A 47,205-nucleotide genomic window follows, 5' to 3' on the forward strand; every position below is an offset into this window, starting at 1 on the left:
CCCCGCGCGCCCCGGCGGCGCTCCGGCCGGCGCCTCGACGAACGGCACGCCGCAGTCGCGCAGATAGTCTGCGAGAGGGCCGTTGATCACGTGCAGGGCCACGAGCGGCTGCACGGACCGGCGATCGAGCGCCCGGATCAGCTTGATCGCCGAAACATGGCTGCCCCCGATCTCGTCGCCGATGAACGGGAAACAGACGGAGATGGGCCGATCGGGCATGGAATTCCTCGCGGCAGCGGTGCGTCCATGAATAAGCCGGCGCAAGACCACGCCGGTCATCGTGCCGCACGATACGTGGAATGCTCCTTACCAGGAACCGCCCCTCCGTCAGGAAAATCAGCAGCTTGTGGCCGGAAATTCGCGAAGCCGCCTTTACCTTCCCTCACCCGGTCGCGGAGCCGCCTGCGGGGTGGCGTGGGACCTGAGCTCGGCGTGAAAGGCGGTCATGAGGCCGGCGAGCCAGAGGCCCGCCATCACGCCATGGGCGATGTTGGCACCCATGGCACCCAGGAGCGGGATGGCCGCAAGGGCCGTCAGATGGAAAGCCACGGCCGAGAAGACGACGATCTTCAGAACGACGGGCTGGCGCCCCATCGCCAGCAGGGCCGAGCGCACCGCGCTGCCGCTCAACAGCATTGCCACGGCGATCATCTGCACGGTTGCCAGCGGCCCCGCCGCCTCGAATGCGGGACCGGCGGTCCAGTGGAGCACCGGCCCGATCCACAGAGCGGTCGCGGCGAAAACCGCCACGCCGAAGGTCAGAAGCAACAGCTCCGTCTGGATGATCGTGCGGCGGAATTCCGTCATGGCCTGTTGCGCCCACAGCCTGGCGATGTCGGGATAGACCACCGCCTGCACCTGAACGCCGATCTGCAGGACGAGTCGGCCCAGCCGCTTGGCGACATGGTAGAGGCCGGCTGCGGGCGCGCCGGCGAGCGCACCGACAAGGAGGGTATCGAATTCCATCGTGCTCGAGCGGACCGTCAGCTCGATCTTGCTGCCGAGGGTAAAGGTCCACAGGCCTTTGAAGCGTTTGGTAATGCCCGCCAGCGGCGCCGTCAAAAGCCCTCGGACTCCCTGGCGGCGCAGTTCGATCAGCGCCAGAGTGAGGAAGAGGAGCGAGCCGGCAATCTGGCTTACCGCCCAGGCGACCACGAAATAGAACAGGCCGGCTCCCATCAGGAGTCCGATCGTACAAAGGAGAAGGCGCAGCACGGTTGCCACCAACGCGCTGTAGGCAACCAGTCTGAACCGGCCGGCCAGGCGCAGAACGGCCGTCGGAAACCCTTCGATCTGAAACAGAAGTACGGTGGCGTAGATGAGCACCTGCTGCAGGTTGCTTTCGCCGATGCCCACAAGCGGCCCGAAAAGCAGGGCGAAACCGACGGCGAGCGCATAGGCCGTTAAGGCCGCCGAGACGTCGATGAGCAAGCCGAACTTCATCAGGGCCCGATAGGCGCCCTTATCCTGATTTCCCCACTCCTCCGCGCCGTACTTGATGAGCGGCTGCCATGTCTGGAACGCGATCAGGAGCTGGATGGAGCGGGCGTAGCTGAGCGTGAGGGCGAGGATGCCGAAATCGTTCGGACCGAGCGCACGCGCCGTCACGATGAAGGCGAGCAGGCCCATCGCGGAGCCCATCATGTTTCCGGTCACCAGATGGCCGATGTTGGCGAGCCGCGCGCGCAAGGACTCCTCGTCGCGCCAGAACCTGCGGGCACGCCGGCCGATGGTCTGCATGGAGCCAGTCAAGGAAGACACCTTTTACTCCCCCACAATGCGTCCTGCCCGCGTCCGGCCGGGCTGCGCCGCCCCTTACAGGGCACGGCGGCGAGCCCTGCCCCGCAAGATACTGTAGCAGGCAAATGGCCGACTGCACCGCAACGGAAACCAGCCGGCACCTTCCCGCCGTCGGGAAAAACCCTACGGGTCCACGGAGGCCGCCGGCCGGGCATCCTCGGCCCCCCGTTGCAACCGGATAAGACAATCGTCGAGGGCGTCGAGGGTCGTGACGCGCGCATGCGCTTCGTAAGCGGCACCCGGCGCCGGCAGGCGATGGACCCGCTCGCGACGCGCGATCTGTACGGTCCACCAGCCGCGGACGCGCGGCGTCACGAAATCCTTCACCGGATTGTCGGCCACATAGACGAGCGGGAGCCGCGTCGGCGCTGCCCAGCGCTCGACCATGGCAAAGGCACGCGGATGCGGCTTTCCGAAACCCTTACCCAGCGCGCCGGTGCAGACGATGCACTCGAGAGCCTCGCCGAGTCCCAGTGCATGCACCTTCGCCCGCTGCATGGCGGTCGGCCCGTCGGTGATCATGGCGGAGGGAAACGCAGGGGAGCGCGATGCAAGATAGCGGGCCGCATCGTCGGCCAGGCGAATATCCGGCGCATGCGAGCGGTAGACGGAGACGAGGCTGGCGACGAGGGCCGGGTCCGCTCGCAAGCCGAGCATCTCCAGCGCCCGGTCGAAGACGCGCAAGCGCTCCCCGGCGAAAAAGAGAGCGCGGCAGACCGGTGCCAGCCCTTTCACGCTGCGCGCCCGGCACAGCCATGCGTCGGCCGCGGCGAAGCCGCTCAACGCGAAATCGCGCTCCAGATAAAGGGTATCGTCGAGATCGAAGACGACCAGGATCGGCGCGACCATGCCTCCTCACCCCTGGAAGACGGCCGCGTCGTAGCGCAGCATCAATGCGCCTGCGCGCCAATTGTCGTGGGCGGTAGAGGGCAAGCCGGCCACCTCTTCCAGAAGCCAGCGTGTATATTCCCCTCCCGCGTAGTGAACCAGCGGATAGCCACCGCCGAAACGCGCGTTGATGTCGAAGACGCATGGCCCGGTTCGCTCGTCCGCAATGACCTGAAAACACAGTACGCCGCGTGCCAGCGGCAGCGCTCGTGCCACTCCTTCGGCCAGACGGCGCAGCACCGGGTCACGCTCGGTCCGCCCCTTCTCCACCTCGCCGGCGCGCACGCGCAGGCGCCGGTGCGCCACCGCATTGCGCAGATCGCCTTCGCGGTCGATATACATGTTGACCGTGTATTCCGGGCCGATAAGGAGTTGCTGCAGGACCATCGGCTCCTCCGGCGCTTCGGGCAGATCCGCGGAACTGGTTGCCACCTTGATGTTGCGGCTGGCGCTGCCGCCCGAAGGCTTGAGGAACATCGGCCAAACGATCGGATAGGCGGAGGCATGCGCCGCTTCGAGCGGCACTGTCCATGGCACCGGCACGCCGGCCGCTTCCATCACCTGGGCCGTCCTCAGCTTGTCGCGGACCACTTCGATGACGCCGGGCGGGCTGACATGAACGTGGGCGCCGCTCGCTCTGAAGCGATGCGCCGCGGCCGCAAGCGGTGCCAGCTCCGGATCGATCGTCGGCACGACGAGGTTGACGCCGTTTTCACGCACGATCTCCAGCATCGTTTCCACGAATTCGGGATCGTCGCATCTCGGAACGGCAAAGGCCCGGTCGGCCACCTGACAGGCGGCACTGAACTGCGGGTCGCGATCGCAGGCGAGCACCTTAAGTTCGATGCCGATCGCCGCCGCCGATGAACGAAAACACTCGACGAGTCCGACGCGTCGCCCGGCCGACGAAACCAGAAGAGTCATGCGCATCCGTTTCGCCTCACCCCCGTCTCCGCGGTCCTCACGAAGCGAGAGCCGCACGCCTCCTGGCAATGCCCGGCGCCACCTCGGCCGTGGCCTCTTCCATGATCCCGCGCAGGGTCACGGCCGTCTTGCGCATGGCGGCCAGGCTCTGGCACGGGTCCACCAGGAAGGCCAGGCTCGTTTCACCGAGCGTGGCGGCAACCGGGAGCCGCCTTCGGGGCGCCATGCCGGATTCCCGGAACGCCTTTTCCAGGTAGATCTCCGGACAACTGCCCGTGAAGCAGGAAACGCCGAGGACGTTGAGCGCCGAAAGGATCCGGTCGCGGCTCCAGCCGGCCTTCAGCCTTTCGGGACGCACGAAGGTGTAGAAACGATACCATGCATGGCGCATATGCGGCGGCGGCAGGGGTGTCCTCAGGCCGGGCAGATCGCGCACGGCATCAATCAGGATCGCCGCGTTGGCCGCCCGTTGCGCCTGCCATTCCGGAAGGCGGTCGAGCTGCCGGAGGCCGATTGCAGCCTGAATTTCGGTCATGCGGTAATTCGAGCCAAAGCTTTCATGAAGCCAACGAAAGCCGGGCGCATGCCCCTTCTCGTGCACCACATCATAGGCTTTGCCATGATCCTTGCGGCTCCATGCCCTGGACCAGATCGCCTCATCGTCCATGGCAAGCAGGCCACCCTCGCCTCCAGTGCTGAGAATCTTGTCCTGGCAGAAGGAGAAAGCGGAGATATCGCCAAAGCTGCCGACCGGATGGCCGGCGATTGACGCGCCGTGCGCTTGAGCGCAGTCCTCGATCACCACAATGCCATGCTGGCGGGCAAGGCGCATGATCGCCGGCATGTCCGCCGGCCATCCGGCCAGGTGAACAACGATCACGGCACGGGTGCGCGGCGTCAGGACTGCAGCGATCGTGTCCGCCGTGATGGCCTGGCTCTCCGGGTCGACATCGGCAAAGACCGGCGTGGCGCCGGCCATCGGCACGCAAGCCGCCGAGGCGACGAAACTGCGCGGCGTGACCACCACCTCGTCACCCGGCTGTAGGCCGATCGCGTGCAGCGCGACGTCGAGGGCGACCGTTCCATTGGCGAGCGCGATCGCGTGACGGCGGCCGAGCAGTGCCGCGTAGGCGGCTTCGAACTCGGTCACCCGGCCGCCCGTCCAGGCATTGACCTTCCCCGAGCGCAGGACCGCGATCACGTCCCCAATCTGCTCCTCGTCGTAATGCGGCCAGCGTGTTGCGGTCGTCATGTCGCGCACCGGCTGCTGCGCGCCGGCACCATAAGGGTGCGCCCGTGCATCCTTGGCAGCCAGATTGTTGTCCATCATGACCGGCTCCTCTGTCGAACAGCGGAAAGATTCGGTGCTGTGCCTTCACACGCGCCTCCCGGGCCGGCATGTCGTATGCGTGCCCGTCCCGGGTGTGTTTCAGCTTGCATCATCCTGTGAGAACGGCCTGGACTTGCAAAGGAGCGCGAAACCCAAGCCGTGTCAGTAAAACCCCGCCGGCATTTCGGTTTTGCCGAGAGTGTCTTCGCTCGCTTGCCTCTCTCGGCACGCAAGGTTGATGGAGGCCGTTGAACAATATCCTGAAGCGGCTGGCACTACGGCGACTTTTGGCGCTTCGCCATCGGCCTTGCAGGCTGCGCCGCCGCCACAACCATAATGTCCACAAGACCTAAAGCGCGTAATACCGCCCGAGATAGAGAGGCGCCGGTTGCGACTGCGCAGGGACGCGTGCCGGCACGGGATCGTGGGCGCCGTTCCGTTCCCCCGGGGGCTCGGTTGCATGGCCGGTGCGCTGCCCCATGCCGAGGCCGAGCAGGCGGCTTCCCGCCAGGTCGACCGGAGCGATCAGCCGCGGTGCGACTCCCAGAGCACGGACCATGCCGCGGAAGGCGATCGTCGCCACGAAGATCCTCTCCGCGGCGAAAACGGCCTCTTGCACGCGCGCCGCATCGGCGGCGTCGATATAGAGGACGCCGGGTATGTCGAGGGGAAGTGTCGGAACCACCGGATCCAGGATGCGGTTGACGGCCTGCGGCGAGATGCCGTCAAGGGCGAGCACGACGAGGCCGCTCTGACTGGCCCTATAACAGGCCTCGATCAGCCCGGAGGGTATGTGGCCGTTTCTTCTGCTGATTTCCACGACGTCGCAAGTCTGCATGGTCGCCTCTGACCGGGTAACACTGCATCCGACCGCCACCTAGGCGATGCCGCCGATGGGGCGCAGGCCGAACCGAGCGTTTCACGATGCTACGGAAAAGACGGGTGCACGAACGACTAGGATCAGCCGCGCCTGGCGTCAGGTTTTTCCTTTTTGCAAGGGCAGCATGCATGGGTTTCACTAGACTCGACCAAGACGACTTTGGGCGACTTCGGCCCTCGGGGATGCGCGAGGTCACCATCACCGATCAGCGGCGAGCAACCTCAGCGGCGGTTTTTCATGCGATGGCTCCTGGTTCCAATCGTTCTGGCCGGTTTGACGCAGCCTTGCTGGTCCCAGCCAACCACGGACGATCTTGCCGCGCGCGCGCAGGAACACATGCTGAGGGCGGCAACCTTCTTCCGTGACCGGGTCGCGCGCCACGGCAGCTACGTCTGGGAGGTCTCGACGGACCTTTCCTGGCGGTCGGGTGAAGGGGTCACCACCGAGACGCAGGGCTGGCTTCAGCCGCCGGGCACGCCGGCGGTGGGCCGGGCCTATCTCGCCGCGTTCCATGCGACGGGCGAGCGGCCCTATCTCGATGCGGCAATCGAGACGGCCGAGGCGCTCGTGGAGACGCAGCTCGAATCCGGTGGCTGGTGGGCGCTGCTCGAATTCGATCCTGCCGCGCGGCAATCCTGGTGCTATCGCGCCAATCGCGCCCAACGCCCGCCCTGCACGGCAATCGACGGCAACAAGGAACGCGACGCCACGATCCTTGACGACAACATGTCCCAGAGTGCGCTTGCCTTCCTGATGCTGGTCGACGAGACGCTGGAAGGTGGCCACGAGCGTGTCCATGAGGCCGTGGTCTACGGCCTCGGCGCTTTCATCGCCATGCAGCATCCCAACGGTGCCTGGCCGGTCCGCTCCGACCGGCGGGTGGCGGATGAGCTGACGGTGTCGGCGTGGCAGGCACGCATGCCGGAGAGCTGGCCGCGGGAATATGTCGAACCGGAGGGAGAGGTCTATATCCTCAACGACCACCTCCAGCGCGACGTCATCCGCATGTTCGTGCTCGCCCATCGTCTCTATGGGGAGCCGGAGTACCTTGCCGCGGCGCGGCGCGGCGGCGAGTTTCTGCTGCGCGCACAACTGCCCGATCCGCAGCCCGGATGGGCGCAGACCTACAATGCCGATCTGGAGCCGATCTGGGGGCGCCGGTTCGAGCCGCCGGCGATCGCCTCCAACGAGACGGCAGGCGCGGTCGATGCACTCATCGATCTTCATAGAGTAACCGGCGAGCGCCGCTATCTCGCGGGCGCGCGGAAAGCCGCCGCATGGCTGCGCGCCGTCCGCCTTCCCGACGGCGACTGGGCACGGTTCTACGAGCTCGGGACCGACAGGCCGCTCTATCTCGATACCGACTACAGGCTCACCTACGCGGCGGATGATGCTCCCGATCACTACAGCTTCAAGGCCGGGTTCGACATCGCCCCCGTGCTTGCGCGCCTGGACGCAGCAGGCAAGGACGAAAAGCCTCGCGACGTCCCGATGGAGGCGGAGATCGAACAAATCCTCGCCACGATCGACCGGGAGGGGCGCTGGGTCGAGGATGGGAAGATCAGTTCCGCCGTTTTCATCGAACATCTGGAACGGCTCGCCGGTTTCGTCGCGCACGCGGCAGGCCGCACCATTCCGGATCGCACCAAGCTTTTGCCGCTGCCGAAGGCAGAACGGTAGTTCTCCTGTTTCCGGGCGGCGAACCGCAAAGTTGCGGACCCGTCGACCGGCCCAGGCGCAGCGAGGGAAGAATGCCAGAAACCGAAGATCACCAGGGAAAGAGCCGACTTTCCTTTGCGGCCTGCATGCTCGTCGCATTCTACCTGCTGGGAAGCACGTTATATGCGCTGCTGCATTTCGACCACTATGCCTCGGCCACCCCGCAGTTTTTGCGCTATGTTCTCGTACCCGGGCTTCTGGGGATGGGCATTCTGGCGATCGCCCTGTTTGCAAGACCGCGATGGACAAGGCCGGTCGGCATTTACAGCGTGAGCCTGCTTGCCGGGCTGTTTCTCTTCGAGGGGTTCCTGACGGCGCGTCAGCTGTCGGTGCACTTCACGATGCTCGGCCGCCTCGACGAGGACCAGCGTGCGATGTTGTCGCACGAGGACGATTTCATCCGTGGCTTCACCCTGCGGCGGCTCAACATTCTTGCCGGCGTGGACAGCCTGCCGGAAACGATGCTGGCCGGCTTCCCCGGTTCGACGACGCTTCTGTGCACCCCACCCGGGCAGGTCATCACCTACAAGGCCGACCGCTACGGCTTCAACAATCCGAATACGGTCTATGATGCCCCGATCGACGTGTTGCTTCTCGGCGATTCCTTCGTGGAGGGCTTCTGTCTCAAACCGGGCGATGACCTGGCTTCGCAACTGCGCCGGCGCGGTCCGAATACCGTGAGCATGGGAATACGCGGCAACGGCCCCTTGATCGAGCTTGCCACGCTCGGCCGCTACGGTCCGCTGCTGCGACCGAGGAATGTCGTGATGGCGTTTTTCGAGGGCAACGACTGGGAAAACCTCGAATACTCGCTGATGCAACCCTGGCTCAGGGCCGCGCTCCGGCCGAACGCCCGTTTCGGCGCGCCGTCAGGCGCGACCGAGACCGTCGACAAGGCCCGCGCCATCCTCGAACGGATCGATGAGGACGAGGTCACGATGGCGGACCTGGTCGCGCAGAAGTCGTTCCTGCGCAATTTCGCCGCTCTGCAGATGACCGGGACATCGCTGGGGCTTCTCTATCCGAAGATCTCGGGCGATATCCCCGAGTTTCGGCAAACGCTGCGGCGCGCCAGAGAGATCGCCGAGAGCTGGGGCGGCTGCTTTTCCCTCATGTACATACCGCGCATCGACCGGTATGTCGGCCTCTTCCCGTCGGACGCGGCTTTCGACGACCTGCGTGCAAAGGTCCTCGATGCGGCCGCTCTGGAGGGGATCGATGTCATCGATCTCAGTCCGGTTCTCCGCAACCACCCGACGCCGGCGCAGATGTATGCTCCGGATGCCCACTTCAGCCGCGCGGGTGCCATGCTCGCCGCCGAAACCATTGCTCGATCGCTGGAGGCGGGGCAGAGCCTTCGCAAGTCCAGGGGCTGCACCGCCGAAACGCCATCCGCGCGCATTTTCTCACATGCCGGCCATCTGGAATCCGGCAGGTGAAGGAGAAGACACCGGCTCGGGATCAGATAGGTCTTACCCAATCGAGATAGTCTTCCGTGAGAGCGCAGTCCGGCACGATGGCGGGCTGCTGGACGAAGGTCCGCCGTGACCTCACGTCGCTCGATTTTCCCTGCCAGTCTTGCCAAAGCCATTGGTCGAGCGCTTCGGCGAGGAGGAAGTGGCCATAGGCGGTCAAATGTTTGTCGATGACGCCGAAAGTGAGATCGGGATCGGCGCGCGCCAAACCGGGCGTGGCGTCGAGAAGATGGGCGTTCGGTACGTCCTCGACGAAGGCGCGCAGCATTTCGCGCTGGCGCTCTGGCGCCATGCCGTCGTCGCGGCCGACGATTTCGGGCCAGCCGGGGATGACCAAAAGCAGCAGATCGGCCTTGTTGGCCGCAGCTTCCGCCGCCAGCCCCGCAAGAAGCCGCCGTGTCAGGTCCAGGGCGTTGTCGATGTCGCGGCGGGCATCCCAGTTTTGGACCGAGGCGCGAAAGGTTGCATCGTAGACAATGCGATAGAGGCTGCTCGCCTGCCAGAGGAACTGGTGCACCCTCAGAAGCAGCAGCGTGCCCTCGGTCGTCTTGGCCGTGACCTTTGCGAAATCCACCTCAAAGCCGTCGCCGACCCGTCTGGTGCGTTCGACATTGTCGTCCAGATCGTTGGGAAGGGTGATCTGCTGGATGACCAGCCGATGGGGTATTTCGGCACCCTTGTCCTGATAGATCCTCAGCGTGTTCGCCTGGCCATAGCCGCCGACGCCGTAGATGTGGAAGCCCATATCGGGATGCCACTGGTTGATGAGGCTTCCGTAGCTTTCATATTCGTTGACCAGCGTTCCCCGAGTCATGGAATCGCCCAGGACGATCACCCGCTCGCCCGAATGCCTTTGATTGTCGCGAAAGCCTTCCTCGTTGATGTGTACGTAATACCAGGGATCGCGCGGGCTGTTGCGCTCGAAATAGCTCGCGCCCGGCGTTTCCGTATGCCCGAACCGCGGATGCTCCACATGCCGGGTGGAAGGCGAACAGAAGATGTACTCGCCTTCATTGGCCTGGACCTGAAGCCCGGGAAAGGCCGCAAGAAGGGCTTCGAAGAACCCGACAGTGACAGCGACGGAAAGAGATAGAAGACCAAGGGTCCCGGCGATTTTGGCGCCCTTTATCCTCGTTCCACGGCTGGCACGGCCGGTGCTTTCCATTCCGGAATCAGCTTCCGCCAACGGCAGATCGCCGGATGAAGCCCCCGCACCACTCAGAGCGGCGGAAGGCACCTCCGGGCGCTTGCGCCAACGGGGGACCGCGCCGTTTGCCCCTCCACATCTTTTGCCCATCCCGCACCTCCCACCCGGCCAGCGCGACCGGCAGCGGTCGTTCGGACAATCCCTACCCGCGCCGACGGCTGCACGCTGATCATGATCCGTATCAATCCAGCTCGAACTCTTCCTTGTAGTCCTTCCTGAGCGCCACAGGCTGGTCCTCCTTGCGCAGGATGGCGTTGCCGATTACCAGCCGTTCGATGTCGGTCCCCATGAAGCAGCGGTAAGCGTCTTCCGGCGAACAGACGATCGGCTCGCCCCGGACATTGAAACTCGTATTGACCAGCACCGGACAGCCTGTGCGCTCCTTGAAGGCCGTCAACAGGTCCCAGTAGCGTTGGTTCGTTTCCCGGTGCACCGTCTGGACCCGGGCTGAATAATCCACATGGGTGACTGCCGGTATGTCCGAGCGCGGCACGTTCAGGCGCTCGATGCCAAACAACTCCTCCTCATCCAGATTGGGCCGCACGCGCTTTTCGTCGCATACATCGGCGACCAGCAGCATATAGGGGCTGTCGGCCGACATCTCGAACCATTCGGAGACGTCCTCACGCCGGACCGACGGGGCGAAGGGGCGGAAGCTCTCCCGGTACTTGACCTTCAGATTGAGCGTCTTCTGCATCCTCGGCGAACGCGGATCGCCCAGGATGGAGCGGTTGCCGAGGGCACGCGGGCCGAATTCCATCCGCCCCTGCATCCAGCCGACGGCCTTTTCCTCCGTGAGTGCATCGACCGTCGTCGCTATCAGCTCGGAATCGGGCATTACTCCGTAGACGGCGCCGGCAGCAGTGAGGCGTTGCTCGATTTCGGCCTGCGAATAGGCCGGTCCGAGATAGGCGCCTTCCATCAGGTCGCCACCATTGGGGGTACGCTCGCTGTCGAGATACTGATGCCACACGGCCAAGGCGGCACCGACCGCACCGCCGGCATCGCCGGCGGCCGGCTGGATCCAGACGTCGTCGAAAACGCCTTCTTTCAGCACCTTGCCGTTGGCGACGCAGTTGAGCGCCACGCCACCGGCCAGGCACAGCTGGCGCTCGGCCGTTTCCCGCCGTGCAAAGCGCGCCAGCCGCAGAACGGCCTCCTCGGTGACCGCCTGGATGGAGGCGGCCAGGTCCATCTCGCGCTGGGTCATCGGCGATTCCGGCTTGCGCGGCTCACCGCCGAAGAGCTCGTTGAAGGCCGGCGAGGTCATCGTCAGGCCCGTGCAGTAGTCGAAATAGCGCTGGTCGAGCCAGAAGGATCCGTCCTCCTTGAGATCGATGAGGTGATCGAGGATCGTCTGCGCGTATCGCGGCCGGCCATAGGGCGCCAGGCCCATGATCTTATATTCGCCGGAATTGACCTTGAATCCCGTGTAGTAGGTGAAGGCCGAATAGAGCAGCCCGAGCGAGTGCGGGAAATGGATCTCCTTCAAAAGGTCCAGGCGCTTCCCGTGGCCGTGGCCGAGCGAGGTGGTGCACCATTCTCCCACCCCGTCCATGGTGAGCACGGCAGCGCTCTTGTACGGCGAGGCGAAGAAGGCGCTGGCAGCGTGGGCCACGTGATGCTCGCTGAACAGGAGCGAGCCGTCCCATCGCTTTCTCCCGGCGATCTCGCCGAGTCTGCGCCGCAGCCCCGACTTCTGGAACAGCTTCTCCTTCACCCAGACGGGAATGGCGGCGCGGAAAGAGCGAAAGCCGCCGGGCACCGTCGCCAGATAGGTTTCGAGCAGCCTTTCGAATTTCAGAAACGGCTTGTCGTAGAAGGCGACGTGGTCGATATCATCCATCGTGCACCCGGCCTCGGCCAGGCAATACCGCACGGCATTCGCCGGAAAATCCGGGTCGTGCTTGCGGCGCGTGAAGCGCTCCTCCTGCGCCGCCGCGACGATCTGCCCGTCCTGGATCAGCGCGGCGGCACTGTCGTGGTAGAATGCGGAAATTCCGAGAATGCGCACGGCTCACACCCCGTCAAAACAAGGTGTAGATAAAGGGCGCAACGGCCGTGCCCTGTGTCAGCACGATCAGCCCGCCGAACACGCCGAGCATGACGAAGATGGGCAGCAACCAGAATTTCTTGCGATCGGACATATAGGTCCACAGTTCACGCACCAGTTCCATTTTCCAACCTTCCTCACCGATTGCCCGGCGACGGACGCTCTGTCCGCCGCGTTCAAAATTGATTGCGCATCGTCTTGGCATCGACTTGCGAAGGCGAGCGCGAGATCCAGTAGCTGTCGCGTGCCCTGCCGGCCTTGTAGGCAAGCGGGTCATACCCCCTCCATTGCTGGATCAGCCCGATCGGCACAAAGGTGGTGATATAGATGGCCAGCATGATCACGGGATTGACGATCTTGAACAAAAGCAGCCCGAGCGCCATCCAGAGCCGATTGGGGCGTTCCAGGACTGCCGGCGCCACCGCAGCGAAAAAGACCAGAATGGCACCGACGAGCGTCAGGCTCGTCGTCAGGACGGTGAAATAGCCCACGAACCAGAGCCTGACGGCCGCAAACGCCAGAAGTATACCGCCTACGGTATAGCCGAACCCACGGTTGGACGGGCCCTCCACCTTCTCTTCGAGGTGCCTCTCGTGGGGTGCCACCATCTGCCTCTCCCTGCTGAAAATGCCCTTTTGCCGCCCTCACCTTGCGAGCACAGCCGATCGCGTGCCGGCCTACGGCCGTGTCACGCCATCCTGTGGTAACGTGCGTACACTGCAAAGGCGCGTGGAGCCCGAACCATGTCAGTTAAACCCCTGCAACGGTTTCGGATTTTGCGCATTGAACGACCTGACGGACGAGGACGAAGGCCTCCGCCGCGTCCACGTGCACCGTGGCGCCACGCAAGAGCGCCAAGGCCCGAAGAGCTTCCCGCGACCGCTCGTGCGGGAATGCCTTCAACTGAGTCTCGAACAGGCCCATGGCCTCAAGCTTCAGTGACAGCGTTTCACCGACGTCGATGAACACGTTGGGATGGAAGCCCGGCGTGAGATAGGGCGCATTCCAATTGGTCTCCGACAACGTCTCGTAGGCGAGGATCATCCGCGGGTACTCCGGCTGATGCGGTCGCGCCGCCACGAGCGCGGAGGCGAAGGCCAACTGGTGATCGCGGTGGATGTCGCCGCAAAACGGAAGGAGGAGCGTCGTCGGCCGCACCTGCTCGAAGAGCGCCTGCAGCGCGGTGTTGAGTTCCGAATGGGGGGTCTCTGAAAGCGCGGCGGCCGGAAAGTCGAGCCAGAAGGACCTTCGCACGCCGAGCAACGCATGTGCCTGCTCTGCCTCGGCGCGCACCGTCGCTGCCTGGACGGGCGAAAACGCCGGAGGACGCCCCGCCGTCACGACCGCCACGAACACATCCTGCCCGGCACGGGCAAGCCTGGCGATGGTGCCGCCGGCGCCGAGGATTTCGTCGTCGGGATGCGGCGCAACCACCAGAGTGCGCCCGAAGGCCAGCGGATCCGTCATGACGCTTCCATCCCCAGCTTGGCATGCAGGCGCGGCCGTTGCGCCTCCCCGTCCAGCCGCCAGGCGGTGACGTGGAGGCAGCCGGTGTCGCCGCAGCGCACGACGAAGCCACACGGCGTGTCGCTGACGACCTGGCCGGGCAGCCCGATGAAGCGATGGGAATCGGCGAACGGCTCGGCCGCATCGATGATGAGTTTGCGCATCTTGTAGGCTGTGAAGGCACCCGGATAGGGATCGCCGACGGCGCGGATGAGGCGCAGCGCGCTGGATGCCGGAAGGCGCCAATCGATCCGCCCGTCCTCGGATGTCCGCTTGGCGCAATAGGTGGCGCGGGCGTGATCCTGCTCGATCCGCGGCGCCGTTCCGGCGCGGACGAGTTCGACCGCCTTGGGCAGCATGCGCGCAAGGGCGCCGGTCTGCTTGATGTAGAGCGTGCGCGCGGTTTCGTTCTCGGCCACGTCGATGGATTCCTGGAGGAGTAGCGGGCCGGAATCAACGCCCTCATCGAGCCAGAACAGCGAGGCCGCCGTCGTGGTCTCGCCCAAAAGGATCGTCCAGGGAATGACCGCCCGCCCGCGCATGCGCGGCAGCGGGGCCGGATGGAAGCCGACCGCGCCGATGCGGGCGCTGGCGCGGAACGCCGGCCCGCAGATCTGCGACCAGCCGATCACCAGCGCCAGATCCGTGTCGAAGGCACGCAGCGCCTCGATGACGGGTGGGGCGTTCACGTCCGTGGTGAAAAGAAGCGCGCTGCCGCAATCCCTCGCCAGGGGCGTAAGGTCGACATAGTCGGAATGGCGGTGCGCGGCCTCGGGCGGCAAGGTAACCACGAGACCGGGTGCCATGCCGGCGCGGGCGAGCGCCTCCAAGGCCACAGCGGACCCTTCAACGGCGCCGATGAATGCCGTTCTCACGTTTCCCCTCCCCCTGCCGTCCGGGCGCTGCGGTTGGCGGACATCGACCGGGCGGCCAGTCGCTCGCGCGCCATTGCCAGTTGCCGCTCGCCGACGCGTTCGCCGCGCAGCAGCGTCACCAGCGTGAGAACCAGGATCCAGGCGTCCAGCAACCGCGACCGGTTTTCGATATACCAGATGTCGAGTGCCAGCTTGTCCGTGTCCGAAAGCCGGGTGTTGCCGTTGACCTGTGCCCATCCGGTCAGGCCCGGCCGCACCTGGTTGCGCAACACGCCCAGCGGGCCGAACTGCGCCACCGTCCAGGGTTGCAAGGGCCGCGGGCCGATGAAATTCATGTGGCCGTTGAGGATTGCAAGCAACTGCGGGATCTCGTCGAGGCGCAGGAGGCGGACGAGACGCGTGATCGCCGTCTCACGCATGCGATCGGGCAGGAGTTGGCCTTCGCTATCGCGCAGATCCTTCATGGTGCGGAACTTGACCACCGTGAAGGTGCGCCCCTCCAGCCCGGTGCGAAGCTGGCGAAACAGCAGTGGGCGACCGAGCGAGGCCCAGACGAGAAGCGCCGTCAGTGCAGCGGGTATCGCGGCGACCCCCAGGGCCATGAGCGCCATCCCGCGCCTGCCCCATTCACCGGGACTCGACCACCCTTTCGCGGCGACCGTCTGTTTGTCGATCCTGGCAATCTCGGTCACGGTTCGCTCCTCGTCTGGAGTTCGATCACTTCAGCGCAGCACGGAGATGTCAGCCCTTGCGGGATTCGAAAACGCGGCACCCTGCGGCGTGGTCGGCGCCGGGGTGCTGCTGCCCCCGATCATGCGCACGATGACGACATCGCCGGGCGCCACGGACGTGGCGGCGGTGGCGGGCAATTCGGTGAGCCCGTCCTCGGTCTGCCTGCGGATCTTGAAATCGAGCACGATCTCCTTGTTGTTGGCCAGTTCCTCGACGGACATGCTGGCAAGCAGCGCGAGTTGCTCCTCTGCCGCACGCCGCGCGGCGATTGCGGCGGCGAGATTGGTGTTCTGCGTCTGCAACTCGATAAGTGCGCCCACCCGGCGCTGCTGCGTCAGTTCCGCCAGGCTGCTCTTCAGCGTGCCGATGTTCCTCCGGGCCGCGGAAAGATCTGACAGGACCTGCAGCTGCCGCACCTCTTCCATCGACACCTGGCGCTCGATATTGGAGACCTCCGTCAATGTCTGGATGCCGCGACTCTGGAGCTCGCGCGCCCGTTCGAGGCCTTCGCGGGCGATCTCCACCGTCCTTTCCACTTTGCGCGCAAGCTCCTCGAGGAGAGAGACTTCATCTTTCGCCTCCTCCAGATTGGCCATCAGAACCTCTTCCTGCGCGGCGAAGCTTTCATTGTTGGCCTGAAGGATTCGCGATTCGACAGCGCGCACTGCATCTGCGATCGGCCCGCCGACATAGGGCCGCGCGATGGCGGGGATGTCGTCGTCGGCGATCGTATCGCGCCCGTCGAGCTGAGCCGTCAGCCTGGCAAAGGACAAGGCGGCGGCGATGATGTTGGTCTCGATCGATTCCAGCTCGCCGCGCATGCGTGCGCGCGCCAGGACCGGATCGTCGGCGGCCTGGGCGGTGATCTGGCCTCCGGCGAGCGTCATCGCCTTTTCCACGGTGAGCGCGGGCTTGAAATCATAGGCGCCGGGCTGGCGGACATCTCCGGTCACATAGACCGGACGGTACGCAGCGACCGACAGCGCCAGCTTGGGCACGCGAAAGATCTGCCGTTCGGAATAGTGCTGCTTCACCGCCTCGAACGCCTCGACGACCGTCAAGCCGGCGACCGGCACCGCGCCGACATAGGGCGCCTGGATCGACCCGTCCGACCCGACCGGCAAGTCCACCGGATCCTTTTCGTCGTCCAGAATGTCGAAGCGCAGCGTGTCGCCGGGGGCGAGCGCGTATCCGACCGCATCGCCATCCATCGCCAGCGCGGCACCGCCCCAAAGGACGACGGCGGCAAAAGCGAGCGATCGGACAAGAAACAACACTGCAGTATAAAATCCGGACATCACGATCTCCATTTTCCCGACTGCCGAGAGAATTGTCGAGAAGTGCGTATTGCTGATCGTTCTACTACCAAAACATGACTTTACATCTTTCGATTTGGCATAAGACTGGAGAATACGAAATCGCCATGCGGACTTTGCCCCGCACCCATCCCCGGAGGTCGTTTCATGGATCAACTGGTGGAAATCCGCCCTTCCGCCGTGGCCGTCGAACGGCACAGGGTGGCGGTGATCTGCAGCTATACCATCTCGCTCGCCAATTTCCGCCTGAAGCTCCTCAAGGCCATGGTCGACAACGGGCACGAAGTGGTGGCGTTCGGCCCCGAGCGGCACGGCCCGACCATCGCCGCCCTGTCGGAGATCGGCGTCGACTTCGTCCCGGTCCCGATGGCCCGCGCCGGCCTCAACCCGCTGCAGGATGCACGGACGCTGGTCGCACTCTGGGCGCGGCTGCGCAAAACCGCACCGGACGTCGTCCTGTGTTACACGATGAAGCCGATCATCTATGGGCTTATCGCGGCCAGGCTCGCCGGCATCGAGGATCGCCACGCGCTCGTCACCGGGCTGGGCTATCTCTTCAGCGAAGATGCGCGGGGCATGCGGCTTTCGGCCATGCGCGCCCTTGCCACGCGGCTCTACCGTGTCGCGCTCGGCGGCGATGGACGCGTGTTCGTCTATAATGAGGCCGATAGCCAGGACATGCGCGCGGGCCGGATGGTCGAGGACCTTTCCCGTATCGTGCCGGTGCCAGGTTCCGGGGTCGATTTCGACCACTTCCCCTCCGTTTCCGTGCCGGCCGGCGATCCCGTCTTCCTGCTGGTGGCGCGGCTTTTGCGCAACAAGGGCATCGCCGAGTTTGCCGACGCTGCCGGGCGCCTGCGCGCACGGCATCCGAATGCCCGGTTCCAAATCCTCGGGCGCTTCGATCCCGGTCCCCTCGCCGTCGCGCGTCGGGATATCGACCGCTGGGTGGCCGAGGGAGCAATCGAGTATCTCGGCGAGACGGATGACGTGCGCCCCTTTCTCGCCGCCTCCACGGTCTTCGTGCTGCCGTCCTACTACCGCGAGGGCATTCCCCGCAGCATCCTGGAAGCCATGGCCACCGGCCGTGCCGTCGTCACCGCGGATACGCCGGGCTGCCGGGACACGGTGATCGACGGCGAGAACGGCTTTATCGTGCCACCACGCGACCCGGACGCGCTCGCAGTGGCAATGGAGCGCTTCATCGAAGATCCGCTCTTGTCCTGGCAGATGGGCCGGCGCTCCCTGGAAATCGCCCGGGCGCGCTTCGACGTCGAGGCGGTGAACCGTCTTCTCCTGAAGGAGATGGGTCTCCTCGCCCCGGCCGCGTGACGATCTCGGCGGCTGCACCAGCAACCGCGTTTTTTTCCTACGCGTGCTCAAGATACGCCCTCGCCTGCCGTGGATAGCTCATGGCACTCAGGGAATCGTCGCCCGTCTGCAGGCGCGGATTCACACCGTTAAGCACGGTGCCGAGGAGCGGTGCCCGGTTGAGATGCAGGCGCTGCACCGCGCTCGTCAATTCCTGCTCGGTGGTGCGGCCGAAGCGAACGACCAAAAGCACGGCGTCGACCAGCGGCGCCATCCAGTTCGCGTCTTCCGTCACGAGCGCAGGCGCGCAGTCGATGACGACGAAGTCGTAGGTCACGCGCAACCGGTCGATCAGAAGCCGCATGTCCTTCGAGCGCGTCAGCGGCCCCATTTTCCCGTGGTCGAAACTGGCCGTATCGAGCCGGTCCAGTCCCTCTATCTCCGGCTCCGGCCGAATCGCCGTCGCGAGTCCGAGCGGCGTGGTGAGACCATTGCTGCCGTTCAGCGTCACCGGCAGGTCGGTTCCGCCGCCGGAGAACTGCTGACGATGCGGATCGAGGATCACGTGGATTGTCTTCAACCCGTCGCAGGCGGCCGCGCGGGCAAGCCCCAGCGCGACCGTGCTCGCGCCATCGCCGGGCAGCGGCGCCGTCACGAGCATGACGGGCTTGGCCATCGCCAGCTGGGCGCGGCAGGCGAGATAGAGAGAGCGGAATGCCTCGGCCTGGATCGCACGCGGACGGCGCGCGATATCATGCGTTGCGCCCGGCTTCCACCACATCCAGCCGCGCGCGGCCGGCACGTTCGCCAGATTGGGAACCTGGATGACCTGCCGGATCCGCTGGCCCGAGGAGATCCGCGTATCCACCGCTTCCAACAGCATGGCCAGGATCACCGCCAGAACCGTCGCGCCACCGATCCCCCCGGCCAGGATGCGGTCCTTCTGCGGGAAGGAGGGCTTCGTCGGCACCTCGGCCACGGAGACCACGCGCGCACTCGGCTTGGTGATCTCCGAAAAGGGGTCCAGATCGCCCAGGCGCGCGACCACGAGGTCGTGCATCTTCTGTTCGGCAACCAGATCCCGTTCAAGCTCGCGCAGCCTGATTTCGGCGACGTTGCGCTTGCGCACCATCTCCTGCATCTGCGCAATCTGAGATTCGAATTGGTCGACCCGGCCGCCGATGATCTGTTCCTCTCCCGAAATGTCATCCAGAATGCGTTGATATTCTTGGTCGATCATGGCGTTGACGCTGTCCAATTCCGCGTCCGTGTCCACGACGTTGGGGTGGTTCGCGCCCAGATTGGCGGCATGTTGGGCCCGCTTGCGCAAAAGAACGGCCCTTTCGCTGCGCAACGTATCGAGAAGCTGGGAATCGAGGGCGGTGCCTTCGGCCGCCTGCGTGCCGGCGAGGACGCGGCGCGCCTGCTCCTGGCGGGCACGAACCGCCGCAAGCTCGACGCGTGCAGTGGTCAATTGCGTGCTCATCTCGTCGATGCGCTTGCGTAGCAGATCGTCGCGCTCGTCGGAGGAAAGTCCGTTGACGCGGCTGAACTCGGCGATGATCCGCTCGCTCTCGGCAATCTGCTCGGCAATTTTTTCGGCTCGCTCGCGCAGGAATGCCACCGCTTCGGTCATGGCCTGCTTCTTGAGCTCGCGCGACCACTCGACATAGACATCGGCGATGGTGTTGGCGAGCATGGCTGAAAGCTCGGGATCCGGGCTGCTTACCCGGACCGTCACCGCGAAGCTCTCGCCGCTGCGCGATACCGTCATCCGCGAGACCAGGGACGAGATCGCACGATCGCGCTGGGCCGCCTGACTCGGCAATGCCCTGTCCTCGGAAAAGAAGTCGAAGGGAAGAATGCTCCCCAGCACAGCCTTTCCGGCATTCACGATGCGCTCGGGAAGGGTATCGGGGCTGTCTGGCACGCGCAGATAGGTGTTGAACCAGGGATGCTCGACCAGATTTGCCGCATCCACCACGCGCCCGACAAAGACGCGCGAGGAGATGATGTCCATTTCGGTCTCGATGGCGGCGCGATCACGCTCCTCGCTCTCGAGCTGCGTGACGGCCTCCAGCATTCTGGTATCGTTCCGTTCCAGAACCAGGGTCGAGGCCGCCGTATAGGTATTGGCCATCGACATGACAGCGATAGCCAGAAGGAAGGCACTCACCAGAACGAATGACAGAATGAAGTACTTCCTTCGCAGGACCAGGCGTATAACGTCTCTAAAGCCGATTACGCTGGACGAATGACCCGGATCGTTTTGATCCAGGAAATCAACATGGATGCCCAACCTGTTTCTGACGGTTGATTCATTCATATCTTGCCTTCTTGGAAGAAAATTGCCCATTTAACGATTAAATTGGTTACGTTTATAATGATAGTAATCAATTAGACTTAGTTGTTACTTACCGAAATTTGATATACTGGTCAAAGACTTCACGGACCGAGAACCCATGGACCACGTACATCCCTGGCCGCGAACGCCTGTGCAGCGGGCCGTGCCTGCACCGCTGGCGACCGCGCGCAAGCTGGAGTTCATTCTCGCCTGTGCGGTGGTCTTCTTTGCCCCGATGAATGTGCTGAGGCTGGAGGCGTTCTATTTCACCGCGGGCGACGCCTTCGCATGTCTTTGCCTGGCGACGATGGTGCTCAATGGAAGCATCCGTTTGAAGCCTCTCGGACCCGGAACCGGTTTCTGGATCTTCGGGCTGGTGATGATGATCGGCGCCATACTGATCAGCAGTCTGCTCGTCGGGGCCGTCGACCGGGGGCTGATCCTGGCGCTGCAGTACCTGTTCGCCTATTTCCTGCTCCCAATCATCTTCCTCGCGCGTCCCTGGGACGAGACCGCGATCCTGATGAAGGTCTTCGTGGCGTCGATGGTGGTGATGGCCGTTCACGGCGTCTACGTGGTCAATATCGTCGGCGAAACCAACACGATCTTCGTCAGCGGCAACGGCCGCCTTCAGGGGTTCGTCGAGCGGGAGAACGAGTGCGGTGCCCTGTTCGCACTGACCTTTCCCATGGTGCTCTCGATGGCGGCGATGCGCCTGATGAGAAGCATCATCGCCATTCCCGTTCTCGCGCTTCTGGGCTACGCAATCATGCTGACCGGCTCGAATACGGCGCTCTACGGAACATTGTTTGGCGTGGGCCTCTTTCTTATTTCCACCTTGACGCCGAAGCGCATTCTCATCGGCGCGACCAGCCTCTTCTGCATTTGGGGCGCGCTCGGCATTCCGGCCATCCGCGACATGCTGCCAGCCGTCTTCAAGAAACGCGTTTTGAGCGGACTGGAAAGCGGCGACCTCAGCGAGGCCGGCACTTTTGCGGACAGGATGCTGTTGAACGAGGAAGCGGTTCGGCTCGGCGGAGAAGCCCTCCTGCTCGGCCACGGGGCCGATCAGTATCGCGAAGTCAGCGCCTACAACAGCCCGGTGCACAACGTCTACCTGCTCATCTGGAACGAGGGCGGACTTCCGGCCCTGATCGGATTCCTGGTGATGTTGTCGGGTGCGATCGTCACCGTGTGGATCGCCGGGCGCCGGCCCGGCGGCAGGCAAGAGGCGGTATGCGGATTTTCCGCGGTTATGCTGTTTTCCCTTCTCATCAGCGCCGCGCCGCATGTCTATGGCCGCTTCTGGCCCGTCCCGGTGCTCCTCTCGCTTGCTCCGGCGGTCACCTTCCTCATTTACGGCCCGCCGCGGCAGCAATTCCGCCTGCCTCGGCAAAGGCGCCGCTGACCTATTGCCGGAACCGGCCTGCCCTTGCCTATGGCCGGGATGCCAGACGAGCGGGGCTGCCCGTCCGCATGCCGACGCTGTCGCCCGCGCGTTCATGGAGATACTCCTCCAGATTGGTCCAGCCGTCGCCATCATCGTCCTCCCGTCCGTCGTCGGGGTTGGCGGGATCCAGGCTCATCGCCCGTTCCCAGGTATCCGCCATCCCGTCACGGTCCGTATCGGCCGGGGCAGGTTCGGAGACCAGTTCCGGCCAGCCGCCGACCTTTTCTGGATGGGTTTTCAAGAGGCCGCCCGAGCGCGTGCGCACTGCATCGACCATTCTCAAATCGACCGCATCGCGTGTCGGCTTGGTCGCCCCGGCGCCCACAAGCACATCGTCATAGGCCTGCTGCGCCGTGGTGGTGCGCACGCCCATCGTGGTGAACGGGGCGGACACGACATAGCCCCGCTGAGCCTCACCGAGCACCAGATCGTCGGCCATTCCCGGCTCCGGACGATACGTCTCGTCGATATTGCCGGCGACATGGACCTTAAACTTGCCGCCGTTCTCCTCGAAGAGATAAAGAAGATGATCGTCGATCTTGCGGCTGCCGGCGATCTTGTAATTGCCGATGATGTTCGCTTTGACAGGAGCGCGCCGGTCACTCAGCCCGATGATATATTGCCACACGGGCGAATATAGAACGTTGTTGGCGACTTCCGTCACCATTTCGGGCTCACTCGCCTGGATCTGCGGACTGCGCATCTGGCCCAGCGCGAACAGATTGTGATGCAGGCTAAAGTTTCCGCCCCTGGCCAGCAGCAAGTTGCGCGCGCGGTTGCGCTTGTTCGGCCCACCATCGAGCAGCGGCTCTGTGATGAAGCTCCACTGGATCGTGATGTTGGTGGCATCTTCGGAATCAATCGTCTCGTCCGATCCCCAGCTTGCCGAAATATGGTCGATGATGATGTCTCTGGCGTCCTTGCCGTATAAGCCCAGGGCACCGGAGCAGCAGGAGTCTTCTTCGTGCGGGCCGGGGCGCAGCCGCAGATGCCGGATGATGACGTCGTGGGCGAGAATTTCCAGAGAGGGGCGCAATTGCCGCGGGCCGTTGCGAATGGCGATTCCGTCGCCGGGCGCTGTCTCGCCGGCGATCGTCAGATAGGGATTACGGACCACCAGAGATTCCTTTTCCAGCATGATCGTGCCGCTGACGCGAAAAACGCACGTTCGCGGTCCGGCCGCATCGATGCAGGCGCGCAGGGTTCCCTCCCCCTTCTCGGCCAGGCTCGTGACGAAATACACTTCCCCGCCGCGCCCGCCCCTGGCGCCGGCGCCGAACCCCTCTGCCGTCGGGAAAGCACGCTGCCGGCCATCCGCCAGCCGGGGCGACAACGGCGCGATCCGGTCGTCGCTGGGATCCGACAGGGCGCCGAGGGAACGTCCGGCCAGGTGCGACAGGCCGACGGCGGAAAGATCCACCGAGTACAGGACGATCCCGAAAAGGAGCGCCAGCCCGGCGATCGCGACGAGGGTCTTCGGACGGAGGGGGCCGCGGTTCGGGTTCATGGCCGATCTCCTGCGCAAACGGGTTCATGCTCGAGAATGAACGGCTCGATTTCCGACCCCTTGCCGATGCGCGCCCGTACCGCGAACGTCCCGCCCTCGAGCAGTTCGAAAAATGTGCCGTGGTGCTGCGCCCCCTGTGATCGCACCACGAGGAGCAGGCTGCCCGGCCCACAGCAGTATGAGGCTATGTTGGCGATCGCGGCGCGAATGCGCTCGCCCGGAAAATAGCCGAGATTGAGGATGTTGGCGGCGCGCACCAGATCGAAGCGGCCGGCGAATTCGGCCGTCGGGACGAGAATGTCGTTTTCGACGAGCCTGATCTTCCGGCCCGCCAGCGCCCGGCACTCCATCCGCACCGGCAGGCTCCGCCCCTCGCCGATCCTGCGGCGCAGCCTGCCGCGCAAGGCAGAGCGGCCGAGGAGCAGCGGCACGAAGGCCAACGTAAAATAGTCGAGCCGCCGCACCCAGGCGCGCAGCGGCCTGCCGGCGATCTCGTATTGCAGCGGCCATCCCTCTTCGTCGGCCAGCACATGAAGTCCTGATGCGACTTCCACCAGATGCGCCTTGACGAAGAGATCGGTGCCGATCACCCGCGGCGCCGCGCCTGCCGCCTGGAGAAAGTCCGCCAGCTCGATGGTCGTCAGACCGCTGGAGGCGCCGATGTCCAGGACGTCGCGGATGCGGTCTGCCTTTTCACGGATGATCGGCGCGATCCGCTCCTCCACGGCCGCGAAACGCGAGGGTCGCGTCAGCTTGAAAGTGCCATTGCGCATCTTGAGGTTGGAAAAGAAGACGCACTCGGCCTCGGGATCGATCTCGATTCCCTCGGCGGCAAAATAGCGTCGGGCCGTCAACATCACCATGTTTGCACTCTTAATTCCGGACCTGCCGCGCCGGCTGCGGTGCCGAGAAACGCGTCATAGCGGCGCGCGATGGCGGCCAGCGAATAGTGTTCCGCCACACGGTGCCGCGCGGCCTGTGCGCGGGTCGCGTAAGCCGCCGGGTCGAGCGCCAGCATCCTTTCCATCCCCGCCGCCAGCGCAGCCGGATCGGCGGGCGGAACGATCTCACCCGTCTCGCCCACCACCATCGCGGCGTCGCCGACGTCGGTCGCCACGACCGGCTTTCCATGGCTCATCGCCTCAGCGATCACGTTCGGAAAACCTTCTGTGCGCGATGAGAGGACCAGGAGGTCGATCGACCGGTAGAAACCGCTCATGTCGTCGGTCTCGCCCGTCAGGACGACCGACTCCGGCGCCAGGTCGCTTTCCTCCAGCATGTTGCGCACGGCGCGATTGTCCGCGCCCATCCCGGCGCCGACCACCATGAAGCGGACGTCCGGCCGCTTCCGCGCCACTATGGCCGCGGCACGAAAGAAGGTGTCATGGTCCTTCTGCGGATGGAAACGTGCAGCGATGCCGACGATCCGCGGCGCCCGCTCGACGCAGGACTGTGTTCCCATTGCGTCGAAGCCATTCGGGATGACCTCCATCCGTCGGTTGGAGAATCCGTATTGGCGATGCAGTTCGAGCGCGCGCGAGGAATTATAGATGATGCCCGCGGGCAAATGCGACAGCCGCCGCGACAGGGCCAGGGCGACGCGGGTGCTGCGGGAAAGGACCGCCGGATCGTCGAGCGACTGGCGGATGTTCCAGAAGACCGGCACCGGCCGGAGTGAAAGCTTCTGCGCCAACACGCCGGCGACCATGGCGTGATACATCCAGCAAAGGATCACGCGCGGCTGCTCGCGCACGATAAGCTGCGCCAGATCGCCGAGCCCGGTGATCGTGCGACCGATCGAGCGGATCTTGAGTGCCTCGCAGCGCGCCCTCTCGCCCGCCAGGCGCCGGTTGCGCTCCGAGACGCCGATCAGCGATGCGACGAGCGCGCGTTCACCGGAGGCGCGCAGGAGCCGCGACAGCATCGTTTCCGCCCCGGCACTTGCCTCGTAGTTGGTAATAATGTGCATATTCATACGCGAAGCGCCCCGTCTCTCCATGCTGTGCACGAGACACGAGGAGACCGGGCGACCCTCTTCGCCGGAGAGCTGCCCGTCTCCGTTCGCCCCGTTGACCGGCGCGCTCGTTCTGTCCCGTTCGCCCGAACGCGGCCTCGGCCAAAAGTAACGCGAGGTGCCGACGGTTAGGAGGATTAAAAACCTGACGCAAGAAGCGGCAATCCTGACAACGGCCACCATTGCCGTCCGGCCGAACGCCGTCCGCCTCCGGCAGGTAAGCGGCCGTATTCACCGCGCATATTGAAAGCGGGTTTTGCGAAGCCGCCATGTGCTGGCGCCGCATGGCCCTTCCGGCGAAATGAAAAGGATGCCACGGAACCATCACGTATTTTGTCGGCAAAACGAAAGACGACTGCGCAAAAACCTGACGGAGGGAAAGTATTAACCGGATATGCACTTCCAAATGACGTGGAACACCAACCTCCGGTAGACCTTTTTACCTACAACCGGCCACCTTTTAGCCGATACCAATCACATGGGCCGGGGTGTAGTTTTCCCGACAGCCAGGGCAATGGGATCGGAGGGGCAGAAGTCATGCGTCATTCCTCTGCACAGCATACCGGCAAGTTTCCCCCACACAAGCAAGGGTCTGCGGACCCTGTCAGGCAATTCCAGCCGACACAGGGCAAAAGCCGAACCGCCGCACGACGCGCGGGATTTCCCGCAAGCTCGTGCGGGGTTGCCCTAGCCGACCGTGGATATGGGAGCGCAAACGCGCCGAATGACGGCCGCACCATGCGTGAACCACGGGCTGAAGACATCCTCGCGGCCAAGCATTTCGCGCCTGGGCAGGCGATGCGGAGCAACATGGGGCCGTCACCACGCCGCTTGCGCGATGGGTGGCCCCACAACGGTCCAACGGCCGACGCAAAGATTACCGCACCGCTGCCGAACGGCCGGCAGAACGAAACCGCCACGCAACCGGCGCAGGACGAATCCGCCTGGCTGCTTCAATCCACACGGACGGCGGTAGAGGAGGCCATCGCACAGGAACGCCTGCGCATCGCCCGCGACGTCCATGACCATGTCGGCCAGCATCTCGTCGGTATCACGTTGCGGCTGGCGGCGCTGGAATACCGTATCCAGAACCCGACGCTGCGCGCTTCACTCAGCGAACTCAGGACCATTGTCGCGCGCTTCGGCGAGGAACTCAAAGCCCTCTCCGCCGGGGAACGCTGCGGCGTGCCGAGCGGCGCCACCCTCTTTTCCGCGCTGGAAAGCCTGATCGGCGATTGGGAACGCGGGACGGGGATACGGACCGAATTCGACTGCCGAACAGGCGAAGACCTCGTGCCCAGTGAGGCCGTGGCCGAGACGGTCTACCGGGTGGTGCAGGAGGCGCTGACGAACGTCGCCAAGCACGCACTGGCCGCGAGACGTGTGACCGTCCGCCTGACACAGCACGGCCGGACACTGCGGCTGCGCATCGAAGACGACGGTCGGGGAGCATGTGCGCCCCCCGCTGCGAACAGCCGCCGCCGCGGCGGCTGGGGCATCATCGGCATGCGCGAGCGGGTCGCCGCCCTCGGCGGCACCCTGGATGTCCGGCGCCGTGCGCAAAGGGGCATGAGCGTCCTGGTCAACATTCCGTTGGAGCAGGACTCAGAGCAGACATGGGGCCAGCGGCAATGAGCATGGATCCAATCCGCACGTTTCTCGTCGATGACCATCCAGTGGTCCTGGCCGGCGCGCGCGCGCTGATCGATGCCTCGCGCGACATCACCTGTGTCGGCGAGGCACGCACCGGCAAGGAAGCCACACCGCTGATCGAGGAGACCGAGCCGGATGTCGTCATCCTGGACGTCTCCCTTCCGGACATCAACGGGCTCGTCCTGGCCGAGCAGCTCATGAACAACGGCTGCAAGGCGCATATTGTCATGATGACGCTCTACGAGGAGCGCACCTATGTCCAGCAGGCGCTGCGGGTGGGCGTGAAGGGTTTCGTCCAGAAGCGCTCGGCCGGCCAGAACCTCCTGCTCGCCATCCGGACAGCGATGCTTGGCGGGCTGTTCCTCGATCCGCCGACCACCTGCGAGATGACGTCGTCGACCGAGCAGAACATGGCTTTGTCGAAGTCCGGCAACAATCTGGGACTGACGGCGCGTGAGCAGGAAGTCCTGCGCATGGTGGCGCTCGGCTACTCCAACAAGGAAATCGCCTGGCACACAAAGGTCAGCGTCAAATCGATCGAAACCTACAAGGCCCGCGCCGCCGAGAAGCTGAAGCTGCATTCGCGGGCGCAGATCGTCCGCTTCGCGATCACGCATGGATGGATGAACATCACCTGAGCCGCCGGGCGGGCGCAGTCTGAACCTCGGCCCGTCCGCCTGCACGGCGCAAAGGCTGGCTCAACAAGCATGAGGGCGTCGTGAAGATCGCATTCGTCCTGTCGGGGCTCGCCGCCGGCGGCGCCGAGAAGATCGTGAACCTCATCGCACATCACCGCCTCGACCGGGGCGACACGATTCGCGTCTTCGCGCTCAACGCGGCCGATCCCTGCTCCTACTTCCCCTATTCCCCGGAAATCGGCATCGAGCCCCTGGGTGGGCGCCGCGCCGGGAGCCTGCGCGGCGCGCGCGTTCTTGTCCAGCTTCGCAGGAGATTGGCGGCGTTCGGGCCCGATCTCGTGATCTCGTTTCTCACAAAGATTAACACGCTGACGGGGCTTACCACGCTCGGCCTTCCGACCCGGATCGTCATGTCCGAGCGCAACAACTTCCTCCTGCAAAGGAAGAACCCCCTGTGGCGCCTTGCCGGCCCGATCGCCGCCCGCAGGTCCACCTTCCTCGTCATGCAGACGGAAGCCGCGCTGAGCGCTTTGCCCGCGCACCTGCGCACGCGAGCCGTTGTCATCCCCAATCCGGTCACCCTTAGGGAGGAGACCCCGCCAGCCCCTAGTGGCGAACCGGGGATCGTCGCGGTCGGGCGCCTGGAGAGACAAAAGGGGTTTGACCTCCTGATCGCGGCGTTCCGGCGTGTCGCGGACGACGTCCCCACCACAACGCTGACCATATTCGGCGAAGGACCGGAGCGGGCCGCACTCGAGCAGCAGGCGCGGGATCTCGGGCTTCGCGAACGCGTGCGCCTGCCGGGCGTGACCACCTCACCGGCCGGATGGATCCGCAGCGGAAACATCTTCGTCCTGAGCTCACGTTTCGAAGGCTTTCCCAACGTGCTGCTGGAGGCGCTGGCCGCGGGCATGGCGACCGTCGCCTTCGATTGCCTGTGGGGGCCGGCGGAAATCCTGACGGATGGTGCGGGTATTCTGGTGCCCGCCGGAGACACCGCCGGGCTTGGCGAGGCGCTGCGCCGGGTTGCCCTGGATGACATACTCAGAAGCAGGCTGGCGGCTACCGGTCGCGCCGTCGCGGAACGCTATTCGCAATCCACCGTTCTGGCGCAGTGGGATGATGTCATCCTGCGTGCCGCCCACCTGCAGCCGGTCAGTTCCCCTGTGTACGGCGGACATACAGGACGCCGGTACCGTACCGGTCCTTGATGCCGATATCCTCGATCCGCCGGTATCCGTTGGCCTCCGCATAGGCCAGCATCGGTGCTTCGAGATCGGCGTCGAAGCCGAGAAGCAGGGCCGCCGGCGGGTCCGCCTCCAGAAGAGTGCCGATCGTCGCGGGCGAGGTCATGCGATAGAACCGGGCGAGCTCCGGCGCTGTGATCGCGGCGGTGCGGTAGGCGAAGAGGCCGGTCGCAAGCTCCGCATAGACCTCCAATCCGCCCTCCAGCGGATAGACGGGTACGAGTGTGGCAACCTTGCCCTGCACCCCGGCCTCGGCGAGGTGTTCGGCAATGGCGACACCGCCCTGATGCACCCGGTTGACGACCCAGCGGTGCGGCTGAAGTGCCGTCCCCACATATTGGGACAGCCGCGGGGTGCCGGCGGCCAGCACGACCACCGTCGCAGCGAGGAGTGCGGGGAGTACCAGCTTGCGCACATCGGGATGAAGCCCGGCATTGAGCAGTGCCAGCGCCAGAGGCAGGCACACGAGCGGCGGCGCGAAATACTGCGGAAACGCCGGCGTCGGAATGAAGCTCATGAGAACACTTATGGCCGCCGCAGCCAGAACGATGACGAGCGGCGCTGAAGGCAGTCGCCATCCGCGCCGCAACGGCGCCAATTGCCATTGCGCACCGGTCAGGACCAGGGTCAGCGCCACGGTCAGCGATACGGCGATGGCGCTCGCCAGCCAGATGTCATAGGCGAGTTGCAGTTTCTCTCCAAGAGATATGGCAGCCCCCTCGCCCCCGTCCTGCCAGTAAATGGCGTGGGGACCGGTATGATAGCCGACGACATGCGCGAGAAAGCGCACCGGCTCGGTAGCCAGGTGGTAGAGAATGGGCAGACCGCCGACCAGTCCACCGGCGGCAAGCGGCAGCACGACGCGCTTGAGGCGTTCGGGAAAATATAGAGCGCGCGGGAGGAAGAAGGCGGCGACGGCAACAGGCAGGATGAACGCGACGGCGCTGATCTTGAAGACCACCGCCACGGACAGGCACAGCCCGGCGGCCGCTATGAGGCCTGGCCGCGCACCTCCGTCACGCGTTCCCAGCAGAAACAGCCCCAATCCCAGGAACGAAAAGGGCAGCGGCAGAAAGTTGTTCGTCGCCGTCATGCCGGTCTCGGTCAAAAGCAGCGGATTGAGCAGTGAAAGGACGACGATACACCAGCTCACCAGCCGCGAGCGCGTGAATGCATAACTGACGGCACCGATTGCGGCGGCAAAGACCAACCATCCGGCCAGGACACCGAGGCGGCCGTTCATCAAGAGGTGGTCCGAGCCGGTGAGCTGCCGGACCGCGTAGAACCACCAGGCAGAACCGGGGACATGGTTGTAGAAGAAGTCCGCGTAAAGCCGTCCGTCCTCCAGCAAGCGCATCGGCGGGACGTAAAGCTCCTCGTCGCGCCGGAGCTCGTAATTCATGATCCTGAGCACCAGGGCGGAGAGCAGATAGACCGAAAGAGCCGCCAGCGCACCGTCCAGCAGTGCGGACCTCGTCTCGACCCGGTTTGCGACCAGCTTGTGCATAGCGGTTTCCTCGAGATCCATGCGCGGAGATCCAAGCGCGCCCTGAGCGGCGTCCTGTCGGGCGATCAACGCCACGCCCCGTTCAGGACCCGATGCGGAAAGCGAAACGCGAAGCGGCCGCCGCCCGCGCCGGCAAAATCCCCCTTCTCGGAGTAACCGCGTGGTCGAAGAAAAACCAGTCAGCGCAAACCCTGACGTCGGCCGCGGGAATTACCTGACTGCCCAGTTCCTTGCGGGTTTTCATGACATCGCCTAGACTTAGTTCACGAAAATAGATCGATGAAAAAGACATATTCATCTTTATAACGAAAACAGAGTTATTATTCATTACATGAATTCCGTATATACTATACCTCTTATGGAATAAATCGGAAGAACGGGAGAATAGACGCACGGAAAGCGTTGCATCCGGACCGGGGCCTCAAGAGCAGGCCGGGACCGGGCCGGTCTCGCTCTTCCGCCCACGACGAACACAGGCGAGGCCGATATGAAAGTGGTTCTTCTGGCAGGAGGTCTCGGCTCGCGACTGGCCGAGGAGACGCACCGCATCCCGAAACCCATGGTGGAGGTCGGCGGACGCCCGATCATCCTGCACGTCATGGACATCTACAGTCATTGGGGCTTTCGCGACTTCGTCATCGCGGGCGGCTACAAATGCATGCTGATCAAGAGCTTCTTCCATAATTTCCACCTGTCCACGGCGGACTTCACGGTGGCACTCGGCAACGGCTCGATGATCCTGCGGCCGAACCGCCCGCTGGACTGGAACGTCTCGGTGGTCGACACCGGCGTGTCGACGATGACCGGCGGGCGCCTGCTCAACCTGCGCAACTGGCTCGACCGCGACACCTTCATGGTCACCTACTCCGACGGTGTCGGCAATATCGACCTGGAAGCGCTGCTCGCGTTCCATCGTTCGCACGGGCGCCTGGCGACCGTGACGGCGGTGCAGCCGCCTGCGCGCTTCGGCAATCTCGAGCTGGAGGGCGACCAGGTCGTCGAGTTCACCGAAAAGGTGCGCAGGCACGAAACCTGGATCAATGGCGGCTTCTTCGTCTTCGAGCCCGGTGTTCTCGATTACATCCCGGGCTCGCACGAGCCGCTGGAGAAACTCCCGCTGACGAACCTCGCCCGGGACGGCGAGCTCTTCGCCTACAAGCACAGGGGCTTCTGGCATCCCATGGATACAGTGCGGGATCGCGACGTGCTCGACGGCATGTGCGAGACGGACGAGCCGCCATGGCTGCAGTTCGGGCAGGAAGAGACCATTGAGCCGAGTTCCCCCGCTCCCCTGTTCGAGATGGCGACCCATGGCCGCAATGCTGGATGAGACCGCCCTTTCACAAGCTCTCAGCGGGCGACGCGTGCTCGTCACCGGCCACACCGGCTTCAAGGGCGGCTGGCTCTCGCTATGGCTGCGCCGGCTTGGCGCCACGGTCGTAGGGGTTGCCCTGCCGCCGGCAAGGCGATCGTTCTGCACGGCCGTGGGGATCGACAGACTCATCGAAAGCCGCATCGGCGACATCCGCACGGAAAACACCTTGCGCGAAGCCATCGGCGGCCAGGACTTCGATCTGGTTATTCACATGGCTGCGCAGGCCATCGTGCGCACGTCCTACGAAGCGCCCGTCGACACCTACATGACCAACGTGGTGGGTACGGCGGTGGTGCTGGAGGCGGCGCGGCGCATGCCTTCGCTCGGCGGTGTGATCGTGGTCACCAGCGACAAGTGCTATGACAACCGTGAATGGGTCTGGCCCTACCGCGAGAACGACCCGATGGGCGGCCGCGATCCCTACAGTTCCTCCAAAGGCTGCGCCGAACTGGTGGCGGCGGCCTACCGCGCTTCCTTCTTCAGCGCCGCCGGCGGGCCGCAGCTTGCGACGGTGCGCGCCGGCAATGTCATCGGCGGGGGCGATTGGGGAACCGACCGGCTCGTTGCGGACCTGGCCCGGTCGGCCGGCTCCGGCGTTCCGGCACGCATCCGCAATCCTGTCAATGTACGTCCCTGGCAGCATGTCCTCGAGCCCGTGCGCGGCTATCTGATGCTCGGTGCCGCTCTCCTCGACCACGGCGCGCGTTTTGCGGGCGCATGGAATTTCGGCCCCGGCGCCGATGCCGACGTCAATGTCGGCCGGCTTGCCGATCTGGCCGTCTCCAAGTGGCAGGGGGAGTGCCCCGACTACATCGTCGAGCGCCAGGACGGCGCACCGGCGGAATCGGTGGTGCTCAGGCTCGACAGCACCAAGGCGCGCGCCGAGCTCCGCTGGCAGCCCCTTCTGCATCTCGAAGAGGCGGTCGCCATGACGGTCGACTGGTACCGGGCGCATCGGCGCGAACCGGAGCGGATACGCGCCTTTTCGGAAAGCCAGATCAATGACTATGCCGCGCGTTGGGCCACCGGCGAGGACGCCGCCCCGGCGCAGGCAGAAAAAGAGGTGATCGCCACATGCGCGTGAATTACGGCCAGTCCGTCCACGGCGAGGACGAAATCGCCGCCGTCGTCGAGGTCATGCGTTCCTCGACCCAGATGGGTGAGCGGGTGCGGCGCATGCAGGAGCGGGTCGCCGCGCTCTTTGCCAAGCGGCACGGCATCATGGTGAACTCCGGCTCCTCGGCGAACTACCTGGCGGTCGAGATCCTCGACCTGGCGCGCGGGAGCGAGGTCGTCACGCCGGCTCTCACCTTCGCCACAACCGTCGCGCCCATCGTGCGCAAGGGTCTGGTCCCCGTCTTCGTCGACGCAACGAAGGGAACCTACAACATCGATGCCGAGGCCATCGAGAGGGCGATCTCACCCCGGACACGGGCGGTGATGATCCCCTCGCTGATCGGCAATCTGCCCGACTGGGACCGCATCCGCACGATCGCAAAGGCACACGATCTCATCGTCATCGAGGACAGCGCCGACACGCTCGGCGCCACGCTTGACGGCACGAGCACCGGAAGCCGCTCGGATATCAGTACCACCAGCTTCTACGGCTCCCACGTGATCACGGCGGCGGGCAATGGCGGCATGCTGTGCGTCAACGACGACGAGCTCGCCCGCCGCGCGCTGCTCCTGCGCTCGTGGGGGCGGACGTCGTCGCTTTTCGTGGAGTCGGAGACGATCGAAAACCGCTTCAATGTCGAGCTGGACGGCATTGAATATGACGCGAAATTCCTCTTCGAGGAGCTTGGCTTCAATATCGAGCCCTCGGAGATGGGCGCGGCATTCGGCCTCGTTCAGCTCGACCGACTCGAACAGAACATCGCCGCGCGCGAGCGCAATTTCGCGGCGCAGTACGCCTTCTTCAAGGATTATGAGGACTGGTTCGTGCTGCCGCGGCAATTGCCCGGGGCGCGGACGGGCTGGCTCGCCTTCCCCCTGACGGTCAGGCGTGAGGCGCCCTTCACCCGGCGCGAGATGCAGATCTTCCTGGAGCAGCGCGACATCCAGACACGCCCGGTCTTCACCGGCAACATCCTGCGCCAGCCGGCCATGGCCGGCGTCGACTGCCGGACGGAAGCCGGCGGCTATCCGGTGGCCGACGAGGTCATGCGCGGTGGTGTTCTGCTGGCCTGCCATCACGGGCTGACGGCCGAGCAGCTGGCCTACATGCACGAGACCTTCCGCGACTTCGCAAAACAGTTTTCAACCGCGCGCCGCGCGGCAGGCAGCGAGCCTGTCCGGCCGGCTCAAATGGGAGTTTGACGATGGCCTTCCTTTCTCGCTGCCGCGCCTGCCTTGCGCCCGATCCCTACCTGTTTCTGCCTATGGGCGATCATCCGCCGGCCAACGGTTTCGTGCGCGCCGAAGACGTGGCGAAAGGTCAGCCGGCCTATCCGCTGAATTCGCAAGCCTGTCTGGAATGCGGCCTGATCCAGGTGGCCGACCAGGTTCCGGAAGGTTTCTTCGAGCACTATCTCTACGTGCCTTCCAGCGCGACGCTCATGCACAGCCATTTCGCGGAGCTGGCGGCGGTTTTGAAGCAGGAAGCGGGCGGCGGGCTGATCGTCGATATCGGCTGCAACGACGGCTTGCTCCTTTCGGCCTGCAACGATATCGGCTGCACGACGGTGGGCGTCGACCCCGCCGCCAACCTGGCCAAAATCGCCTGCTCGCGGGGCGTCGAAGTCGAGATCGGCTACTTTACCGCAGCGGCCGCCCTGGGGTTGGCGGACAAGCACGGCCCCGCCAAGGTGATCGTCACGACGAACACCTTCAACCATATCGGTGATCTGCATAATTTCATGAAGGGAATTGCCAACTGGCTCGCCGATGACGGCGTCTTCGTGATCGAGGTCCCCTGGGCGAAAGATCTTCTGGAGAAGAACGAGTTCGACACGATCTATCACGAGCACGTCTCCGAGTTCAGCCTGCTGTCGCTCGTCAGGCTCGGCGCGTTCTTCGATCTGGCGGTCACCGATATTCACCGTCTCGGCGTGCATGGCGGCTCCATGCGGGTCTTCATGAAGCGCAGCCCCGCCGCCGCCGAAACTAAGCCGATCGTGGCGGAGATGCTGGCGGAGGAGCGTGAAGCCGGCGTTCTATCCGAGGAGAGCTATCGCGCCTTTTCCGGGCGGATCGCGGAAATTCGCGAGGACCTGACGGCCATGCTGGCCGAGCTGAAGGCTGAGGGGTTGAAGCTCGCCGGCTACGGCGCGCCCGCCAAGGGCAATACGCTCTTGAACTATTTCGGAATAGGCCCCGAAACGCTCGACTATCTGGTCGACCGCAATCCGCTCAAGCAAGGGCTCTACTCACCTGGAATGAAGATCCCGATCCGGGCGCCGGAAGCACTCGCGGACGACAGGCCCGACGTCTTGCTGGTGTTGGCCTGGAACTTCTTCGAGGAGATCTATCAGCAGCAAGCCGGCTTTCTCGCCGATGGCGGGCGGTTCCTCGTGCCCCTGCCCCGCCCGGTCCTGATCCCGGATGTCGCGGGCGCCGAGGCGATGCCGGCCGCAAAGGCTGTGACCGGTATGTGAGGCGCAGGCGTGCATTTCGAAAGGCGCATACTGATCACCGGTGGGGCCGGCTTCGTCGGCTCCCACCTCGTGGGCGCCTGCCTCGCGCAAGGCCACGAGGTGCATGTCATTGTACGTACGCCTGAGCGCGCGGAACACCTGCGCCGCTCCGCCGGCGTCATCATCCAGCATGAGTTCGATCTGAGGTCGGAGCCGGATCTGAGACGCTGCGTTCGAGAGGTGGCGCCCGAGGTGGTCTACCATCTGGCCGCCTCGCCCCGGCGCCCACTGGATGCGGCGTTCACCGACGCCCGATCCTATTTCGGCGAGGATATCCAAATCGTCATTTCACTGCTGAGCGCGGCCGCGCAGTCGAGCCTTCCGCCCTCGGCCGTAATCTGTACCGGCTCGCTGGCCGAATACGGACTGGCGCCGCGTCCGTATCGCGAGGACGCGCGCGAGGCGCCGGTCACGCTCTATGGCGCCGGCATGGTCGCCGCCACCCATCTCATGGCGGCGCTGCAGCCAAGACTTCCCTTCCCCGTCGCCACGGCGCGCCTCGCGCTCGTCTACGGTCCCGGGCAGTCGGCGGATTACTTCGTACCCGCTCTCGTCGACCGGTGCCTTGCCGGCGCGCGGTTTCTCGTGCGCCGCCCTGACGATCGCCGGGACCTGATCCACGTGGATGACGTTGTGGCGGCACTGACGCAGATGGCAAACCGGCCCCTTCCCGGTGCCGCTGTCGTCAATATCGCGACCGGCATTGCGCCGACGATGCGCGAGGTGGCGCGCCAGGTCGTGGAGGCGACCGGTGCCGATCCGGGGCTCGTCACCTTCGGCCGGAACAGTCCGGAAGACGGAGCACCGGATCTCCGCGGCTCGCCCGACCGCGCTGCAAGGCTTCTCGGGTGGCGGGCGCGCATATCGCTGACCGACGGCATCCGGCGGCTCGTCGCCTGGCATCGCGAGCACGTCGATCGGCCGGGAGATCGGCCAACAATTCCCCGTTGGACCGAAACCCGAGGGATGGGAGCGACAAGATGACTGCAACAATCCTGGTCTCGGTTCTCGTCCCGGCCTTCAACGAGGAAGCCAATGTGCGAGGCGCCTACACCGCGATCGTCGATACCTTCCGCGCGCTCCCCGGCCATGACTACGAGATCATCTTCACCGACAACCATTCCACCGACGGCACCTTCGATATCCTCCAGGAGATATGCCGTCTTGATCCGCGCGTGCGCGTCATACGCTTCAGCCGCAACATCGGCTACCAGCGCTCGCTGCTTACCGCCTACAAGGCCGCGCGCGGCGACTGCTCGGTCCAGATCGATTGCGACCTCCAGGACCCGCCGCACCTCATCCCGGAAATGCTGGCGCTTTGGCGGCAGGGACATCAGGTGGTCTATGGCATCCGGCGTTCGCTCACCGACAACAGGATCACGGCGCTGACAAGGCGCGTCTTCTACCGCTTCATCAATGCCCTTAGCGAAGACGATCTGCCGCTCAATGCCGGCGAGTTCAGGCTGGTCGACCGCCGCATCCTCGACGAGCTCGGCCGCGTCGACGACACGTCGCCCTATCTGCGCGGGCTTATCAGCTCCATGGGCTTCTCACAGGTCGGATTCGAATACGACAGGCAGGCGCGCGTGGCCGGAGACAGCAAGTTTCCGCTGAAAGCCATGCTGTCGCTGGCCGTGGACGGCATCCTCAACCACTCGCTGATCCCGCTCCGGCTCGCCTCGCTCGCGAGCATCGTCGTCGGCGCGGCGACTTTCCTGCTGCTCGTCGGCTACCTCGTCGGAAAGCTCCTCTTCGGGCAGGACTGGCCGGCGGGCTTCGCGACGACGACGGTACTGCTGCTGCTTTCGATCACCCTCAACGCGATGTTCCTCGGGATCGTCGGTGAATATGTCGGACGGATCTTCATGCAGTCGAAACGGCGGCCCATGGTGATCGTCGAGGCGACGCTGAACGACAGGACCGCGATGGCCGACGATGCCGCATCACTCGAAGCAAGGCCCATCCAATGCCTGGACCGCGCCGTCTCCTGCGAACCGAAAGCCTCGAACGCAGCGTCTTGACCACCGCGCGTTTCGCCGTCGTGGGGGCGGTCACCACCACGCTTGACGTTGTCCTCTTCACCGGGCTCGTCATGATGTCGTTGGCGGCCGCACCCGCCAACGTGCTTTCCTATTCCACCGGGATCGTGGTGAGCTACCAGTTGAACCGGACATGGACCTTCAGGGCCGGGCGGAGCTACGCGCAGGCGGTGAAATTCGGCGTCTCGACGCTGACGGGACTCCTGCTTTCGACGCTCCTGGTCGCGTTCCTCGCCACATTGATCCCGGCGCCCGCGGCAAAGATCGTCAGCGTGCCCGTCATCTTCGTCTGGAACTATCTGATGGCGCGCCTGTGGGTCTTCCAGGCATCGTAACCGAAGGGTTCAGGCGACCGCCTGGGCGGCGCGGGCGGCATAGCCGGCATAGTCCCGGTACCAACCGACAAACTCCTTCAGGCCATCCGCCAGACTGGTCGTCGGCCGGAAGCCGTAGTCCGCTCGCATATCCTCGATGTCGGCGTAGGTGGAGACCACGTCGCCGGGCTGCATGGGCGCATACGAGATTTTCGCTTCGCACCCGGTATGTTCCTCGATGAGCCTGACGAGTTCGATGAGCTTCGAGGGACGGTTGTTGCCGATGTTGTAGACCCGGTGCGGGTGCTCGCCGGGACGGAAGACAGGTGCTGTGACGGTCGAGACCACACCCGACACGATGTCGTCCACATGGGTAAAGTCGCGCATCATGTCGCCGTTGTTGAAGAGCCGGATCGGTCGCCCCTCCAGCACCGACTGCGTGAAGATCCAGTACGCCATGTCCGGGCGCCCCCAGGTGCCGTACACGGTGAAGAAGCGGAGCCCGATCTGCTTCAGCCCGTAAAGGCTCGCATAGGCCGTGCTCATCAACTCGTCCGCACGCTTGCTCGCGGCATAGAGGGACTTCGGCGCGTCGACGCGGTCCGTTTCGCTGAAGGGTACTTTGCGGTTGTCCCCGTAGACGGAACTCGATGACGCATAGACGAGATGCGTGAGCCCTTCAGAGCGGCGGCAGGCCTCGAGCACGGACAAGTGCCCCATGAGATTGGATTTCGCATAGGCGAAGGGATTTTCCAGCGAGTAGCGAACACCGGCCTGGGCGGCCAGGTGGACGATTACGTCGGGCTGCTCCGCCTGGACCAGAGCGTTGAAGGCTTCCGCCTCCGCGATGTCCATCTCCCGGAAACGGACGCGGTTGCCGAGGAGGCTCAAGCGCGCCTGCTTCAGGGAGACCGGATAATAATCGTTGAGATTGTCGATTCCGATCACCTCGTCGCCGCGCTCAGCCAGTCTGAGCGCGGTGTGGAACCCGATAAAGCCGGCGATGCCTGTCACGAGCACTTTCACGGGGCGCATCCTTTCGCAGCGGATCGATCGACAAGCGAGGCTTTCAGCGCTCGCATGCACATCCCGGGAAACTACCGCGCGGGCGCGCAGGGTGACGAGACGTGCTTTGCCCACCCGCCACCGGCGACGCCGGTCCGGGAGGCAGACAGCGGCCGCCCGCCCGGAACATCCGGTCGATCCAACCGTTGGGAGCCATGTGGGCAACGACATCAAGGGATTAGCATGCCGGAAACGCCGCGAAGGCCTCTCTCCTCACATCGGGCCGCCGCCCCTGTGGCGGTAACGGGCAGGCAAGGCATCGGGTCAGGTTTTTCCCGACAGCGGGAGAAGTTCGTTTTCGGCGTGCCTTTGATCGCACGTGCGGCCGCGCGTGACTGGAACCGCGTCGACGCCCTTTTGGAATTGACCCTGCGCTCGGTCCTGGCGCAGAGCGACGGCACGTTCGAGTTGCTGCTGGCCGGCCACGACGTACCGCCCTCCTGGAATGTGCTCACCCGCGGCGATCCACGCTTTCGCTTCCTGCGCGCCGATTGGCCAGTCGACGCCCCAACTACGGCAAACGACGACGGCGGCTGCAAGAAGTGGATGATCAAGGAGGCGGTGAGAGAAGGCGGCGGCGGGCTGATGATGTATCTCGACGCCGACGACCTCGTCGCCAGCTACCTGGTAGAGACGGCACGCCGGCTCATCACGCCGCAGCGGGTCGGCGCGGTCCTCGACAGGGGCTATGTGGTCGATTTCGGCACGTTGCACGCGGTGGAACTGCCGGACGGACGCGTCTTCGACGGCGGTTTCCACCGTCTTTGCGGATCGAGCACCATCGCACGCGTGGAGCCCGCCAGTTCCGATCCCATGCGGTTCGACCCGCACGAGACGTTGGGCTCTCATCACCTCTGGCCGGAAAGCGCGCGAGAGGCCGGTGTCGATCTGGTGCGTCTGCCGGTGCCCGGCGCCTATTTTGTCAACACCGACGAGAACCACTCGGAGCTCTACGGCCCCTTCGCCGAATGGCGGCGCACGTTCAACGCCGCGGTGCGCTCCATGGGTGTCCCCCTGGATGGGCACGTGGCGGCGCGCTTCGGCCTGACGCGCGAGATCCTGGAGAGGCACTCCGGCCTGGCCTTTACCGATGGGAAGTCAGGGCGGCAGGGGGCCGCTCATCGCCCCGTCGAGCCGCTGCCGAGCGCGTGAACGGTCCCCGGATGCAGGTGGAATATCTCTCCAACGCGCGCGGGATCGAGCCGGAGTGGTGGGATCTTTGGCAGCGGGATCCGGCTGCGACACCGTTCCAAAGCCCGGCTTGGCTCGTACCGTGGCGACGCCATTTCCGCGATGGAGAAAGCGTGATCCTGTCCATGCGCGAAGAGGGCCGGCTCCTTGCACTTCTGCCGCTTTTCGCGCGCGAGGGACGGTTCCTTCCGTGGGGTGCCGGGCCGACCGATCGGCTGGACGGCGTTTTCGATCCCCATTTGGAGCCGGACTCGCTGTCCGATGCACTGGGGCGGCTTTCCCTACCGGTCGAATTCTTCCAATTGCGTTCGGATTCGCCGCTGACGCATGCGCACGCGCCGGAAGGTTGGCGCGCGGAAACAAGCCCGGCGGAAAGCTGCGCGGTACTCTCGCTTCCTGCGCGGCCGAGCAAAAAGATGGCACAGAACCTGCGCTACTGCCGCCGCCGCGCGGCACGCGCCGGCATCAGTGGGCCGGAACGGTCAGGCGCCACGGAGATCGAGGCGCTTGCCGATCTGCATACCCGCCGCTGGCGCTTACGCGGCGAGGCCGGTATCTTTGCCGATGCGCGCATGCTCGGCTGGCTGCGCGAGGCGTTCCCGGCGCTCGAGACGGCAAACCTTCTGCGCCTCCATACGATGCGCGCCGGCGCAGAAACGGTAGCGGCGCTCTGCGTTCTCACCGCAAAGCAGCGCAGCTACTATTACATCGGCGGCTTCGCTCCCGAATACGCCCGTCTCGGGCTCGGCACGGTCCTGGTCGGCCACGCCATCGAGGAAGCCGGGCGCGAGGGGCACGAAAGCTTCGATTTCCTGCGTGGTCGCGAGGCCTACAAGTATCGCTGGGGCGCAGCGGATCAACCGACCCGCGCGCGCCGCCTCGCACCACCGCTCCGGAGAAGCGCATGAGCGGTCCCTTGATCGGCATCCGCTGGACCGTGGGCGATGTCTCGGACTTCGGGTTCGAGGCCTTGCGCGATGTGAAGACCGCCTTCGGCGTCTTTGCGGAAAGGACCCGTCCGGAACCGCGCAATACGGGCATTCGCGGCTTGCCGCCGGGCTACGATCTCGGCGAGGCCCTTCGGACCGTGCTACGGGACCATCCCCTGCCCCTGTGCTCGGAACTCGACGAGCAGGGGCTTGAGGCCGTCGCCCTGGATCGAGAAAAGCCGGCCCACATGGTGCCGACCGAAGAGGTGACGATCTGCTCGCCCTTCTGGCCGCAGCAGCCTTATCTCGGCCGTGCCGGGGCACATTTCGTAGGGCTGAACCCACGTCACCTCCCCTGGACCTGGTACGGCCGCCCGGCCAGTGAATGCGTGGCCGAGAACTGGCTGGAGCACCGGCCGGAGGTCTGCCGCAAGGCCGGCCTGGAGGAGAACCTTGCGACATGACCCGTTCGGAAGAGTTCGGCGAACTGGAAGCAACGATACGGGCAACCGTGCGCACTTGCACGGAAGCCGATCTTCCCGCGCTCGAATGGATGGGCCTTTATTCCCGCGACAGGGCAATCATCCGCCGGGTGTTCGAGGCGCAAACACGCGGCGAGGCGCTCATGCTTGTCGCCGTGGCGGCAAAGTTTCCGATCGCCCAGGTCTGGGTCGACTTCGGCGCAGACGGCGGATGGCCGCCGGCACGCTTCTGGGCGATACGGACCTTCTTTCCCTTGCAACGCGCCGGCATCGGCCGGCGCATGATGCGCTTCGCCGAAGAAGCCACCGCCGCACGTGGGGTCGCAAGCGCCGAGTTGGAGGTGGATTCCTTCAACCGCGACGTCCTCGGCTTCTACCGCCGGCTGGGATGGACCGTTATCGCCCATCCCGCGCCGGGCAGAGAGGATGGCCGCTTTCTCCTGACAAAGGACCTCACGAGGCCAACGCGCTGCTATGCACGCGCCTGAGAGCGATCCGGGCCACGGGCGCCCGCCTCAGCTTTCGGTCCCCGGCTCGTCGTAACGCGCATCGAACGTATCGTTCCCGCAGTTCGGGCATTTCGGAATCTTGTCGCCCTTGGTCACATGCACCTGCTTGTGACACCGCTCGCACCTGAAATCGCCCGTCTCGCGGGCCGTTTCTCCCGCATTTGCCGCCATTTTCCGGATACTCCGATCTTACCTCCACTCACGTGAGTACAACCCAAACCGGGCAGGCACGCCGTGTTCCCGCCACGGCTTGGCGGCCGCACCAGCATCGCGATCACGACGCGGAGGGCGGCATGGGCTTCTTCGGCGTGCCGTGGAGCAGCGGGTCGGCCATGCCGAGCTCCTCAACCGTCTCGCCCATGGGCTTGGGATCGGCCAGATATTCGAACGTACCCTTGCCGTCCGGGGTCGGGCCCTTGGCCCAGCGGCCCTGCTGGCTCTCGGTACCGTCGGAGCAGTTCCAGAATTGGTAGGCCACGTCCGACTTCTCGCGCTCCTGCGGAAAACTCATCGGAACCGGCGTCCCGTCGAGCCCCTCTTCCTCCAGCTCGGTGATGGCGGCCAACCATTGGTTCTGGTGCATGGTGTCACGGGCGATGAGGAAGGACAGCATGTCCCGCACGCCCGGATCCTCCGTCAGTTCGTAAAGACGGCAAACCTGAAGCCGGCCCTGCGACTCGGCAGTCACGTTGAAACGGAAATCGGCGAGCAAATTGCCGGAAGCGATCGTATAGCGCGCATTCCAGGGATAGCCGACGCTGTCGGTCGGTGTGGCGCCTTGGCCGGACACGATCGCGTGCTGCGGGTTCATGCCGGCATCGAGCACATCCTCTATTCGCGAGCCGCCGAGCACGGCGCCGACGGCCGAATTCTTGGCGGCATTCTCCTGCGCCTCGACGGGCGAGGTCTCAAGCAGCCGTGCGATCATGGTGGCCAGCATCTCCACATGCGCGATCTCCTCCGTGCCGATGTCGAGGATCATGTCGCGGTACTTTTCCGGCGCACGGCAATTCCAGCCCTGGAACAGATAGGTCATCATGACGCTGATCTCTCCCCACTGGCCGCCAAGCACTTCCTGAAGCTTCTTGGCGTAGACGGGATCAGGGCGCTCGGGCTTGGCATTGTATTGAAACTGGTTTGTTCGAAAGAACATCTCACTCTCCACGGGTTCTCGGCTTTCGCCGCCGCCTTGGCGGCACACCCGCGAACCAGAGGCGCCCGGATAGGTTCCCCTTGCCTGTTGATTACCGGCAAATATTCTTGAGCGACGTCGATGAAAGCTCTCATCGGATGCTTCGCCCGAAATGCTATCGCCCGGTCGACAGCATCCAGTTGAGCGTTTCGCGCCAGTCCGTCATGCGGATCGGTGTTCCGTGGGTGCCGGTCTCGAACCGCACGAATCGGACGGGGTAGGCCGGTTCGCGCGCGCGGATGCGCCGGTAGAACGCCTCCAGCTTCTCGACGGGGAACACCTCGTCCCGGCTTCCGTGGCCAATGAAGATGGGCAGGCGGTTCTGGAAGGCCCGGGTGGTCAGGAAACCGTCGTCCCACATGGAACCAAGGAGGACGAGGCCCTTCAGGCGTGGAAGCAGCGCCGCCTCCCGCGCAAGCCGCCAGCACGGCGCGCCGCCCATGGAGCCGCAGGCAAGGAAAACCGGCGCATCCGGCGAGCGCGCTGTATAGGCGGAAAGGAGAGCGGCGATGCGCGTCGCGCCCTCGGCACTGAAACCGGGAACGTCCGGTACCAGATAGAGCCCGCCATTGCGGCCCATCAGGTTCTTGATGCGGTTGAAATTGCCCCCGAACGTGAAATCGTCGACCCCCTGATGGCGGTTGCCGCCCTGCCCGTGCAGATAGACCGTGATGATGCGCGCGCCTTCGACCCGGCCGACGGCGAAGTGACGCACCGGGCCTCTTTCCGTCTCGATGACGAGATCGCGTTGCAGCCGGCGTATGGCCGTGTCGACGTAACGCCCCCGCACCCGGCGCTCCGGCACCGCATCCCGCCCGTTGATGTCACGCATCTCGCGATAGTCGATGATGCGGTAAGCACCATCGTCACGCCTCTCCAAAACATCCGGGTAGCCGAATAGGCGGTCCTTGAAGGGCGCAAGCTGCCACGCCTCGGCGGGCGTGGCCAGCAAAGCAAGGAGACACAAGAGGAGCGGCTGGACGTATGCCCGTTTGCGCGCGCCCCTCATCCGCTTTTGCTGCTTTCGGCCTTCAGGGTGCCGCCGGCCGCGTGAAGGGCCTCTGGCGTGTCCACGTCCAGGCTGGCGGCCGGACCCAGTTCGACGTCGACGACTTCCAGTGGCGCACTTTCGACGATCTGACGCGCGCCCGTATCGCCCTCCAGCCTTTCAACCTCGGCAAAAAGCGTTCGTGGCAGGATCACGGGATTGCCGCGCTTGCCGCCATGGGTGGCCCGCACGATCGCCTCACCGCCGGCCTTGGAAAACGCCGCCAACAGCCGGTTGAAGTCCTCGGCGGTGACCTCCGGCATGTCGCCCAGCACGACCAGGGCTCCAGCGGCGGAAGGCGGCAGGGCGTGAATGCCGGCCTTGAGCGAGCTTGCAAGCCCGGACCTGAAGTCCGGATTCTGAACTTCCTTCACCGCCAGACCGGAAAGTGCCGCCGAGACCCGTTCGGCCTCGTGGCCGAGAACGACGACTACACCGGCCGCCCCGCCCCCGGTCACCTGTTCGGCAACCCGACGCACCAGCGGCTTGCCGTCGAATTCGGCCATGAGCTTGTTGCCGATGCCCATCCGCCGCGATCTTCCCGCGGCCAGGAGCACCGCCCAGACCTTCGGGGACGCTCGTTTCGGTGTGACTTCGCGCGGCTGTGGCCGTGTGGGAATCTCCACCAGAAGACCGCCTACGCCCATGGCGCCGACCTCCTCATGGGTGACCTCGAGCCCGGCCATGAGCCGGTCGAGCACCCAGTCGAAACCGTTCGGCTTGGGGCTGCGGGCGCAGCCCGGCGCGCCCAGGACAGGCTTTCCGCCGAGACTGCCGATCACCAGCAAGTTGCCCGGGTCCACCGGCATGCCGACGCGCGAGACCTTGCCGCCGGCGCGGCGGATCGCGGCGGGGATGACGTCGTCCTCGTCGCAGACCGCCGAGGCACCGAAGACCAAGACCATGTCGCTGTCGCGGGCCTGGTCGGCAATGGCGCGGGCGACCCCTTCCTCCTCGTGCGGCGGACGCACCTCGGCGGTCACCCGGCTCGCCGAGCGCGCAAGCCGCGCCTCTGTGATGCGGGCGGTCTTGTCGAGCACGCTCGGTTTCACCCCCGGCAGGACGGTCTGCACGAGACCGATGCGGCGCGGTACGAAGGGTCGCACCGAGAAGGCCTCGCCCGCCGTGCAGGCGGTCTCGACCTGGACCACCAGGTTTTCCGGCACGGCAAAGGGAATGATCTTGACCGTGGCGACCATCTGCCCCGCCTCCACCGCCGCGAAGGGCTCCAGCGTGGCAAGCGTGATGGCCGGGTCGATACGGTTGACGGCATCGACAATCTGCTTGTCGACCCGAAACAGGCCCGCCTCGGCCGCATGCAGGTTGACACGGCCGGTCGCCGGCGCACGCGCCTCGACGGTGGCGACACGCAGCGCAGCCGCAATCCGTGCGGCAGCTGCATCCTCGTCGAGATCGCCCGGGGCGAGCACGGCCGCAATGACCTCGCGCACGCCCGCCTCTTCCAATAGGCGAACATCCTGCGCCGTCAGCCGGTGCGCCTTGCGCAGCCGCTTCTCCCCCGCCATGGTCGCATGGGCGAGGATCGCGCCCTCCGCCTCACAAACGGGAACGGCGCCGAACCTCATGCCGCCTCGCCCCGACGTGCCTCCAGCCCGCGCGAACGCAGGGCCGCGATGATCTCGGCGAGAACGGCGATGGCGATTTCCGCCGGGCTCGCCGCACCGATCGCAAGCCCGATGGGCGCGTGGATGCGCTCGATGGAGTCCTGGGCAAGCCCCGCGCCGGTCAAGCGCTCGACACGGCGTGCGTGGGTTTTGCGGCTGCCCAGCGCGCCGATATAGAAGCAGCCGGCGTCAAGCGCGGCCTTCAAAGCGGGATCGTCGATCTTGGGATCATGGGTGAGCGCGGCCAGTGCGCAATAGGCATCGAGCGGGCGCTTTTGAAGCGCCTCCTCCGGCCACTCGGCATCGAGCCGCACATCGGGAAAGCGCTCCGGCGAGGCGAAAGCAGTGCGCGGATCGATGATGTGCACGTCGAAGCCGGCCATCCGCGCCATCGGCGCCAAAGCCTGGCTGATGTGAACCGCACCGATCATCACCAGCCGTGGCGGCGGCACATGCACATTGAGAAAGAATTGCCGCCCGTCGATCTCCGCGGTCGCCGATTTTCCCGAGAGGAAGGCCTTCTCCACCGCTTCACCGAGGGGTCCGGCGACGGTGTCGCCTTCGACCACCACCCGATCCCGCCCGCCGCCGAGATCGGTGACGAGCACGGCCGCCCGGCGCTCGCGCCGGCATGCGTTCAGTTTCTTCAGTGAAAGAGGATCCATTAGCCCAGCCGTTCGACATAAACCTTGATGCGGCCGCCGCAGGACAGGCCGACCTGCCAGGCCGTCTCGTCGGCCACCCCGAATTCCAGCATGCGAGGCCTGCCGTCGGCAAGGACATCGGCCGCTTCCGCCACGACGGCCCCTTCGACGCAGCCGCCGGACACCGAGCCTTCGAAATGCCCCTCCGTGTCGATCACCAGATGGCTGCCGACGGGCCGGGGTGCGGAGCCCCAGGTCTCCACCACAGTGGCGATGGCCACGTCCCTGCCGGCCTTCATCCAGTCCTCGGCGATCGTGAGCGGGTCGAGCGGCTGTTCGCCTTGCGCCTGATTAAGCATGCCCTGCCTCCTGTTGCCCTACTGGCAATATGGTCACGCAGCAAGATGATTGCCAAGTCCCTCTACCGGCCGTGTTCGCCGGCGCGGCGCGGCCGACAAGGCGGTGCAGAGATCCGACAACGCGTCAAGCGAGTGGACGGGGCGGAACTCGTCCACATGCGGGAGAATGGCCCTGACCCCGCGCGCCCTGGCCTCGAAACCGTCGAACCGCAGGAGCGGGTTGAGCCAGATGAGACGGCGGCAGGATTTCTGCAGCCGCTCCATTTCACGGGCGAGCCTTTCTATGTCGTCGCGCTCCAGCCCGTCGGTGATGAGAAGCACCGTGGCGCCCTGCCCCAGCACCCGGCGCGACCACAGGCGATTGAAGGTGGCGAGCGCCTCGCCGATGCGCGTGCCGCCGGACCAGTCGCGCACGGCACCCG

Annotated in this window: 45 protein-coding genes and 1 pseudogene; 18 read left to right on the forward strand and 28 right to left on the reverse strand. The window is 65.0% G+C overall.

Features of this window, described 5'->3' with window-relative positions; genetic code table 11:
• The 6 genes and pseudogenes from ACFP9U_RS06440 to ACFP9U_RS06465 form a co-directional block, all read right to left on the reverse strand.
• A pseudogene (locus tag ACFP9U_RS06440) lies at positions 1-279 on the reverse strand (hypothetical protein); the annotation flags it as partial.
• Positions 280-372: 93 nt separating this feature from the next.
• Entirely contained in the window at positions 373-1,740 is a 1,368-nt protein-coding gene (locus ACFP9U_RS06445) for a lipopolysaccharide biosynthesis protein (protein WP_378619972.1), read from the reverse strand.
• 183 nt (positions 1,741-1,923) lie between these two features.
• Complete coding sequence (locus ACFP9U_RS06450; protein ID WP_378619907.1) at positions 1,924-2,649, reverse strand: HAD family hydrolase; 726 nt, start codon at positions 2,647-2,649, stop codon at positions 1,924-1,926.
• 6 nt (positions 2,650-2,655) lie between these two features.
• Entirely contained in the window at positions 2,656-3,618 is a 963-nt protein-coding gene (locus tag ACFP9U_RS06455) for an ATP-grasp domain-containing protein (protein ID WP_378619908.1), read from the reverse strand.
• A gap of 31 nt (positions 3,619-3,649) precedes the next feature.
• Entirely contained in the window at positions 3,650-4,864 is a 1,215-nt protein-coding gene (locus ACFP9U_RS06460) for a DegT/DnrJ/EryC1/StrS family aminotransferase (RefSeq protein WP_378619973.1), read from the reverse strand.
• Between the two features lie 427 nt (positions 4,865-5,291).
• On the reverse strand, positions 5,292-5,780 hold the full coding sequence (locus ACFP9U_RS06465) for a hypothetical protein (RefSeq protein WP_378619909.1): 489 nt from the start codon (positions 5,778-5,780) through the stop codon (positions 5,292-5,294).
• A gap of 378 nt (positions 5,781-6,158) precedes the next feature.
• Here ACFP9U_RS06465 and ACFP9U_RS06470 point away from each other — a divergent pair, with 378 nt between their 5' ends.
• The gene (locus tag ACFP9U_RS06470; RefSeq protein WP_378619910.1) at positions 6,159-7,502 is read left to right on the forward strand and encodes a hypothetical protein; all 1,344 of its coding nucleotides are present in this window, start codon (positions 6,159-6,161) and stop codon (positions 7,500-7,502) included.
• A 71-nt stretch (positions 7,503-7,573) separates the two neighbouring features.
• Complete coding sequence (locus tag ACFP9U_RS06475) at positions 7,574-8,980, forward strand: GDSL-type esterase/lipase family protein (protein ID WP_378619911.1); 1,407 nt, start codon at positions 7,574-7,576, stop codon at positions 8,978-8,980.
• A gap of 22 nt (positions 8,981-9,002) precedes the next feature.
• On the opposite strand, the gene ACFP9U_RS06480 is transcribed toward ACFP9U_RS06475, so the two are convergent.
• The 8 genes from ACFP9U_RS06480 to ACFP9U_RS06515 all read right to left on the reverse strand — a co-directional run bounded on the left by ACFP9U_RS06480 (position 9,003) and on the right by ACFP9U_RS06515 (position 16,687).
• Positions 9,003-10,181: a hypothetical protein gene (locus ACFP9U_RS06480; protein ID WP_378619912.1), complete on the reverse strand. Its 1,179-nt coding sequence runs from the start codon at positions 10,179-10,181 to the stop codon at positions 9,003-9,005.
• Between the two features lie 223 nt (positions 10,182-10,404).
• Positions 10,405-12,237, reverse strand: a complete 1,833-nt coding sequence (locus ACFP9U_RS06485) for a carbamoyltransferase (RefSeq protein WP_378619913.1) — start codon at positions 12,235-12,237, stop codon at positions 10,405-10,407.
• 13 nt (positions 12,238-12,250) lie between these two features.
• Complete coding sequence (locus tag ACFP9U_RS06490) at positions 12,251-12,400, reverse strand: DUF5989 family protein (protein ID WP_322450326.1); 150 nt, start codon at positions 12,398-12,400, stop codon at positions 12,251-12,253.
• Positions 12,401-12,452: 52 nt separating this feature from the next.
• On the reverse strand, positions 12,453-12,884 hold the full coding sequence (locus tag ACFP9U_RS06495) for an SxtJ family membrane protein (RefSeq protein WP_378619915.1): 432 nt from the start codon (positions 12,882-12,884) through the stop codon (positions 12,453-12,455).
• Positions 12,885-13,026: 142 nt separating this feature from the next.
• Positions 13,027-13,743, reverse strand: coding sequence for a PIG-L deacetylase family protein (locus ACFP9U_RS06500; protein ID WP_378619917.1), 717 nt, complete (start codon positions 13,741-13,743; stop codon positions 13,027-13,029).
• The gene (locus tag ACFP9U_RS06505; protein WP_378619918.1) at positions 13,740-14,657 is read right to left on the reverse strand and encodes a methionyl-tRNA formyltransferase; all 918 of its coding nucleotides are present in this window, start codon (positions 14,655-14,657) and stop codon (positions 13,740-13,742) included. The genes ACFP9U_RS06500 and ACFP9U_RS06505 overlap by 4 nt, the downstream gene beginning before the upstream one ends.
• A complete protein-coding gene (locus ACFP9U_RS06510) occupies positions 14,654-15,349 on the reverse strand; it encodes a sugar transferase (protein WP_378619920.1) in 696 nt (231 codons plus the stop codon). The genes ACFP9U_RS06505 and ACFP9U_RS06510 overlap by 4 nt, the downstream gene beginning before the upstream one ends.
• A gap of 30 nt (positions 15,350-15,379) precedes the next feature.
• Positions 15,380-16,687 (reverse strand): polysaccharide biosynthesis/export family protein, encoded by a 1,308-nt coding sequence (locus ACFP9U_RS06515; RefSeq protein ID WP_378619921.1) that lies wholly within the window; start codon positions 16,685-16,687, stop codon positions 15,380-15,382.
• 165 nt (positions 16,688-16,852) lie between these two features.
• On the opposite strand from ACFP9U_RS06515, the gene ACFP9U_RS06520 reads away from it, so the two are divergent.
• Entirely contained in the window at positions 16,853-18,037 is a 1,185-nt protein-coding gene (locus tag ACFP9U_RS06520) for a glycosyltransferase family 4 protein (RefSeq protein ID WP_378619923.1), read from the forward strand.
• A gap of 37 nt (positions 18,038-18,074) precedes the next feature.
• Here ACFP9U_RS06520 and ACFP9U_RS06525 read toward each other — a convergent pair whose 3' ends face one another.
• The gene (locus tag ACFP9U_RS06525) at positions 18,075-20,162 is read right to left on the reverse strand and encodes a GumC family protein (protein WP_378619924.1); all 2,088 of its coding nucleotides are present in this window, start codon (positions 20,160-20,162) and stop codon (positions 18,075-18,077) included.
• Positions 20,163-20,478: 316 nt separating this feature from the next.
• On the opposite strand from ACFP9U_RS06525, the gene ACFP9U_RS06530 reads away from it, so the two are divergent.
• Positions 20,479-21,768, forward strand: coding sequence for an O-antigen ligase family protein (locus tag ACFP9U_RS06530; RefSeq protein WP_378619927.1), 1,290 nt, complete (start codon positions 20,479-20,481; stop codon positions 21,766-21,768).
• A gap of 28 nt (positions 21,769-21,796) precedes the next feature.
• Here ACFP9U_RS06530 and ACFP9U_RS06535 read toward each other — a convergent pair whose 3' ends face one another.
• From ACFP9U_RS06535 to ACFP9U_RS06545, 3 genes are read right to left on the reverse strand one after another with little or no spacing between them, the layout of a single operon-like run.
• A complete protein-coding gene (locus ACFP9U_RS06535) occupies positions 21,797-23,317 on the reverse strand; it encodes a pectate lyase (protein ID WP_378619928.1) in 1,521 nt (506 codons plus the stop codon).
• Positions 23,314-24,180: an ATP-binding protein gene (locus tag ACFP9U_RS06540; protein ID WP_378619930.1), complete on the reverse strand. Its 867-nt coding sequence runs from the start codon at positions 24,178-24,180 to the stop codon at positions 23,314-23,316. Before ACFP9U_RS06540 ends, ACFP9U_RS06535 begins: the two co-directional genes overlap by 4 nt.
• Positions 24,174-25,292 carry a glycosyltransferase gene (locus ACFP9U_RS06545; RefSeq protein ID WP_378619932.1) on the reverse strand — a complete coding sequence of 373 codons (1,119 nt, stop codon included), beginning with the start codon at positions 25,290-25,292 and terminating at the stop codon, positions 24,174-24,176. Before ACFP9U_RS06545 ends, ACFP9U_RS06540 begins: the two co-directional genes overlap by 7 nt.
• A gap of 777 nt (positions 25,293-26,069) precedes the next feature.
• Here ACFP9U_RS06545 and ACFP9U_RS06550 point away from each other — a divergent pair.
• From ACFP9U_RS06550 to ACFP9U_RS06560, 3 genes are all read left to right on the forward strand, one after another.
• Positions 26,070-26,966 (forward strand): sensor histidine kinase, encoded by an 897-nt coding sequence (locus ACFP9U_RS06550; RefSeq protein WP_378619933.1) that lies wholly within the window; start codon positions 26,070-26,072, stop codon positions 26,964-26,966.
• A complete protein-coding gene (locus ACFP9U_RS06555) occupies positions 26,963-27,622 on the forward strand; it encodes a response regulator (protein WP_378619934.1) in 660 nt (219 codons plus the stop codon). Before ACFP9U_RS06550 ends, ACFP9U_RS06555 begins: the two co-directional genes overlap by 4 nt.
• Before the next feature lie 80 nt (positions 27,623-27,702).
• Positions 27,703-28,833, forward strand: a complete 1,131-nt coding sequence (locus ACFP9U_RS06560; protein ID WP_378619935.1) for a glycosyltransferase family 4 protein — start codon at positions 27,703-27,705, stop codon at positions 28,831-28,833.
• Here the strand turns inward: ACFP9U_RS06560 and ACFP9U_RS06565 are convergent.
• Together ACFP9U_RS06565 and ACFP9U_RS06570 are read right to left on the reverse strand one after the other, a co-directional pair.
• Positions 28,778-30,376, reverse strand: a complete 1,599-nt coding sequence (locus ACFP9U_RS06565; RefSeq protein WP_378619937.1) for a hypothetical protein — start codon at positions 30,374-30,376, stop codon at positions 28,778-28,780. The genes ACFP9U_RS06560 and ACFP9U_RS06565 overlap by 56 nt on opposite strands.
• Positions 30,377-30,458: 82 nt before the next feature.
• On the reverse strand, positions 30,459-30,620 hold the full coding sequence (locus ACFP9U_RS06570; RefSeq protein ID WP_378619938.1) for a hypothetical protein: 162 nt from the start codon (positions 30,618-30,620) through the stop codon (positions 30,459-30,461).
• Between the two features lie 243 nt (positions 30,621-30,863).
• Between ACFP9U_RS06570 and rfbF the strand changes: the two genes are divergently transcribed.
• From rfbF to ACFP9U_RS06605, 7 genes are read left to right on the forward strand one after another with little or no spacing between them, the layout of a single operon-like run.
• Entirely contained in the window at positions 30,864-31,706 is an 843-nt protein-coding gene (gene rfbF, locus ACFP9U_RS06575; protein WP_378619940.1) for a glucose-1-phosphate cytidylyltransferase, read from the forward strand.
• Positions 31,687-32,835: a CDP-glucose 4,6-dehydratase gene (gene rfbG, locus ACFP9U_RS06580; RefSeq protein WP_378619941.1), complete on the forward strand. Its 1,149-nt coding sequence runs from the start codon at positions 31,687-31,689 to the stop codon at positions 32,833-32,835. The genes rfbF and rfbG overlap by 20 nt, the downstream gene beginning before the upstream one ends.
• The gene (locus ACFP9U_RS06585; RefSeq protein ID WP_378619943.1) at positions 32,826-34,070 is read left to right on the forward strand and encodes an aminotransferase class I/II-fold pyridoxal phosphate-dependent enzyme; all 1,245 of its coding nucleotides are present in this window, start codon (positions 32,826-32,828) and stop codon (positions 34,068-34,070) included. The genes rfbG and ACFP9U_RS06585 overlap by 10 nt, the downstream gene beginning before the upstream one ends.
• 2 nt (positions 34,071-34,072) lie before the next feature.
• Positions 34,073-35,347 carry a class I SAM-dependent methyltransferase gene (locus ACFP9U_RS06590; RefSeq protein ID WP_378619944.1) on the forward strand — a complete coding sequence of 425 codons (1,275 nt, stop codon included), beginning with the start codon at positions 34,073-34,075 and terminating at the stop codon, positions 35,345-35,347.
• A gap of 9 nt (positions 35,348-35,356) precedes the next feature.
• Positions 35,357-36,370 (forward strand): NAD-dependent epimerase/dehydratase family protein, encoded by a 1,014-nt coding sequence (locus ACFP9U_RS06595; RefSeq protein ID WP_378619947.1) that lies wholly within the window; start codon positions 35,357-35,359, stop codon positions 36,368-36,370.
• The gene (locus ACFP9U_RS06600; RefSeq protein WP_378619950.1) at positions 36,367-37,407 is read left to right on the forward strand and encodes a glycosyltransferase family 2 protein; all 1,041 of its coding nucleotides are present in this window, start codon (positions 36,367-36,369) and stop codon (positions 37,405-37,407) included. Before ACFP9U_RS06595 ends, ACFP9U_RS06600 begins: the two co-directional genes overlap by 4 nt.
• On the forward strand, positions 37,404-37,760 hold the full coding sequence (locus tag ACFP9U_RS06605) for a GtrA family protein (protein ID WP_378619951.1): 357 nt from the start codon (positions 37,404-37,406) through the stop codon (positions 37,758-37,760). The genes ACFP9U_RS06600 and ACFP9U_RS06605 overlap by 4 nt, the downstream gene beginning before the upstream one ends.
• Before the next feature lie 9 nt (positions 37,761-37,769).
• Here the strand turns inward: ACFP9U_RS06605 and ACFP9U_RS06610 are convergent, their stop codons facing one another.
• Entirely contained in the window at positions 37,770-38,774 is a 1,005-nt protein-coding gene (locus ACFP9U_RS06610; protein ID WP_378619953.1) for an NAD-dependent epimerase/dehydratase family protein, read from the reverse strand.
• Positions 38,775-39,107: 333 nt separating this feature from the next.
• Between ACFP9U_RS06610 and ACFP9U_RS06615 the strand changes: the two genes are divergently transcribed.
• From ACFP9U_RS06615 to ACFP9U_RS06630, 4 genes are read left to right on the forward strand one after another with little or no spacing between them, the layout of a single operon-like run.
• Positions 39,108-39,956 carry a hypothetical protein gene (locus ACFP9U_RS06615; protein WP_378619954.1) on the forward strand — a complete coding sequence of 283 codons (849 nt, stop codon included), beginning with the start codon at positions 39,108-39,110 and terminating at the stop codon, positions 39,954-39,956.
• Positions 39,953-40,903 carry a GNAT family N-acetyltransferase gene (locus ACFP9U_RS06620; RefSeq protein ID WP_378619957.1) on the forward strand — a complete coding sequence of 317 codons (951 nt, stop codon included), beginning with the start codon at positions 39,953-39,955 and terminating at the stop codon, positions 40,901-40,903. Before ACFP9U_RS06615 ends, ACFP9U_RS06620 begins: the two co-directional genes overlap by 4 nt.
• Positions 40,900-41,388, forward strand: a complete 489-nt coding sequence (locus tag ACFP9U_RS06625) for a hypothetical protein (protein ID WP_378619959.1) — start codon at positions 40,900-40,902, stop codon at positions 41,386-41,388. Before ACFP9U_RS06620 ends, ACFP9U_RS06625 begins: the two co-directional genes overlap by 4 nt.
• Positions 41,385-41,894 (forward strand): GNAT family N-acetyltransferase, encoded by a 510-nt coding sequence (locus tag ACFP9U_RS06630; protein WP_378619960.1) that lies wholly within the window; start codon positions 41,385-41,387, stop codon positions 41,892-41,894. The genes ACFP9U_RS06625 and ACFP9U_RS06630 overlap by 4 nt, the downstream gene beginning before the upstream one ends.
• Positions 41,895-41,921: 27 nt before the next feature.
• Here the strand turns inward: ACFP9U_RS06630 and ACFP9U_RS06635 are convergent, their stop codons facing one another.
• From ACFP9U_RS06635 to ACFP9U_RS06665, 7 genes are all read right to left on the reverse strand, one after another.
• Positions 41,922-42,086, reverse strand: coding sequence for a zinc ribbon-containing protein (locus ACFP9U_RS06635; protein WP_378619962.1), 165 nt, complete (start codon positions 42,084-42,086; stop codon positions 41,922-41,924).
• Positions 42,087-42,189: 103 nt separating this feature from the next.
• Positions 42,190-43,068: a manganese catalase family protein gene (locus ACFP9U_RS06640; protein WP_378619963.1), complete on the reverse strand. Its 879-nt coding sequence runs from the start codon at positions 43,066-43,068 to the stop codon at positions 42,190-42,192.
• 154 nt (positions 43,069-43,222) lie between these two features.
• On the reverse strand, positions 43,223-44,116 hold the full coding sequence (locus tag ACFP9U_RS06645) for an alpha/beta hydrolase (protein WP_378619966.1): 894 nt from the start codon (positions 44,114-44,116) through the stop codon (positions 43,223-43,225).
• Complete coding sequence (locus ACFP9U_RS06650) at positions 44,113-45,741, reverse strand: NTP transferase domain-containing protein (RefSeq protein WP_378619968.1); 1,629 nt, start codon at positions 45,739-45,741, stop codon at positions 44,113-44,115. The genes ACFP9U_RS06645 and ACFP9U_RS06650 overlap by 4 nt, the downstream gene beginning before the upstream one ends.
• On the reverse strand, positions 45,738-46,445 hold the full coding sequence (locus tag ACFP9U_RS06655; protein WP_378619970.1) for an XdhC family protein: 708 nt from the start codon (positions 46,443-46,445) through the stop codon (positions 45,738-45,740). Before ACFP9U_RS06655 ends, ACFP9U_RS06650 begins: the two co-directional genes overlap by 4 nt.
• Complete coding sequence (locus tag ACFP9U_RS06660) at positions 46,445-46,783, reverse strand: XdhC family protein (RefSeq protein ID WP_322450284.1); 339 nt, start codon at positions 46,781-46,783, stop codon at positions 46,445-46,447. Before ACFP9U_RS06660 ends, ACFP9U_RS06655 begins: the two co-directional genes overlap by 1 nt.
• 33 nt (positions 46,784-46,816) lie before the next feature.
• Positions 46,817-47,205, reverse strand: a 389-nt coding sequence (locus ACFP9U_RS06665; protein ID WP_378619971.1) for a VWA domain-containing protein, incomplete at its 5' end; no start/stop codon positions are given.

The organism is Nitratireductor sp. GCM10026969, from assembly GCF_042660605.1.
GTDB lineage: Bacteria > Pseudomonadota > Alphaproteobacteria > Rhizobiales > Rhizobiaceae > Chelativorans.

Bases quoted from the DNA above. Each gene is read 5' to 3' on its own strand.
- ACFP9U_RS06445 (WP_378619972.1), bottom strand. From the start codon at position 1,740: ATGCAGACCATCGGCCGGCGTGCCCGCAGGTTCTGGCGCGACGAGGAG.
- ACFP9U_RS06450 (WP_378619907.1), bottom strand. From the start codon at position 2,649: ATGGTCGCGCCGATCCTGGTCGTCTTCGATCTCGACGATACCCTTTAT.
- ACFP9U_RS06455 (WP_378619908.1), bottom strand. From the start codon at position 3,618: ATGCGCATGACTCTTCTGGTTTCGTCGGCCGGGCGACGCGTCGGACTC.
- ACFP9U_RS06460 (WP_378619973.1), bottom strand. From the start codon at position 4,864: ATGACGACCGCAACACGCTGGCCGCATTACGACGAGGAGCAGATTGGG.
- ACFP9U_RS06465 (WP_378619909.1), bottom strand. From the start codon at position 5,780: ATGCAGACTTGCGACGTCGTGGAAATCAGCAGAAGAAACGGCCACATA.
- ACFP9U_RS06470 (WP_378619910.1), top strand. From the start codon at position 6,159: ATGCTGAGGGCGGCAACCTTCTTCCGTGACCGGGTCGCGCGCCACGGC.
- ACFP9U_RS06475 (WP_378619911.1), top strand. From the start codon at position 7,574: ATGCCAGAAACCGAAGATCACCAGGGAAAGAGCCGACTTTCCTTTGCG.
- ACFP9U_RS06480 (WP_378619912.1), bottom strand. From the start codon at position 10,181: ATGGAAAGCACCGGCCGTGCCAGCCGTGGAACGAGGATAAAGGGCGCC.
- ACFP9U_RS06490 (WP_322450326.1), bottom strand. From the start codon at position 12,400: ATGGAACTGGTGCGTGAACTGTGGACCTATATGTCCGATCGCAAGAAA.
- ACFP9U_RS06495 (WP_378619915.1), bottom strand. From the start codon at position 12,884: ATGGTGGCACCCCACGAGAGGCACCTCGAAGAGAAGGTGGAGGGCCCG.
- ACFP9U_RS06500 (WP_378619917.1), bottom strand. From the start codon at position 13,743: ATGACGGATCCGCTGGCCTTCGGGCGCACTCTGGTGGTTGCGCCGCAT.
- ACFP9U_RS06515 (WP_378619921.1), bottom strand. From the start codon at position 16,687: ATGTCCGGATTTTATACTGCAGTGTTGTTTCTTGTCCGATCGCTCGCT.
- ACFP9U_RS06520 (WP_378619923.1), top strand. From the start codon at position 16,853: ATGGATCAACTGGTGGAAATCCGCCCTTCCGCCGTGGCCGTCGAACGG.
- ACFP9U_RS06525 (WP_378619924.1), bottom strand. From the start codon at position 20,162: ATGTCGATGGCCAATACCTATACGGCGGCCTCGACCCTGGTTCTGGAA.
- ACFP9U_RS06530 (WP_378619927.1), top strand. From the start codon at position 20,479: ATGGACCACGTACATCCCTGGCCGCGAACGCCTGTGCAGCGGGCCGTG.
- ACFP9U_RS06535 (WP_378619928.1), bottom strand. From the start codon at position 23,317: ATGAACCCGAACCGCGGCCCCCTCCGTCCGAAGACCCTCGTCGCGATC.
- ACFP9U_RS06540 (WP_378619930.1), bottom strand. From the start codon at position 24,180: ATGGTGATGTTGACGGCCCGACGCTATTTTGCCGCCGAGGGAATCGAG.
- ACFP9U_RS06545 (WP_378619932.1), bottom strand. From the start codon at position 25,292: ATGAATATGCACATTATTACCAACTACGAGGCAAGTGCCGGGGCGGAA.
- ACFP9U_RS06550 (WP_378619933.1), top strand. From the start codon at position 26,070: ATGCGTGAACCACGGGCTGAAGACATCCTCGCGGCCAAGCATTTCGCG.
- ACFP9U_RS06555 (WP_378619934.1), top strand. From the start codon at position 26,963: ATGAGCATGGATCCAATCCGCACGTTTCTCGTCGATGACCATCCAGTG.
- ACFP9U_RS06565 (WP_378619937.1), bottom strand. From the start codon at position 30,376: ATGCACAAGCTGGTCGCAAACCGGGTCGAGACGAGGTCCGCACTGCTG.
- ACFP9U_RS06570 (WP_378619938.1), bottom strand. From the start codon at position 30,620: ATGAAAACCCGCAAGGAACTGGGCAGTCAGGTAATTCCCGCGGCCGAC.
- rfbF (WP_378619940.1), top strand. From the start codon at position 30,864: ATGAAAGTGGTTCTTCTGGCAGGAGGTCTCGGCTCGCGACTGGCCGAG.
- rfbG (WP_378619941.1), top strand. From the start codon at position 31,687: ATGGCCGCAATGCTGGATGAGACCGCCCTTTCACAAGCTCTCAGCGGG.
- ACFP9U_RS06585 (WP_378619943.1), top strand. From the start codon at position 32,826: ATGCGCGTGAATTACGGCCAGTCCGTCCACGGCGAGGACGAAATCGCC.
- ACFP9U_RS06590 (WP_378619944.1), top strand. From the start codon at position 34,073: ATGGCCTTCCTTTCTCGCTGCCGCGCCTGCCTTGCGCCCGATCCCTAC.
- ACFP9U_RS06600 (WP_378619950.1), top strand. From the start codon at position 36,367: ATGACTGCAACAATCCTGGTCTCGGTTCTCGTCCCGGCCTTCAACGAG.
- ACFP9U_RS06610 (WP_378619953.1), bottom strand. From the start codon at position 38,774: ATGCGCCCCGTGAAAGTGCTCGTGACAGGCATCGCCGGCTTTATCGGG.
- ACFP9U_RS06625 (WP_378619959.1), top strand. From the start codon at position 40,900: ATGAGCGGTCCCTTGATCGGCATCCGCTGGACCGTGGGCGATGTCTCG.
- ACFP9U_RS06630 (WP_378619960.1), top strand. From the start codon at position 41,385: ATGACCCGTTCGGAAGAGTTCGGCGAACTGGAAGCAACGATACGGGCA.
- ACFP9U_RS06635 (WP_378619962.1), bottom strand. From the start codon at position 42,086: ATGGCGGCAAATGCGGGAGAAACGGCCCGCGAGACGGGCGATTTCAGG.
- ACFP9U_RS06640 (WP_378619963.1), bottom strand. From the start codon at position 43,068: ATGTTCTTTCGAACAAACCAGTTTCAATACAATGCCAAGCCCGAGCGC.
- ACFP9U_RS06645 (WP_378619966.1), bottom strand. From the start codon at position 44,116: ATGAGGGGCGCGCGCAAACGGGCATACGTCCAGCCGCTCCTCTTGTGT.
- ACFP9U_RS06650 (WP_378619968.1), bottom strand. From the start codon at position 45,741: ATGAGGTTCGGCGCCGTTCCCGTTTGTGAGGCGGAGGGCGCGATCCTC.
- ACFP9U_RS06655 (WP_378619970.1), bottom strand. From the start codon at position 46,445: ATGGATCCTCTTTCACTGAAGAAACTGAACGCATGCCGGCGCGAGCGC.
- ACFP9U_RS06660 (WP_322450284.1), bottom strand. From the start codon at position 46,783: ATGCTTAATCAGGCGCAAGGCGAACAGCCGCTCGACCCGCTCACGATC.